Origin of the sequence: Paenibacillus gyeongsangnamensis, assembly GCF_027533625.1 — a bacterium.
GTDB lineage: Bacteria > Bacillota > Bacilli > Paenibacillales > NBRC-103111 > Paenibacillus_G > Paenibacillus_G gyeongsangnamensis.
Genome location: NZ_JAQAGZ010000006.1, coordinates 110883 through 166760 on the forward strand (window position 1 = coordinate 110883; position 55878 = coordinate 166760).

General features: G+C 54.3%; 65 protein-coding genes and 1 tRNA gene (2 of these 66 running past the window's edge). 62 read left to right on the top strand and 4 right to left on the bottom strand.

The window, feature by feature from the left end; genetic code table 11:
* From der to O9H85_RS11160, 46 genes are all read left to right on the top strand, one after another.
* On the top strand, positions 1-1061 hold the 3' portion of the coding sequence (der, locus tag O9H85_RS10935; RefSeq protein WP_269881382.1) for a ribosome biogenesis GTPase Der. 262 nt of this gene lie to the left of the window's left edge; the window shows 1061 of its 1323 coding nt (coding positions 263-1323); its start codon lies off the left edge, out of view; it ends in the stop codon at positions 1059-1061.
* A gap of 12 nt (positions 1062-1073) precedes the next feature.
* Positions 1074-1673 (top strand): glycerol-3-phosphate 1-O-acyltransferase PlsY, encoded by a 600-nt coding sequence (plsY, locus tag O9H85_RS10940; protein ID WP_269881383.1) that lies wholly within the window; start codon positions 1074-1076, stop codon positions 1671-1673.
* A 26-nt stretch (positions 1674-1699) separates the two neighbouring features.
* Positions 1700-2713, top strand: coding sequence for an NAD(P)H-dependent glycerol-3-phosphate dehydrogenase (locus O9H85_RS10945; protein ID WP_269881384.1), 1014 nt, complete (start codon positions 1700-1702; stop codon positions 2711-2713).
* A 148-nt stretch (positions 2714-2861) separates the two neighbouring features.
* Positions 2862-3140 (top strand): stage VI sporulation protein F, encoded by a 279-nt coding sequence (locus O9H85_RS10950; protein WP_269881385.1) that lies wholly within the window; start codon positions 2862-2864, stop codon positions 3138-3140.
* 103 nt (positions 3141-3243) lie between these two features.
* Positions 3244-3423 (top strand): DUF2768 family protein, encoded by a 180-nt coding sequence (locus O9H85_RS10955; RefSeq protein WP_269881386.1) that lies wholly within the window; start codon positions 3244-3246, stop codon positions 3421-3423.
* Between the two features lie 21 nt (positions 3424-3444).
* Complete coding sequence (locus tag O9H85_RS10960) at positions 3445-3738, top strand: 2Fe-2S iron-sulfur cluster-binding protein (protein WP_269881387.1); 294 nt, start codon at positions 3445-3447, stop codon at positions 3736-3738.
* 39 nt (positions 3739-3777) lie between these two features.
* Positions 3778-4398 (top strand): nucleotidyltransferase family protein, encoded by a 621-nt coding sequence (locus O9H85_RS10965; RefSeq protein ID WP_269881388.1) that lies wholly within the window; start codon positions 3778-3780, stop codon positions 4396-4398.
* Positions 4399-4414: 16 nt separating this feature from the next.
* Positions 4415-4762, top strand: a complete 348-nt coding sequence (locus O9H85_RS10970; RefSeq protein ID WP_269881389.1) for a 2Fe-2S iron-sulfur cluster-binding protein — start codon at positions 4415-4417, stop codon at positions 4760-4762.
* Positions 4759-5484 carry a hypothetical protein gene (locus tag O9H85_RS10975; RefSeq protein ID WP_269881390.1) on the top strand — a complete coding sequence of 242 codons (726 nt, stop codon included), beginning with the start codon at positions 4759-4761 and terminating at the stop codon, positions 5482-5484. The genes O9H85_RS10970 and O9H85_RS10975 overlap by 4 nt, the downstream gene beginning before the upstream one ends.
* Positions 5485-5742: 258 nt before the next feature.
* Positions 5743-7221 (top strand): stage IV sporulation protein A, encoded by a 1479-nt coding sequence (gene spoIVA, locus O9H85_RS10980; protein WP_269881391.1) that lies wholly within the window; start codon positions 5743-5745, stop codon positions 7219-7221.
* A 192-nt stretch (positions 7222-7413) separates the two neighbouring features.
* The gene (locus O9H85_RS10985) at positions 7414-7686 is read left to right on the top strand and encodes an HU family DNA-binding protein (RefSeq protein ID WP_269881392.1); all 273 of its coding nucleotides are present in this window, start codon (positions 7414-7416) and stop codon (positions 7684-7686) included.
* Between the two features lie 224 nt (positions 7687-7910).
* Positions 7911-7987 (top strand) — tRNA-Pro (locus tag O9H85_RS10990).
* A gap of 149 nt (positions 7988-8136) precedes the next feature.
* Positions 8137-9060: a phosphatase PAP2 family protein gene (locus O9H85_RS10995; RefSeq protein ID WP_269881393.1), complete on the top strand. Its 924-nt coding sequence runs from the start codon at positions 8137-8139 to the stop codon at positions 9058-9060.
* Between the two features lie 94 nt (positions 9061-9154).
* Positions 9155-9382, top strand: a complete 228-nt coding sequence (gene mtrB, locus O9H85_RS11000; RefSeq protein ID WP_269881394.1) for a trp RNA-binding attenuation protein MtrB — start codon at positions 9155-9157, stop codon at positions 9380-9382.
* Positions 9383-9808: 426 nt separating this feature from the next.
* Positions 9809-10336 (top strand): hypothetical protein, encoded by a 528-nt coding sequence (locus O9H85_RS11005; RefSeq protein WP_269881396.1) that lies wholly within the window; start codon positions 9809-9811, stop codon positions 10334-10336.
* An 81-nt stretch (positions 10337-10417) separates the two neighbouring features.
* Positions 10418-11281, top strand: a complete 864-nt coding sequence (locus O9H85_RS11010; RefSeq protein ID WP_269881397.1) for a heptaprenyl diphosphate synthase component 1 — start codon at positions 10418-10420, stop codon at positions 11279-11281.
* 11 nt (positions 11282-11292) lie between these two features.
* Positions 11293-12012, top strand: coding sequence for a demethylmenaquinone methyltransferase (locus tag O9H85_RS11015; RefSeq protein ID WP_269881398.1), 720 nt, complete (start codon positions 11293-11295; stop codon positions 12010-12012).
* A 22-nt stretch (positions 12013-12034) separates the two neighbouring features.
* Positions 12035-12910: a UbiA-like polyprenyltransferase gene (locus O9H85_RS11020; protein ID WP_409348125.1), complete on the top strand. Its 876-nt coding sequence runs from the start codon at positions 12035-12037 to the stop codon at positions 12908-12910.
* Complete coding sequence (locus O9H85_RS11025) at positions 12907-13539, top strand: UbiX family flavin prenyltransferase (RefSeq protein ID WP_269881399.1); 633 nt, start codon at positions 12907-12909, stop codon at positions 13537-13539. Before O9H85_RS11020 ends, O9H85_RS11025 begins: the two co-directional genes overlap by 4 nt.
* On the top strand, positions 13499-14362 hold the full coding sequence (locus O9H85_RS11030) for a menaquinone biosynthetic enzyme MqnA/MqnD family protein (RefSeq protein ID WP_269881400.1): 864 nt from the start codon (positions 13499-13501) through the stop codon (positions 14360-14362). The genes O9H85_RS11025 and O9H85_RS11030 overlap by 41 nt, the downstream gene beginning before the upstream one ends.
* The gene (locus tag O9H85_RS11035) at positions 14359-15333 is read left to right on the top strand and encodes a polyprenyl synthetase family protein (protein ID WP_269881401.1); all 975 of its coding nucleotides are present in this window, start codon (positions 14359-14361) and stop codon (positions 15331-15333) included. The genes O9H85_RS11030 and O9H85_RS11035 overlap by 4 nt, the downstream gene beginning before the upstream one ends.
* Positions 15334-15403: 70 nt before the next feature.
* Positions 15404-15847, top strand: coding sequence for a nucleoside-diphosphate kinase (gene ndk / locus O9H85_RS11040; protein WP_269881402.1), 444 nt, complete (start codon positions 15404-15406; stop codon positions 15845-15847).
* Between the two features lie 14 nt (positions 15848-15861).
* Positions 15862-16647 (top strand): CheR family methyltransferase, encoded by a 786-nt coding sequence (locus tag O9H85_RS11045; RefSeq protein WP_269881404.1) that lies wholly within the window; start codon positions 15862-15864, stop codon positions 16645-16647.
* Positions 16648-16727: 80 nt separating this feature from the next.
* Entirely contained in the window at positions 16728-16892 is a 165-nt protein-coding gene (locus tag O9H85_RS11050) for a hypothetical protein (RefSeq protein ID WP_269881406.1), read from the top strand.
* A gap of 212 nt (positions 16893-17104) precedes the next feature.
* Positions 17105-18268: a chorismate synthase gene (gene aroC, locus O9H85_RS11055; RefSeq protein ID WP_269881408.1), complete on the top strand. Its 1164-nt coding sequence runs from the start codon at positions 17105-17107 to the stop codon at positions 18266-18268.
* A gap of 41 nt (positions 18269-18309) precedes the next feature.
* Positions 18310-19407, top strand: coding sequence for a 3-dehydroquinate synthase (gene aroB / locus O9H85_RS11060; RefSeq protein ID WP_269881409.1), 1098 nt, complete (start codon positions 18310-18312; stop codon positions 19405-19407).
* Between the two features lie 3 nt (positions 19408-19410).
* Positions 19411-19791 (top strand): chorismate mutase, encoded by a 381-nt coding sequence (aroH, locus tag O9H85_RS11065; protein ID WP_269881410.1) that lies wholly within the window; start codon positions 19411-19413, stop codon positions 19789-19791.
* Between the two features lie 308 nt (positions 19792-20099).
* Positions 20100-21641 (top strand): anthranilate synthase component I, encoded by a 1542-nt coding sequence (gene trpE / locus O9H85_RS11070; RefSeq protein WP_269881411.1) that lies wholly within the window; start codon positions 20100-20102, stop codon positions 21639-21641.
* Positions 21642-21701: 60 nt separating this feature from the next.
* On the top strand, positions 21702-22742 hold the full coding sequence (gene trpD, locus O9H85_RS11075; protein WP_269881412.1) for an anthranilate phosphoribosyltransferase: 1041 nt from the start codon (positions 21702-21704) through the stop codon (positions 22740-22742).
* On the top strand, positions 22732-23550 hold the full coding sequence (trpC, locus tag O9H85_RS11080) for an indole-3-glycerol phosphate synthase TrpC (RefSeq protein WP_269881413.1): 819 nt from the start codon (positions 22732-22734) through the stop codon (positions 23548-23550). Before trpD ends, trpC begins: the two co-directional genes overlap by 11 nt.
* A 3-nt stretch (positions 23551-23553) precedes the next feature.
* Entirely contained in the window at positions 23554-24243 is a 690-nt protein-coding gene (locus O9H85_RS11085; protein ID WP_269881414.1) for a phosphoribosylanthranilate isomerase, read from the top strand.
* Positions 24236-25441: a tryptophan synthase subunit beta gene (gene trpB, locus O9H85_RS11090; protein WP_269881415.1), complete on the top strand. Its 1206-nt coding sequence runs from the start codon at positions 24236-24238 to the stop codon at positions 25439-25441. Before O9H85_RS11085 ends, trpB begins: the two co-directional genes overlap by 8 nt.
* Complete coding sequence (gene trpA / locus O9H85_RS11095) at positions 25428-26237, top strand: tryptophan synthase subunit alpha (protein WP_269881416.1); 810 nt, start codon at positions 25428-25430, stop codon at positions 26235-26237. The genes trpB and trpA overlap by 14 nt, the downstream gene beginning before the upstream one ends.
* A gap of 43 nt (positions 26238-26280) precedes the next feature.
* Positions 26281-27381 carry a histidinol-phosphate transaminase gene (gene hisC, locus O9H85_RS11100; protein WP_269881417.1) on the top strand — a complete coding sequence of 367 codons (1101 nt, stop codon included), beginning with the start codon at positions 26281-26283 and terminating at the stop codon, positions 27379-27381.
* Positions 27378-28466, top strand: a complete 1089-nt coding sequence (locus O9H85_RS11105) for a prephenate dehydrogenase (RefSeq protein ID WP_269881418.1) — start codon at positions 27378-27380, stop codon at positions 28464-28466. Before hisC ends, O9H85_RS11105 begins: the two co-directional genes overlap by 4 nt.
* A 392-nt stretch (positions 28467-28858) precedes the next feature.
* Positions 28859-29452, top strand: coding sequence for an RNA polymerase sigma factor (locus tag O9H85_RS11110; protein ID WP_269881419.1), 594 nt, complete (start codon positions 28859-28861; stop codon positions 29450-29452).
* The gene (locus tag O9H85_RS11115; RefSeq protein WP_269881420.1) at positions 29449-30078 is read left to right on the top strand and encodes an anti-sigma factor family protein; all 630 of its coding nucleotides are present in this window, start codon (positions 29449-29451) and stop codon (positions 30076-30078) included. The genes O9H85_RS11110 and O9H85_RS11115 overlap by 4 nt, the downstream gene beginning before the upstream one ends.
* Positions 30079-30152: 74 nt before the next feature.
* On the top strand, positions 30153-30743 hold the full coding sequence (locus O9H85_RS11120) for a histidine phosphatase family protein (RefSeq protein ID WP_269881421.1): 591 nt from the start codon (positions 30153-30155) through the stop codon (positions 30741-30743).
* A 278-nt stretch (positions 30744-31021) separates the two neighbouring features.
* Complete coding sequence (locus tag O9H85_RS11125; protein WP_269881422.1) at positions 31022-32152, top strand: hypothetical protein; 1131 nt, start codon at positions 31022-31024, stop codon at positions 32150-32152.
* A gap of 347 nt (positions 32153-32499) precedes the next feature.
* Positions 32500-32691 (top strand): IDEAL domain-containing protein, encoded by a 192-nt coding sequence (locus O9H85_RS11130; protein WP_269881423.1) that lies wholly within the window; start codon positions 32500-32502, stop codon positions 32689-32691.
* 95 nt (positions 32692-32786) lie between these two features.
* Positions 32787-33230, top strand: coding sequence for a DUF2487 family protein (locus O9H85_RS11135; protein WP_333474192.1), 444 nt, complete (start codon positions 32787-32789; stop codon positions 33228-33230).
* Positions 33231-33470: 240 nt separating this feature from the next.
* A complete protein-coding gene (locus O9H85_RS11140; protein WP_269881425.1) occupies positions 33471-34016 on the top strand; it encodes a QcrA and Rieske domain-containing protein in 546 nt (181 codons plus the stop codon).
* A 20-nt stretch (positions 34017-34036) separates the two neighbouring features.
* Positions 34037-34708: a menaquinol-cytochrome c reductase cytochrome b subunit gene (gene qcrB / locus O9H85_RS11145; RefSeq protein ID WP_269881426.1), complete on the top strand. Its 672-nt coding sequence runs from the start codon at positions 34037-34039 to the stop codon at positions 34706-34708.
* A 65-nt stretch (positions 34709-34773) separates the two neighbouring features.
* Positions 34774-35667, top strand: a complete 894-nt coding sequence (locus O9H85_RS11150; RefSeq protein ID WP_269881427.1) for a menaquinol-cytochrome c reductase cytochrome b/c subunit — start codon at positions 34774-34776, stop codon at positions 35665-35667.
* Between the two features lie 77 nt (positions 35668-35744).
* Positions 35745-36422 carry a DUF1405 domain-containing protein gene (locus O9H85_RS11155; RefSeq protein ID WP_269881428.1) on the top strand — a complete coding sequence of 226 codons (678 nt, stop codon included), beginning with the start codon at positions 35745-35747 and terminating at the stop codon, positions 36420-36422.
* A gap of 155 nt (positions 36423-36577) precedes the next feature.
* The gene (locus O9H85_RS11160; RefSeq protein ID WP_269881430.1) at positions 36578-37444 is read left to right on the top strand and encodes a sporulation protein YpjB; all 867 of its coding nucleotides are present in this window, start codon (positions 36578-36580) and stop codon (positions 37442-37444) included.
* 20 nt (positions 37445-37464) lie between these two features.
* Here the strand turns inward: O9H85_RS11160 and O9H85_RS11165 are convergent, their stop codons facing one another.
* Positions 37465-38334 (bottom strand): YitT family protein, encoded by an 870-nt coding sequence (locus tag O9H85_RS11165; RefSeq protein ID WP_269881432.1) that lies wholly within the window; start codon positions 38332-38334, stop codon positions 37465-37467.
* Positions 38335-38515: 181 nt separating this feature from the next.
* Between O9H85_RS11165 and O9H85_RS11170 the strand changes: the two genes are divergently transcribed.
* The 14 genes from O9H85_RS11170 to O9H85_RS11235 all read left to right on the top strand — a co-directional run bounded on the left by O9H85_RS11170 (position 38516) and on the right by O9H85_RS11235 (position 51770).
* A complete protein-coding gene (locus O9H85_RS11170) occupies positions 38516-38851 on the top strand; it encodes a nucleotide pyrophosphohydrolase (protein ID WP_269881433.1) in 336 nt (111 codons plus the stop codon).
* An 89-nt stretch (positions 38852-38940) separates the two neighbouring features.
* Positions 38941-39519: a tetratricopeptide repeat protein gene (locus O9H85_RS11175; RefSeq protein WP_269881434.1), complete on the top strand. Its 579-nt coding sequence runs from the start codon at positions 38941-38943 to the stop codon at positions 39517-39519.
* Positions 39500-40306: a 4-hydroxy-tetrahydrodipicolinate reductase gene (gene dapB, locus O9H85_RS11180; RefSeq protein WP_269881435.1), complete on the top strand. Its 807-nt coding sequence runs from the start codon at positions 39500-39502 to the stop codon at positions 40304-40306. The genes O9H85_RS11175 and dapB overlap by 20 nt, the downstream gene beginning before the upstream one ends.
* 72 nt (positions 40307-40378) lie before the next feature.
* Positions 40379-40804, top strand: coding sequence for a methylglyoxal synthase (mgsA, locus tag O9H85_RS11185; RefSeq protein WP_269881436.1), 426 nt, complete (start codon positions 40379-40381; stop codon positions 40802-40804).
* The gene (gene bshB1, locus O9H85_RS11190) at positions 40804-41502 is read left to right on the top strand and encodes a bacillithiol biosynthesis deacetylase BshB1 (RefSeq protein WP_269881437.1); all 699 of its coding nucleotides are present in this window, start codon (positions 40804-40806) and stop codon (positions 41500-41502) included. The genes mgsA and bshB1 overlap by 1 nt, the downstream gene beginning before the upstream one ends.
* Before the next feature lie 53 nt (positions 41503-41555).
* Positions 41556-42725, top strand: a complete 1170-nt coding sequence (bshA, locus tag O9H85_RS11195) for an N-acetyl-alpha-D-glucosaminyl L-malate synthase BshA (protein WP_269881438.1) — start codon at positions 41556-41558, stop codon at positions 42723-42725.
* Between the two features lie 15 nt (positions 42726-42740).
* The gene (locus O9H85_RS11200; RefSeq protein WP_269881439.1) at positions 42741-43997 is read left to right on the top strand and encodes a CCA tRNA nucleotidyltransferase; all 1257 of its coding nucleotides are present in this window, start codon (positions 42741-42743) and stop codon (positions 43995-43997) included.
* Positions 43994-44962, top strand: coding sequence for a biotin--[acetyl-CoA-carboxylase] ligase (locus tag O9H85_RS11205; protein ID WP_269881440.1), 969 nt, complete (start codon positions 43994-43996; stop codon positions 44960-44962). Before O9H85_RS11200 ends, O9H85_RS11205 begins: the two co-directional genes overlap by 4 nt.
* A gap of 309 nt (positions 44963-45271) precedes the next feature.
* Positions 45272-46171 (top strand): 3-methyl-2-oxobutanoate hydroxymethyltransferase, encoded by a 900-nt coding sequence (panB, locus tag O9H85_RS11210; RefSeq protein WP_269881441.1) that lies wholly within the window; start codon positions 45272-45274, stop codon positions 46169-46171.
* Positions 46172-46194: 23 nt separating this feature from the next.
* Complete coding sequence (panC, locus tag O9H85_RS11215; RefSeq protein ID WP_269881442.1) at positions 46195-47064, top strand: pantoate--beta-alanine ligase; 870 nt, start codon at positions 46195-46197, stop codon at positions 47062-47064.
* A gap of 31 nt (positions 47065-47095) precedes the next feature.
* On the top strand, positions 47096-47479 hold the full coding sequence (gene panD / locus O9H85_RS11220) for an aspartate 1-decarboxylase (RefSeq protein ID WP_269881443.1): 384 nt from the start codon (positions 47096-47098) through the stop codon (positions 47477-47479).
* Between the two features lie 67 nt (positions 47480-47546).
* On the top strand, positions 47547-48197 hold the full coding sequence (locus O9H85_RS11225) for a tetratricopeptide repeat protein (protein WP_269881444.1): 651 nt from the start codon (positions 47547-47549) through the stop codon (positions 48195-48197).
* A gap of 94 nt (positions 48198-48291) precedes the next feature.
* On the top strand, positions 48292-51153 hold the full coding sequence (gene dinG / locus O9H85_RS11230) for an ATP-dependent DNA helicase DinG (RefSeq protein WP_269881445.1): 2862 nt from the start codon (positions 48292-48294) through the stop codon (positions 51151-51153).
* Positions 51150-51770 (top strand): redox-sensing transcriptional repressor Rex, encoded by a 621-nt coding sequence (locus O9H85_RS11235; protein WP_269881446.1) that lies wholly within the window; start codon positions 51150-51152, stop codon positions 51768-51770. Before dinG ends, O9H85_RS11235 begins: the two co-directional genes overlap by 4 nt.
* Positions 51771-51839: 69 nt before the next feature.
* Here the strand turns inward: O9H85_RS11235 and O9H85_RS11240 are convergent, their stop codons facing one another.
* Positions 51840-52586, bottom strand: a complete 747-nt coding sequence (locus O9H85_RS11240) for an MBL fold metallo-hydrolase (RefSeq protein ID WP_269881447.1) — start codon at positions 52584-52586, stop codon at positions 51840-51842.
* 124 nt (positions 52587-52710) lie between these two features.
* Between O9H85_RS11240 and O9H85_RS11245 the strand changes: the two genes are divergently transcribed.
* The gene (locus tag O9H85_RS11245) at positions 52711-53157 is read left to right on the top strand and encodes an Lrp/AsnC family transcriptional regulator (protein WP_269881448.1); all 447 of its coding nucleotides are present in this window, start codon (positions 52711-52713) and stop codon (positions 53155-53157) included.
* Positions 53158-53318: 161 nt separating this feature from the next.
* On the opposite strand, the gene O9H85_RS11250 is transcribed toward O9H85_RS11245, so the two are convergent.
* The gene (locus tag O9H85_RS11250) at positions 53319-54320 is read right to left on the bottom strand and encodes an inorganic phosphate transporter (RefSeq protein WP_269881449.1); all 1002 of its coding nucleotides are present in this window, start codon (positions 54318-54320) and stop codon (positions 53319-53321) included.
* A gap of 41 nt (positions 54321-54361) precedes the next feature.
* A complete protein-coding gene (locus O9H85_RS11255; RefSeq protein ID WP_269881450.1) occupies positions 54362-54982 on the bottom strand; it encodes a DUF47 domain-containing protein in 621 nt (206 codons plus the stop codon).
* 264 nt (positions 54983-55246) lie between these two features.
* Here O9H85_RS11255 and O9H85_RS11260 point away from each other — a divergent pair, with 264 nt between their 5' ends.
* A protein-coding gene (locus tag O9H85_RS11260; protein WP_409348126.1) for an amidohydrolase crosses the window boundary here: on the top strand, positions 55247-55878 show its 5' end (the start). Its footprint extends 673 nt past the window's final position; 632 of the gene's 1305 nt are visible here — the first part of the coding sequence; it begins with the start codon at positions 55247-55249; its stop codon lies beyond the right edge, outside the window.

A 55878-nucleotide genomic window follows, 5' to 3' on the forward strand; every position in this document is an offset into this window, starting at 1 on the left:
TTTTCATGGTGGACGCCAAGGCAGGGATCACCCCGGCGGACAGCGAAGTGGCCGAAATGCTTTTCCGAGCGAAGAAGCCGATCATCATCGCCGTGAACAAGGTGGACAATCTGCAGCGGATGGACGACATCTATGAGTTTTACAGCCTCGGCTTCCCGGTCGTCGTCGGGATTTCGGGTTCCCACGGAACGGGGATCGGCGATTTGCTGGATGAGGTCATTCAGCATTTCCCGGATACGACCGAGGAGGAATACGGCGAGGATGTCATTAAAGTGGCGCTCATCGGCCGTCCGAATGTAGGTAAATCGTCCATGGTGAACGCCATCCTCGGCGAAGAACGCGTCATTGTCAGCGACATTGCCGGTACGACCCGTGACGCCATTGACACACCGTTCGAGAAGGACGGTCAGAAATACGTAATTATCGACACCGCCGGTATGCGTAAACGGGGCAAGGTGTATGAGACTACGGAGAAATACAGCGTCATGCGGGCGATGAAAGCCATCGAACGCGCCGATGTCGTGCTTGTGGTCATCGACGGGGAGGAAGGCATCATCGAGCAGGACAAGCATATCGCGGGTTATGCTCACGATGCCGGCAAAGCGTCGGTCTTCGTCGTCAACAAATGGGATATCGTCGAGAAGGACGACAAGACGATGCACCAGTTTACCCAAAAGATCCGGGACCATTTCTTATTTATGACATACGCGCCGGTCGTCTATGTATCCGCCAAGACGAAGCAGCGTCTCCATAAGCTGCTCCCGGTCGTAAACAGCGTGGCGGAGCAGCATGCGCTCCGCATCCAAACACATGTGCTCAACGACGTGCTCTCCGATGCGGTCGCGATCAACCCGCCGCCGACGGACAAGGGCAAGCGCCTCAAGATCAATTATGGAACGCAGGTCGCGGTCAAGCCTCCGACCATCATCTTCTTCGTAAACGATCCGGAGCTGATGCATTTCTCTTATCAGCGTTATCTGGAAAATAAGATTCGTGCCGCCTTCGGCTTTGAAGGGACACCCCTTCGTTTATATACACGAAGAAAATCGGATGATGAATAGGAGAGATGAGACTTGATAGGCTACGTTTCGCTGCTGATCGGATATTTGCTCGGTTCGGTCAGCTTCAGCTATTTGGCGGGAAGGCTGCTTAAAGGAATCGATATTCGCCAGCATGGCAGCGGGAACGCGGGAGCTACGAATACGCTCCGCGTTCTCGGCAAAGGCCCCGGCATCGCCGTGCTGCTCCTGGACGGCTTGAAAGGGGTCGCTGCCGTCCTGATCGGGAGCGCGCTCAGCGGAGGGAATCCGCTTGTGGAAGTGCTGGCCGGCGTCTGCGTCATAGCCGGTCACAACTGGCCTGTCTTCTTCGGCTTCCGGGGAGGCAAAGGGATTGCCACGACGGTTGGCGTCATGGCTTCGCTGGCTTTTATTCCGGCGCTGATCGCCGGGGTTATCGCGATTATAGTTATTGCGGTTACGCGTTATGTTTCGCTCGGCTCGCTGCTGCTTACGGCACTTTTACCGATTTTTATATGGATAATGCATAAGCCGACCGAAATCTTCGTGCTTAGCCTGATTCTGTTCGTCTTTGCCTGGGTAAGGCACAGAAGCAATATTGTGAAGCTGGTAAAGGGCAAAGAGAACAAGCTCGGCGCCAAAAAGTCGGCTTAACGGATAAGCAGGGGGTGCCCGAATTGTTGAGTCAAGGCAGGATAAAAACGGCGGTCCTGGTCGCCGGGAGCTGGGGAACGGCGATCGCATCCGTCCTTGCGGACAACGGTCATGAGGTTTGGCTGTGGACGCGCAATGAATCGCAGGCGGCCGAAATCAACGCCTCTCATAGAAACAGCCGGTTCTTAAGCGATGCCGTGCTGTCGCCTTCCATCCGATCAACGGTATCGATGGAGGAAGCGGCTAAGGATGCGGCAGCGGTTTTTATTGTCGCTCCTTCCTCCGCCATGCGCGAAGTGGCGGCGAGTATCAGGCCGCATCTAGGAAAGGATACGCTTGTCGTTCATGCGACGAAAGGTTTTGAAATCGGTTCGCTCAAGCGAATGAGCGAAGTGATCGCCGAAGAGCTGCCGGCCTACGATCCTCGCCGGATTGTCGTACTCTCCGGCCCCAGCCATGCCGAGGAAGTGATCCGGCGCTGTCCTACGACCATTGTGGTGGCTGCGGATGAGCTGGCGGCTGCCGAGAGTGCCCAGGATTTGTTGATCAACTCGGATTTCCGCGTCTATACGAACGATGACGTGGTCGGCGTTGAAGTCGGGGGCGCACTGAAAAATATCATCGCACTCGGAGCCGGATTGTCGGACGGCCTGGGCTTCGGCGACAATGCCAAGGCAGCGCTGCTAACGCGGGGCCTTGCCGAAATTACGCGTCTCGGTATGGCCATGGGCGGCGATCCGATGACATTCTCGGGATTGGCGGGTATCGGAGACCTGGTCGTTACTTGTACGAGCCGGCACAGCCGCAACTGGAGGGCAGGCTCGATGCTTGCTCAAGGATTGTCCCTTGAAGAGGTGTTGAGCCGGTTGGGCATGGTGGTGGAAGGTGTGCGCACAACGCAGGCCGCCTATCGCCTGGCCATGCAATATAAGATTACGATGCCGATTACGGCGGAGCTGCACCGGGTCTTATTCGAGGGGAAGGATCCGAAAACGGCCGTGGAGGATTTGATGGAACGGGACCGCAAGCATGAAAATTAAGCTGAGCGGCAGGCCGGATACGGGCGATTTGAAAGGATAGACATGCGCCTACACGGGAAGGCGGAGAACATCATATAATACCTCAGACGCAACGCGATTGCCGCCCGACCGGCGGTGACAACGCAGTCAGTCTGAGGAGGATCGTTCCATGCCTGACAAAAATATGCCAAAAGACGTGCTGAACGTCGTCAAGAAAAAGACCGGCAAGAACGTTACGGAGAAGGACATCTACAAGCTGGCGAGCGGCGTAAAGCCTTCCACCATCCAGAGCGATGCGCAGCTTCGGCAGCTGATCAAACAGGTTGCGGGCCTGGTGAATGTTCCGGTATCCGAGCAAACGACGATTGAATTGATCGATGCGATCAAGAGCAGCAAGCTGAACACAAACAACCTGGAATCGCTCATGAAAATGATCATGAAGAAGTAAAACTTACAGTTTTATGGCATGAGCCGCGGTTCTGCGCGCTCATGCTTTTTTTGTGTTATGATGGAGATATCTGTATGTATATTCAGGGGGTTGAACGTTCTTTATGTCATCGCTGGACAAGATGTGGGCATCGTTTATCGCCATCGGTCTGATGGTGCTTGCTTCCTTTCTCATTACTTTTGCACGGACCCGGACGAAGGGGGCGGTGCGGATCGTCTTGTCCGCCGTTGCTTTCGTTATGTTTATTCCGATCATGTTATATATGCTCATATCAATGTTCTAGGATAAAGGAGTCACAGGCCGTATGCTGAATTTGAATGGACGAAGAATGCGCAAAACCGTCGAGCCGGAAACCGGCTGGTCGATCCTGGATATCGCCCTGAAGCACGAAGTGGATTGGGGCTTTTCTTGCATGCGCGGCACCTGCTCCCGCTGTCGATGCCAGGTTACAGAAGGGATGGAGCTGCTGAATGCTCCTACGGAGGAGGAGCTGGATGCTCTAGAGCCGGAAGAGCTGGAGCAGGGCTTCCGGCTTGGATGTCAAGCCAAGGTAAAGCAGGCGGGAACGGTAACGGTAACGCACAAGCCTTACTTCTAAAGCAAGACCGAAATTATAAAGACGAAACAGGATGATCGTATGAGCATTGAGGAGAACAATAGGCTTCCGGAGGCGATGCGCCGCGCGCTGTCCGAGGTCGGCCGCCAGACGGCTCCGTTGCCCGGCGGCTGGCTGGTCGGGGGCAGTACGGGACTGCTGCTGCAAGGGGTGACGCTTGCGGCATCGCCCCGCGATCTGGATATATATGCCGACCGTACGCTGGCGGAGGCGATTCATGAGCGGCTGTCGCGCTATTCGACCGACGAGCGGCAGGAGAGCGAGACAGCGATTTATCGCTCCGTCCTGAGCCATTACGATATTGAAGGAATTAAAGTGGAGCTGGTGGGGGCGTTCGAAGTACGCGCCTTGGGCTGCGAATACGCGGTGGAAGCGGGGTTTCTAGGCGATGCATTCGCAGCGGAGTGGCGCCCCTCGCCGTCTTGGGACTACCCGATCCGGATGATGCCGCTGGTCCATGAGCTGCTGTTTAACCTTTTAAGGCAAAGAGAGGACAGGTACGAAGCGATCGGAGCGGCGTGCAGACGGCAGCCGGAACGTCATATCGAAGCGCTGGAGGCTCTGCTGGCGCGCAATCGGTTTACCGGCGAGATGGAGCTTCTGGCAAGAAGACTCATCGGAGCGGCGCCGTTATTAGGCTGAGAAGGAGGCATGCGGGATGGCTGTCATTACATTTTTGCCCAGCCGGAAGACGCTGCAGGTTCGTCCCGGCACAACGGTTCTGGGTGCGGCGGGTAAAGCCCGTGTTCCCATTCAGGTACGCTGCGGCGGCAATGCCTCTTGTCTGATGTGCAAAATCGTCGTAGCTCCCGAGCATGCGGCAGGACTTGCTCCCTTAACGAAGAATGAGCAATTGAAGCTGGGCAGCTTGCAGGAGTCGGGCTACCGCCTTGGCTGCCAGGCAAAAATAACGGGGGACGTTACGGTTTCGATCCCCGAAGACCCGCTGAAAAGTGCGATCCGGCGTCAGCTGGAAAGGCAGCGGGAGGAGGAGAACGGCATATGAGAGCATGGCTGGGAGCCGCACTGGCAGTGGTGCTGTGCATCGCTTTAAGCGGGTGCATGTACCCCAATGAAATGAAGAAACAGAATCAAGTCGCCAGCGGCGAATATTTGCTGCTGGTACAGAATGCGATTGACCAATATAAAGCGAAGACAAGCGTTCTGCCGATCAAGAACAGCGATGAGACAACGCCGCTGTATGAGAAGTATCCGATCGACTTTTCCAAGCTGAAGGGCCGCTATTTGAGTGAAATTCCGGCGAACGCCTTCGAGAACGGCGGTACGGCCATCTACGTGCTGGTCGATGCCGAGACGAAGCCAACCGTGAAGATGATGGATCTGACCTCCTTCCAGCAAACGGTGGAGCTCCAAAAACGGGTCGACGAATACAAGTCGAAGTACGGCGGACAGCTTCCGCTTGGAGATACCGTGTCGCAAGGATTTCATTATATTGATTTCGGCAAGCTGAAGATCAAGCCGGAGCAGGTAAGGAGCATGTATTCGCCGCAGGTGTTCCTGCCGTTTCTTGTGCATGATTCCGGGCATGTGGCCATCGATTACGCCCCGGAAATCATGCGGATCATCGACAAGCAGCAGCTGCAGGGCAAGCTGGACGCCAGCCAGGATCTCCGGGAGCTGCTGGTGAAGAACTCAAACTTCGTTCCGTCACGCTCTTACGCATATCGCTGGCAGAACAACACGCCCGTGCCCATAACGGCTCCATAGAACGTTTATCGCAGCTCTAGCAATCCGGTTACCCGGGTTGCTAGAGTTTTTTTCTTTTCGAAGCCAGAATAACCTGCAAAGGGTCCACATATATTTTGTCAGAGATGAAGGCTTGAGCCTGCGGCAGGGATTTCAGCAAGGGGCGACCCAAAATAAAGATAGGAACAGTCATCATATTCCGCGGATTCATACATATATTTGTACTAGTCCGAAGCATGTACGAGTTTCGTCTTAAACCACCTGTAGGAGGGATTCTCATTGGAAAAAGTAGATATCTTTAAGGACATTGCAGAGCGTACTGGCGGGGATATTTACCTGGGGGTCGTTGGAGCGGTCCGTACGGGAAAATCAACGTTCATCAAGCGCTTTATGGAATCAATCGTCCTGCCCAATATTCAGAACGAAGCCGACCGTATTCGGGCTACCGACGAGCTGCCGCAAAGCGCTGCCGGACGTACCATCATGACAACGGAGCCGAAATTCGTACCGAACACCGCAGTGCAGCTGCATGTGGCTGAAGGACTGAATGTGAATGTTCGCCTGGTGGATTGCGTGGGCTACGTCGTTGAAGGAGCCAAAGGCTACGAAGACGAGAACGGTCCCCGCATGATCAATACGCCTTGGTTTGACGAGGCGATCCCGTTTCAGGAAGCGGCAGAGATCGGCACGCGCAAGGTTATCCAAGAGCATGCCACGCTCGGAGTGGTCATCACTACCGACGGTTCCATCGCGGAAATCCCGCGTTCCTCTTACATTGATGCGGAAGAGAGGATCATCAACGAGCTGAAGGAAGTCGGCAAGCCGTTCATCGTGATCGTGAACTCCACCAAGCCTCAGAGCGATGCGGCGCAAGAGCTCCGCAGCCAGCTGCAGGCTCAGCATGACGTTCCGGTGGTGGTCACGAGCGTTGCCAATATGAATGAAGACGACATGACTTCCGTTCTGCGCGAAGTGCTGTATGAATTCCCGGTCCATGAGGTGAATGTCAACCTCCCGAGCTGGGTTATGGTGCTGGAAGAAAGTCATTGGCTCCGGTCCCATTTCGAGAATTCGGTACGCGAGACGGTGCAGGATATTCGCCGTCTGCGCGACGTCGACCGCGTAGTCAGCCATTTCGAAGAATACGAATTTATCGAAAGAGCGGCGCTGGCCGGCATGAACATGGGCCAAGGTGTGGCCGAAATTGATCTGTACGCGCCGGATGAGCTGTACGACCGGATTCTGATGGAAGTAGTCGGCGTTGAAATTCGCGGCAAAGACCATCTGCTCCAGCTGATGCAGGAATTCACGCATGCGAAGCGGGAATACGATCATTTTGCCGAGGCGCTGGAGATGGTCAAGACGACCGGCTACGGCATCGCGCCGCCGACGCTCGCCGAGATGGCGCTGGACGAACCGGAGCTGATTCGTCAAGGTGCGCGCTTCGGCGTCCGTCTGAAAGCTACTGCGCCTTCGATCCATATGATCCGGGTGGACGTGGAATCGGAGTTCTCGCCGATCATCGGCACGGAGAAGCAGAGCGAGGAGCTCGTCCGCTACCTCATGCAGGACTTCGAGGACAACCCGCTGAAGATCTGGGAATCCGATATTTTCGGCAGATCGCTTCATTCCATCGTTCGGGAAGGCATCCAAGGCAAGCTGGCTATGATGCCGGACAACGCGCGCTACAAGCTGCAGGAGACGCTGGGGCGGATTATCAACGAAGGCTCCGGCGGGCTGATAGCGATTATTTTGTAAGGGTAAAACCGATGAAATGCCGTAAAAATGCACTCCGGCGGGTGCATTTTTTACTTTTTGCTTGAAAAAACGAAGGTCCTGTATTACTATAATCTTGTTTTCATTACCGGACTTCATGCGGAATGTATAAATTTCCCGGATTCGGTTAACAAAGGATGTAAGAGGATGTTTTACCGGGGGGAGGTGAATGGCATGAATAAATCCGATTTGATCAATAAAGTGGTGGAGAGCTCCGAGCTGTCCAAGAAAGACGCGACCAAAGCGGTTGAAGCGGTTTTCGAAGCTATTTCCGAGGCTCTTCAAAGCGGCGATAAGGTTCAGTTGGTCGGATTCGGCAACTTCGAAGTTCGTGAGCGTTCCGCCCGTAAAGGACGTAACCCGCAGACCGGCGAAGAGATCGAAATTCCTTCCAGCAAAATCCCTGCGTTTAAGCCAGGCAAAGCTTTGAGAGACGGAATTCAATAATGTTTTGCTTTCGTTTGTACATACGTCGAGGGCGTTCGGACGATTTCATCGTTCGGGCGCTCTTTTACCATTCTCCCGTAGTAGAGGGGAACGGAAAAATTTTATTTACCACCACTTTACAAATCGTTCCGAACCCATTATAATCGCAATTACGACACAATCGAGGCAGCGGAAGTCACTGCCGTTTCAAGCATTCCAAGCTTGCTTCCGCAGGGGATTGATTTCGGGGTATGGCGCAGTCTGGTAGCGCGCACCCTTGGGGTGGGTGAGGCCGTGGGTTCGAATCCCGCTACTCCGACCATGAAGAAAACACCGTCAACTGCCGGTGTTTTTTTTGTCCCCGCGATTCACACATTATTAATAAATTATGAAGATTTTTAATTACATATTTGTTATACTGAATTGGATTGATTTATTAGGCTGGGCAAAGTCATAGGGGGATAGAAAGAAATGGGTGTGAAGTTAAAGCAGTGGGCAGCGTCCAACGACTGGACGATGTACGGGATCCTCGCCTCCATCTTCCTGGTGTGGCGGATCGGCGTCACGGGAAATTGGAGCATCGAGTGCTTTATTCTGCTGCTGATCTGTTTAATGGGGGTCCGAAGAGATCAGATCGATGTGGATTGGAAACGTTTTTTTGTGGTAGGCATACCACTGCTTGGCATATTTTATTACTTTTACGGCTCCGGCAACGGTTTATGGTGGAAAATTGCCAACTGGATGTTCGAGAACAACCGTCACCCGTGGCAATGGGACAGCATGATGAACAGCATCCCGCTCAATAACGCGGCTTGGGCCCGTGCCTTCAACACGCCGACGCTGGACCGGATTTTCGCTTGGATTTACAATTATGGCTTTGTCTTGTCGCTCTGGATTTGCCTTATCCGCAGCTATTGGACAAAGAGCATTAAGAAGATGATGTCTTATGCTTTATCCGGTCACTTATTGCAGTTTCCGCTGATTCTGCTGTTCTACAACCTGATCCTGCTTCGTGAAGTATGGTGGGTCAAGGGACAGCCGGATTTGCTCCACCGCCATTTTGCAACGGAGAATGACATGCTGGTCAACGTCATGAACTGCTTCCCCAGCATGCATACCTCCATTTCTTTCGCCATGCTGCTCCTTGCGCTCCGCGAGAAGGACCGGATTTTTAAATACATGATGGTGACCTACTGCGCCGCCATTATTTATTCCACGATGTATCTGCAAATTCATTGGGTGCTCGACGTAATCGCGGGGATGGTATTCGCCTACCTCACGGTGAAGCTGTCGGACGTGCTCATTCATTCCGCGGCGAAATTCGTACCGAGCCGGTTCAAAGGTTTCTACAACCGCAAGCAGGAAGCCTACTCCAAGGAAACGATCGCTGCCTAAGGGCAGCGATTTTGCGTGTCCTGCTTTAAGTTGACAGATGACCTATTTTTCTGCATCATAAAAGGAACAGGAGAAGAAATAGGAGGCGCAGCACATGGAATCGAATCAGAATCAGGGAGACTACTTCGTGATTAAGGCGAAGGACAACGGCGTTCAGGTCATCGGCCTTACCCGCGGGCATGATACGAAGTTTCATCATACGGAGAAGCTGGACAAGGGCGAAGTCATGATCGCTCAATTCACGGAGCATACTTCGGCGATCAAGATCCGAGGCAAGGCGGTCATTATGACGAGATTCGGCGTAGTGGATACGCAGGAATAATTTAATTCCCCGGCGCAGGCATAGCCTGCTTTTTTTCGTTGTACAATGATAAGAGGCGGGATGGACTGGCACATGGCGCTAACCTTGGCAAATGGCCGGCTCAGGTGCAAGAACACCTTAGAAGCGGTATGGCTTCGCCCGCCTACATAAGCAGGTTTTGCTAAAGCAAACCTCAGATTGACGAGAAACCGGATATAGAGAAAAATGCAAAAGGTAGTAGGTGGGGGATCCCCTGTAGGAGCGATAGCGCCCGCCTTTGTTATCGGAAAATGACCGCTGCAAAAGCGAATAAATTGAAAATTTTCCGATAACAACAGCGGCCGGAAGGGGATATCCCACCGAAGTACCATGGCAGATTTCTCTATTTCATAGGTTTCTCTACAGCCTGTGGTTTTGCAAAGCAAAACCTGGAGGAGGAGACCCGCCATGAGATGGATTTCCCGCATTCTTATCACAACGATCTTGTCTGTCGCCGTGGCGTTAGCGTTATCGCTGTTAGTCCAGCTCGACGGGCATGTGAGCGTATTCGGCACGGTGAAGGCTGGGCCGGTGAATGAAAATAACGTCGTCGACGTCGTATCTAAAATGCAGCTGCATTTAAGAATCCGTCGCGTGGAAATCAGCCATTCCAGCATCAGCATCGATCTGCTTGCGTCGAAGGTAACCGAAAATGCAGATCTGATGAGTGACTTGTACGAAATACCGAAAACCATTTTTGCGAGCTCGACCAATATTAACCAGGTTCTGGTTCGTGTGCTCGACGGCTCCAAGGAGCCCGGGGCCAGCGCACAGCTCATCATTGCAAGCGACGCCCGCCGGGAGAGATGGCTGCCGAACGAACCGAGGCTGAAGCCGCAAGGCGCAGAGGAGCTTCAATCTTATCTTGACAGTCATTACCGGATAACGTATACGCCCAGGTGGCAGGAACGTTTGAAAGAAAAGACTCCCGGGTAAGCATATGCGAAACGAGTCCGACTATGCTATAATAGTTTGGATGGAGAACAGAGATTGAACGTACGGTTCGGAGGCTTACATATGAACTCTTATCGAATTCCGGAAATCGCGAGAAAATATATGGAACACGACATGATTCAAAAGCATACGGATCTGCCGGTTTTTCCCGATTTCCGTACACGGCTGCTGTATGCTTTTTTGAATAAGCACAGCGAATTGGCCGGACACAGCGAGCTGTACGCGCTGGTGACCTCGCTTGTCCAGCTGGGACTGGATACGCACGATATGGTCAGCGTGAACAATGACCGGAAGGAGCAAAGAGCGGCCCGTTCAAGACAGCTCAAGGTGCTGGCGGGCGACTATTTCTCCAGCTGCTTCTATCAGCTGCTGTCCCATGCAGGGCAGATCGATCTGATCGGCAAGCTGTCCGGCGCCATCTGCGAAGCGAACCGGCTGAAGATGAACCTGTATTTGCTCATGAAGCAGCTGAAGCTGACCGCGGACGAATATATCCGCCAAACCGTTGAGGTCAAATCGCAGGTGTTTCTTTCCTTCGCCGCGCTGCTGGAGGAGAAATTCCGCGGCATGTGGCCGGAGCTGCTCCAATTGTTTACCCGGTGCGAAGTTCTGCTGCAGGAAATCGAGCGGGCAGAATCGTCCCAGCCTTATCGCGACAGCTGGGGATATTGGCATGTCCTTCAATCGGCAACGAAGGATGAACGGAAGCTGCTGCACAGCGAAGAGACCGATACGGTCAAGCTGCGTTCCCTGTGGCTGAAATACAAGGTGACGCCGCAATTATATCAGCTCTTGAACAATTGCATGACAGAGCTGCAGGAGAAGCTGCAAGGGTTGGATTCGGATAAACTGAGCACGGAGCTTTACGCGCTCGGGGAACCGTTCCGTCGATATTTGTCGGCTCCCCGCGCAATGGAAGAGGTTTGAGGTGACGACAGATGCAAGGTAAATCCAAAGAACAATTCGTTCACTCCGTATTCGAGAGCATCGCGCCCAAATACGATTTGATGAACGACATTTTAAGCTTCCGGCGGCACAAGGCATGGCGTGAGTTCACGATGAAGAAGATGAGCGTGAAGCCGGGAACGACCGCCATCGATTTATGCTGCGGCACGTGCGACTGGACGATCTCCTTGGCGGAGGCGAGCGGCACCGGCAGCATGGTCGGCCTGGATTTCAGCCAAAATATGCTGGACGTCGGCGCCGATAAGATCAGGAGGCTCGGTTTGGATCGGCAGATCACGCTGGTTCGCGGCAATGCCATGGAGCTCCCTTATGAAGACAATACCTTCGATTACGCAACCATCGGGTTCGCGCTGCGGAATGTGCCGGATCTGGTGAAGGTGATCGAAGAAATGCAGCGCGTTGTGAAGCCGGGCGGTCTGGTCGTTTCGCTCGAGCTGTCCAAGCCGACATGGCAGCCGTTCAAATCGATCTATTATTTTTATTTTCAGCGGGTACTGCCGATGCTGGGCAAGCTGATCGCGAAGCGATATGAGCAGTACAAATGGCTGCCCGAATCGCTGATTCATTTCCCTGATCACAAGCAGCTGGCCGACATATTCCGTAAGACAGGACTGGCTGATGTGAAGGCCTATCCGTTGACCGGGGGGATTGCGGCGCTGCATATCGGAGTCAAGCCGCAGGCGGACAAATGAGTTGAGGGAGATGTAAGACATCATGATTTGGAGAAAGACCAAGATTTTTCTGGAAATGATCAAGATCGAGCATACGCTGTTCGCCTTGCCGTTTGCTTTCATGGGAGCTCTGCTCGGCTCTGTGGTTAAGTTCCACCATTTGCCTCACTGGTCGCAGATCGGCTGGATTCTTCTTGCCATGATCGGGGCGCGGAGTGCAGCGATGGGCTTAAACCGGGTGATCGACAAGGTATTCGACGCCAAGAACCCGAGAACATCGATGCGTGCGATTCCCGCCGGACTCATTTCATCCATGGAAGCTATTATTTTTATTATTATTTCGATGGTTGTATTGTTCTGGGCGGCGGCCAACCTGAGCCCGATCTGCGTCAAGCTGCTGCCGATCGCGGTTTTTTTGCTTGTCTTCTATTCTTACACCAAGCGCTTTACTTGGGCTTGCCACTTGTATTTGGGTATGACAGTGGCACTCGCGCCGCTCGGGGGCTGGGTGGCCGTGACGAATGAATTCTCCTGGACCGCATTCGTGTTCTACGTTGCGATCGTGTTTTGGCTCGCCGGCTTCGATACGATCTATGCCACCCAGGACGTCGATTTCGACCGGAAGGAAGGGCTTCATTCCATTCCGGCTCGCTTCGGCATTCCGAATGCGCTGCGAATTGCCAGATGGTTTCATCTTGTTACGGCCGCCGGCTTTATCGGGCTGTTTTTTTTGACGAATCTGAGCTGGGTGTATCTGGCGGGCATCCTGATTGCCTACGCGCTCTTGATGTATGAGCATTTTATCGTGAAACCGACGGACCTGACCCGGCTGAACACGGCCTTTTTCACGCTGAACAGCACGCTGAGCATTGTGGTGTTCGTCTTTACGCTGATTGACCTGGTGGTGTTCGCAGGATGAAGAAGCCTTGGGTCGTCGGTATGACAGGGGCGAGCGGCGCGGCCTATGGTGTGAGGTTGTGCCGCTATTTGCTGGATCTAGGCGAGCATGTGCATCTCATCGTGACGGACGCGGGCTGGCGCGTGCTTAAGGAGGAGCTGGGCTGGGACGCGGCGCGCAGACACGAAAGCTTGGACAAGCATTTCGGCGGGCTGCCTGGCAAGCTCGAATATTACCCGGTGTTCGATATCGGAGCCAAGACGGCCAGCGGGTCTTTCCTGACGCAGGGGATGATCGTTGTTCCTTGCTCCATGGGTACGTTGTCCGGCATCGCTAACGGGGCATCAGATAACTTGCTCGAACGAACGGCGGACGTGATGCTGAAGGAAGGCCGGAAGCTGATCGTTGTGCCCAGAGAAACTCCGCTGCATGCCATTCATTTGGAGAATATGCTCAAGCTGGCGCGAATGGGCGTCAGGATCATTCCGGCCATGCCCGCTTTCTATCATGGACCACAAACGCTGGACGATATCGTGGATTTCATGGTCGGCAAAATCTTGGACTGCATGGATATTGAACATCAATTGTTTAAAAGATGGGGTATGCCAAATGACGAAGAAACCAAGGGGAATCCGAATCGGCCGCATTGATTTCGCCAATGTCTGGCCGCTGTTTTATTATTTTCCGTTCTCCGCGTTCGGTACGGAGATCGAAGTGACGCAGCAGGTGCCCACGGGCCTTAACCGGGCGATGGCTAAAGGCGAGATTGATATCGGTCCGATTTCGTCCTTTGCTTATGGGGAAAATTTCGAGGAGTACATGATTTTCCCTCACATGTCGGTCAGCGCCTTCAGCCACGTGCATTCCTTGCTGCTATTTCATAAGAAGCCTTTGGAAGAGCTGGACAATACGACCGTGATGCTGCCGACGACATCGGCTACGACGGTCAATCTGCTTAAGATCATATTGAATAAGTTTTATAACCTGCAGCCGAATTACGTGTATGCCGAACCGGACTTGGAAACGATGATGAAGGAGGCGGACGCCGCGCTGCTCATCGGAGACCATGCGATTAAGGCAAGCTGGCAGGACATGGGATATATGGTGACGGACCTTGGGGCGGAGTGGACTCGGCTTACAGGACACTGGATGTCCTTCGCCATTTGCGTCATCCGGAAGCAGGCTGTGGAGCAGCAGCCCGAGCTGGTAAAACGCATTTATGAAGGCTTCCTCGAGAGCAAACGAAAGTCGCTCGAGGATTTGACCGCTCTCGTTCAGGATGCGCGGACGCTGCATGGAGGAACAGAGGCCTATTGGGAGCATTATTTCAAAAATTTATGCTATGACTTCGGTCCGAAGCAGTGGGAAGGGCTGCAGCTGTATTACCGGTATGCGGCGGAGCTGGGTTTCCTGGATCGTGAAGTGAAGCTGCATATTTGGGAAGACAATTCTGTGGTACGGGTGACGGAATGAAACTGTTGGATTTATATGCCAAATTAAAAAGAGATATCAGCTACATCGAGAAGGAGCTGGAGCGGAGCATCGACGTGGAACATCCGATGCTCCGCGAAGCGTCTCTTCATCTGCTCAAAGCAGGCGGCAAGCGGATTCGCCCGGTATTCGTACTGCTCGGCGCCAAGTTCGGAATATACGACCTGGAGCGGGTCAAGCACGTGGCCGTGCCTCTGGAGCTCATTCATATGGCTTCGCTCGTGCACGACGATGTGATCGACGACGCTTCCACCCGGAGGGGGCAGCTTACGGTGCGCTCGAAGTGGGACAACCGGATCGCCATGTATACGGGGGATTACATTTTTGCGAAAGCGCTGAACATTGTGACCAAGCTCCCGAATCCGCAGATCCATCAAATCCTGTCCAAGACGCTGGTCGAGATGAGCATCGGCGAGATGGAGCAGATCCGCTTCTTCTTCCATACGGAGCAGACGGTACGGGATTATCTGCTGCGCATCCGTAGAAAAACCGCGCTTCTCATTGCGATTTCTTGCCAATTGGGAGGGCTGGCGGCGGAGGCCGGCGAAAACTTCTGTCGACAGCTGTATGCTTTCGGCTATAATGTAGGCATGGCCTTCCAGGTGCGCGACGATCTGCTCGATCTGTGCGGAACCGAGAAGGAGATCGGGAAGCCGCCGGGCAGCGATATCAAGCAGGGGAACATTACGATACCCGTTATTTTCGCCCTGCAGGACGAGGCGCTGCGTCCGAAGCTTCTGGAGGAAATCGTCCGCATCCAGGCGACCGACGGCCAGACGGATATCAGCGCGTTCCTGCAAATGATCCGGACGAGCGACGGGATCCGCTGCGCGGAAGAGCTGGCTTCCAAGTACATAGACAAAGCGATTCGTGCGTTAGACAAGCTGCCGGATATTCAGGCGAAAAAGGATTTAATCAGCGTCGCTCATTTTGTAGGCAACCGCTCATATTGACGGTTAGCCGCAAGAAGCAAGGTTTCCGCTCTTATTCCGTTATCTACTATAACCCGAGAGGAGCTTGGTTATGGAACAAACGTTTCTAATGGTAAAGCCGGACGGCGTTCAGCGCGGACTGGTAGGAGAAATCGTACGGCGCTTCGAGCGTAAAGGACTCAAGCTGGTGGCGGCCAAGCTGCTTCAAGTCAGCCGGGAGCAAGCCGAGAAGCATTACGAGGAGCATTACGGCAAAGATTTCTACGACCGGCTCATTCAGTTCATTACTTCCGGTCCGGTATTTGCCATGGTATGGGAAGGCGACCGCGCCATTGCTTTAACCCGCGCCATGATCGGCAAGACGGATGCGTTGGAAGCGGCTCCCGGAACGATCCGCAGCGATTTCGCCGTACATACGAATCTGAATTTGATTCACGGCTCGGATTCGCCGGAAAGCGCGGCGCGTGAAATTGCCAATTATTTCGCGCAGGATGAAATCGTATCTTACGAAAAAACGGTACAGCCTTGGATTTAAACGGGGGAGTCAGCTTGGAGGAACATAAGGATTTTCTGCTTTTTGTTAAAAAGGTTAAGGATTACACCTCCATCGATTTGGCTCAGTACAAGGAAGCCCAGATGAAGCGGCGTCTGACCACGCTTCGAATGAAGAAAGGCTATGCTACGTTCGCTGCGTTCTTCGAAGCCATGACCAAGGACAAAGAGCTGTTCTATGAGTTCCTGGACCGGATGACCATCAACGTATCCGAGTTTTGGCGCAATCCGAACCGCTGGGAGGTGCTCGAGCAGCGGTTCCTGCCGGAGATGGTGCGCAAATCGCGCAAGCTGAAATGCTGGAGCGCCGCCTGCTCTACCGGGGAAGAGCCTTACACGCTCTCAATGATTTTGTCGGAGCTCGGGGTTCTGCAGGAGACGGTCGTCCTCGCCTCGGATATCGATGAGGGCGCATTGGAGAAGGCGAAGCGGGCCGTCTATGCGGACCGTTCGGTGCGCGATGTGCCGGCCAAGTATTTGCAGAAGTATTACCGCCAGGAGAATTTGACCTATCATATTGCGGATTCGCTCAAGAAGGCGATCCGGTTTCAGAAGCAGAATTTGCTGACGGATCCGTTCGATACGCAGTTCGACTTGATCATTTGCCGCAACGTCATGATTTATTTCACCGAAGAGGCGAAGCACCTGCTCTATCACAAATTTGCGAAGGCGCTGAAGCCGGGCGGCATCCTGTTCGTGGGCAGCACGGAGCAAATCTTCTCGCCGGGACAATATGAGCTTGAGCCGGCGGATACGTTTTTTTACCGTAAATTGCAATCATAGGTATAAGTTACGCCTGCGAGCCCCATACTAGAAACATATCATTCGTCCGGTACAGCTAGAATGCGGACAGGAGGGCTCGAATGGATAAACGCAAGGTGATCACCGCTTACCGACGCGGTTTTATTACGATGCAGGAGTGCGCTCAGATCCTCGGAATCGATTCGCTTCAGGTGATGGGGATGATGAACGAGCCGGAGCAGCCGAACAACGTCGGCCTATTAAAGAAACAACCGGTTAACGGGTAAAACCGATTCGCGCGATCGATCGAATGAAGCGTAAGGGCGCCTGGACGGCGCTTCTTTTTTTATGCCCGCATTTCTTGTCAAACGAGGGTACCTATACTATAATTACAGGAATGGAGTACATAAAAGCGCTAAAGCGTTACACAGCTCCGAGACCCGTTCGCGGGAAGCGGTCCAGGGCTTTTGTGGGATAGGATGAAAGGGGACAGACAGAAGTGAGATACTTGACAGCAGGGGAAACGCACGGTCCGCAGCTGACGGCCATTATCGAAGGCTTTCCGAGCAACGTGACCATTAATTTTGAGGAAGTGAACAACCAGCTTGCCCGTCGTCAGAAAGGTTACGGCCGGGGACGACGCATGCAAATTGAGAAGGATACCGCTGCTATCCTCGGCGGCGTGCGCCACGGCAAAACGACCGGCGCTCCGATCGCCCTCGTGGTCGAGAACAACGATTGGAAGCACTGGACATCGGTAATGAACATCGAGCCGATTGAAGGCAGCGACGAGACGAAGCGGCGCGTGAATCGCCCGCGTCCCGGACATGCGGACCTGAACGGCGGCTTGAAATACAATCAGCGCGATCTGCGCAATATTCTCGAGCGTTCCAGCGCGCGCGAAACGACCATACGCGTGGCCGTGGGGGCCATGGCCCGCGAGCTGCTGAAGGAATTCGGCATCAAAGTGGCGGGACAAGTCATCCGGATCGGCGACGTAGAGGTGAACCGCAAGGAGCTGCCTATCGATGAGCTGATTCGCATCACGGAGGAGTCTCCGGTCCGCGTTACGGACCCGGAAGCGGAAGCCAAGATGATCGCGGCGATCGACGCAGCGAAGGAAGACGGCGATACGCTGGGTGGCATCGTGGAATGCATTATCGAAGGTGTTCCTGTAGGCTTGGGAAGCCACGTGCAGTGGGACCGCAAGCTGGACGGACGGATTGCCCAGGCGGTCGTCTCGATTCAAGCGTTCAAAGGCGTGGAATTCGGCATCGGGTTCGAGGCGGCCGAACGCAGAGGCTCGACGGTTCATGACGAGATCAACTACGATGCGGACCGCGGTTTCACCCGCGCAACCAACCGGGCAGGGGGCTTCGAGGGCGGCATGACGACGGGCGAGCCGATTGTCGTGCGAGGGGTCATGAAGCCGATCTCAACGCTGTATAAGGCGCTGCAGAGCGTGGATATCGATACCAAGGAAGCGTTCACCGCCCAGGTGGAGCGATCGGATACATGCGCGGTACCGGCTGCAGGCGTCATTCTGGAGAATGTCGTCGCCTGGGAAGTGGCCAAGGCGTTCATGGAGAAGTTCGGCGGCGATTCGATCGAAGAAATCCGCCGGAACTACAACAGCTACCTGGAACAGGTCAAAAGCTATTAATCGGCTTTCATGAAGATGGCTGGCGGACGGGGGAACCGAATATGATTAAAGAATTGACGGTTAACTTGGGCGAACGGTCCTACCCGATTTACATCGGGGAAGGATTGTTAAGCGAGATCGGCGCTTACTTCGAGAAGCACGGCATCGGCAAGGGCTCGCCGCTCTTGATCGTGACCGACACCCATGTCGGGCCCAAGTATTTGAAGGAAGTCGCCGGACGTCTGGAGAGCGCCGGTTATAAGGTGGCGGCCCATACGGTCGATTCCGGCGAAAAATCGAAGTCGCTCGCGGTGCTTGAGGATGTTGTCGCGACGGCCCTTGAGGCCGGTCTCGACCGCAAGTCGACGGTTATCGCGCTCGGCGGCGGCGTTGTGGGGGATTTGGCCGGCTTCGTTGCGGCAAGCTACATGCGCGGAATCCGGTTCGTCCAAGTACCGACAACGATCTTGGCGCACGACAGCAGCGTCGGAGGCAAGGTCGCGGTGAATCATCCGCTAGCGAAGAACATCATCGGCGCGTTTCATCAGCCGGAGATGGTGTTCTACGATACGCAGACGCTGCAATCGCTGCCGGACCGCGAAGTCAGAGCCGGGCTGTCGGAGATGATCAAGCACGGTCTGATCTGGGATGCTGAATTTACGGCATGGTGCGAAGAGAATGCCGGTAAGCTGGTCGGACTGGACTCCGAAGCGCTTCAACACGGCTTGTACATGGGCTGCAGCGTGAAAGCGGCCGTCGTGTCTAAGGATGAACGGGAGAACGACCTTCGTGCCATACTGAACTTGGGGCACACGCTCGGACATGCGCTTGAAGCGGTAGCGGGCTATGGGGAGCTGCTGCATGGTGAAGCCATCGCCATCGGGATGGTAGCGGCTGCGAAGCTGGCGGTCAAGCTCGGTTATCCCGAACACATCGATACGGTCACGGAACGGATTTTCCGTAAATTCGGACTGCCGGTTCGCATTCCGGCGCATCTGGATACGCACGAAATCATGCGGGCCATGATGCATGACAAGAAATTCAATGAAGGCAAGATGGTATACATTATTCCGACCGATATCGGCAAGGTTGTCATCGATAAGAACGTCTCCGCCGAGTCGGTCAAACAAATCGTCAATCGAATGAAACAGGAGGACTAACGGATGTTCGTGAGGGGAATCCGCGGCGCAACCACCGTGGAACACAATGAAGAGAACGAGATTTTAAGCGCAACCACCGAGCTCCTGAATCATATTATTGCCAATAACGGCATCGTGCCGGATGAAATCGCCAGCGTATTCGTTACCGTAACCCAGGATTTGACCGCTACGTTCCCTGCCCGGGCCATTCGCGAAATGGAAGGCTGGGAGCTGGTGCCGCTGATGTGCTCCTTGGAGGTACCGGTCGAAGGCAGCTTGCCGCTCTGCATCCGGCTGATGGTTATGGTCAATACGGAGAAGAAGCAGGACGAAATCCAGCACGTTTATTTGAAAGAAGCGATGCGCCTCCGTCCCGATTTATCCAAATTGACAAGAGCACAATAGAGGTAGTATAGTTAGTTCTGAGAAGTTGTTTAGGAACGAGTAGAGTAGAGCCGAGTGCAAGACAGTTCAGTAGAGTTTAGACGAGACGAGCGAGTAATCTTAGTGAGTTATGGAACGGAGTGCAGGGGAAGACGCTTACGCGAGAAGTTTGCTTATTGGACTTTTCTATTTATTTGTCGCGTGCGTCAATTCATCCCGGTGTTCGTCTCCCGACTTCGTCTTCTGCTGAAATGAACCGCCTCTACTTAACAAGTAGAGGCTTTTTTGTGCTCATCGCTCGAGCCCAGCAGAGAAGAGGAGAGATGTCCATGTACACACCGGAAGCGAAAGAAGTATTGCGGCTGGCCAAACAGTACAACCTGATCCCGATCGTCCGCAGTCTGATGGCCGATACGGAAACGCCGATCCGCGTCTTCCAGCATTTTTACGAAGAGAAGCAGGCGTTTCTGCTGGAAAGCGTGGAGGGCGGGGTCAAATGGGCTCGTTACTCCTTTATCGGAACGGATCCTTTCATGACGATGCACGCCAAACACGGCAAAGTGTATATAGACGGTCCGGACGGAAAGGTCGTATCCGATGAGAAGCCGGTGGATTTGCTCAAAGCTTATCTCCGCCATTATACGAGCCCGTCGCTTCCGGAGCTGCCGCGCTTCACGGGCGGCGCCGTCGGGTTCTTCGGATACGATTTGCTCCAGTATTACGAGAAGCTGCCGCCTCATCGCAAGGATGACCTGCAAATGAACGATATTCAATTCATGTTCTGCGACCAGGTGATTGCCTTCGATCATTTCAAGCAGCAGCTTAAGGTGATTGCGAACGTGCATGTGCCAAAGCATGGGACCGATGCGGACATCTTGGCCTCATACGAAGCCGCCTGCGCCAAAATCGATGCGACGATCGAGCGGATGAAGCGGCCGCTTCCATCCTTATTCATGGGCGGTCATGCGATTCCGGACGATATCGAGCTGGGCGAGGTGAAATCCAACCTGACGAAGGAGCAATTCATCTCGAATGTGGAGCAGGCGAAGGAGTATATCCGGGCCGGCGATATTTTCCAGGTGGTGCTATCGCAGCGCTTCGAGATCGAGACGGACGTCTCGCCGCTGCAGGTTTACCGGATTTTGCGGACGTTGAACCCTTCGCCTTACATGTACTGTCTGAAAATGGACGACGAGGTCGTCGTCGGCACTTCGCCCGAGCTGCTCGTGCGGGTGGAGGACGAGAAGGTCGAAACCCGCCCGATCGCGGGAACGCGCCCCCGGGGCAAGACGCCGGAAGAAGATCAGGCGCTCGCCGAAGAGCTGCTGGCCGATGAGAAAGAGCGCGCGGAGCACTTAATGCTCGTGGACCTGGGCCGCAACGACCTCGGCCGCGTCTCCGAATTCGGCACCGTTAAATGCGATACTTTCATGGAAATCGAACGTTACTCCCACGTGATGCACATCGTCTCCAACGTCACTGGCAAGCTGGCGAAGGACAAAGATTTCTACGATGCCTTCATCTCCTGTCTCCCGGCCGGCACGGTCTCGGGCGCTCCTAAGCTTCGCGCGATGGAAATTATCGCCGAGCTGGAGAACGAGTCGCGCGGCGCTTATGCGGGAGCCATCGGTTATCTCGGATTTTCCGGCAATCTCGATACGTGCATTACGATCCGGACGATCATCTTCAAGAACGGCAAAGCTTACGTACAGGCCGGAGCAGGCATTGTTTGGGATTCCGTGCCGGAAAGCGAATACCAGGAGACGTTCAACAAGGCCAAAGGCATGCTGAAATCGATCCGAATCGCTGAAGCCGTGTTTGCGAAGAAACCGAGAGAATATGCGCTGATTAATCACGATTACTATCAATAAGCCGGCGCTTGAGATAGGAAATGGATAATGATAGAGCGAATATTTGGGGAGGCGTGAAGAATGGAACAACAGTTGACGGTGCAGCAGGCAATTCAGAAGGTGATCGGCTCGCAAAATTTGACCCGGGCGGAAGCACGCCAAGTCATGTCAGACTTGATGGAGGGCCATGCGACGCCTTCGCAGATCGGAGGACTTCTTACGGCGCTGCGGATGAAGGGCGAGACGATCGAGGAGATTACGGGCTTCGCCGAGACGATGCGGGCCAAAGCAAATCGGGTAAGAACGGAGCAGGTACAGCTCCTGGATACTTGCGGAACGGGCGGCGACGGCGCCGATACGTTCAATATTTCGACGACGGCGGCGATCGTGGCAGCGGCCGGCGGCATACGCGTAGCGAAGCACGGCAACCGCGCCATGTCCAGCAAGAGCGGCAGCGCCGACGTGCTGGAGGAGCTAGGGGTGAACATACAGCTGGATCAGGAGCAGGCCGGACACTGCCTTGAGGAGGTCGGCATTTGCTTCATGTTCGCCCAGCTGTACCACCAATCCATGAAGCATGTAGCCGCTTCGCGCAGAGAGCTCGGAACCCGGACCGTATTTAACCTTCTTGGTCCACTGACCAATCCTGCAGGGGCCGATCGTCAAGTGCTCGGCATCTTCGATAAAGGGAAGACCGTGACGATCGCCCATGTAATGCAGGCGCTGGGTGTGAAACGCTCGCTTGTTGTAGCCAGCCTCGACGGTCTTGACGAGATCAGCATTTCCGATGCGACGCAGGTGACGGAGCTGAAGAACGGTGACATCCGGACATTCACGATTACTCCGGAAGAGCTCGGTCTAAGAACATATTCTTTAAGCGAAGTCGTCGGAGGAGACGCCAAGACCAACGCTGAGATCGTACGCAGCATCTTCTTGGGACAATCCGGTGCCTGCAGGGATATCGTACTCGCCAATGCGGGAGCTTGCTTCTACGTGACGGGTCTGGTAGATACACTGCAGGAGGGAGTCAAGCACGCGGCGGATGTGATCGATTCCGGCAAGGCCGCCGCCAAGCTGGAGCAATTAGTCCATTATACAGGAGAAATCAGACATGTTTCTTGATAAAATTGTAACGACGAAACAGCAAGAAGTGGCCGAGCTCAAGCAGAGGACGACGCTGACTGACATGGAAAAGACGATCGCGACGCTGCCGGCATGCCGCGGGTTCGAGCGGGCGATTACTTCCGGCCGTCACCGCGCTATGGGATTGATCGCCGAAGTGAAAAAAGCATCTCCGTCGAAAGGACTGATCCGCGAAGACTTCGATCCGGTTCGTCTTGCCCGGGCTTACGAGCAGGCGGGGGCGGACTGCATCTCCGTGCTGACGGACGTGCACTATTTTCAGGGGGCGAACGGCTTCCTGACCGATATTCGGCAAGCGGTGAAGGTTCCGCTGCTGCGGAAGGATTTCACTATCGATCCGTATCAGATCTATGAAGCCCGCGTCATCGGAGCGGACGCCATCCTCCTGATTGCCGCTATATTGACCACGGAACAATTGCGCGAATACTCGGCCATCGCCAGGGGCATCGGTCTGGATGTCCTGATCGAGGTGCACGATCAAGAGGAGCTCGACCGGGTGCTTACGTTGCAGCCGTCGCTGATCGGTATCAACAACCGCAATCTGCATACGTTCGCCACGGATATCCGGACCACGGAAGAGCTGGCGAAGCATATTCCGGCAGGGACGACCATCGTAAGCGAAAGCTCGATCTCGAAGGCGGAGGAAATTCCGTGGCTTCTGTCCGTGGGCGCACAAGCGGTTTTGGTCGGCGAGCATTTCATGCGCCAGCCGGATGTGGGGCAGGCGGTATCGGACTTGCTGGGCGAACGGGTTGACGCCGCTTCGCCGCTTGCTAAGGAGAGCTGATTCATGACCAGCGTAAAAATTTGCGGCTTGGTGTCGGAGGAGCAGGTGCTCGCCGTCGCCTCGCTGCCGGTCGATCATATCGGATTCGTATTTGCGCGGAGCAAACGGCAGGTGACTCCGGTACAGGCGGGAGCCTGGATCCGGCGCATGAAGGAAGCGCGCGGGGATGACCGGCCGCTTGCCGCAGGCGTATTTGTGAACTTCAGCCGGGAAGAGCTGGCTGCGGTGCTGGAGGAAGCGCCGCTTGACGTCGTGCAGCTGCACGGACAAGAGGATGCGGCGTACTGCCGCTGGCTGAAGGAAGCTTATCCAGGTCTGCAAATCTTTAAGGTTATTACGCTGACCGGAGGAGCTGGGTCAAGAGAAACGTCGCCGGAGCTCGTGATCCAAGAAAGACTGCAGTCTTATCAACCGTACGTCGACGGGATCCTGCTGGATACATTCGACCCCGTTTACGGCGGCGGCTCCGGCAAGACGTTCGCTTGGGAAGCCATTCCTCCTTATCAGGCCTGGTGCCGCGAGGCCGGCGTGAGGCTGATCGTAGCCGGCGGATTGAACCCCGACAACGTGAATGAGCTGCTTGAAAGTTATCGTCCTGACGGTGTGGATGTTTCTAGCGGCGTGGAGACGGAAGGTATGAAGGATATGGATAAAATAACCAGTTTTGTGGGAAGGGTGAAACGCTTTGTTTAACGGACCGGATGAGCAGGGGCGATTCGGCAAGTTCGGAGGACGGTACGTTCCCGAGACGCTGATGAATGCGCTGATCGAGCTCGAAGAAGCCTTCAAGAAATATGCGAAAGACGATAAGTTCCAGGAGGAGCTGAACTATTGGCTGCACCGGTATTCGGGCCGTCCGACTTCATTGTACTACGCGGGCCGGTTGACCGAGCACCTGGGCGGAGCCAAGATTTATCTGAAGCGGGAGGACCTGAACCATACGGGCGCACATAAGATCAACAATGCGCTCGGCCAGGGGCTTTTGGCCAAATGGATGGGCAAGAAGAAGATCATCGCCGAAACCGGCGCAGGCCAGCATGGCGTGGCGACGGCAACCGTTGCGGCGCTGCTCGGCTTCGAGTGCAAAGTATTCATGGGCGAGGAGGACATCAAGCGCCAGCAGCTTAACGTATTCCGCATGAACCTGCTCGGAACGGAGGTCGTGCCGGTCACCTCGGGTACCCGTACGCTGAAGGATGCTTGCAATGAAACGCTGCGCTACTGGGTCAGCCATGTGGACGATACGTTCTATATCCTGGGATCGGCTACGGGACCACATCCTTATCCGATGATGGTACGCGACTTCCAGCGAATTATCGGCGATGAAACGCGGAAGCAGATTCTCGAGCTGGAAGGCCGCTTGCCGGATGCCGTGCTTGCGGCGGTCGGAGGCGGAAGCAACGCGATCGGCATGTTCTATCCGTTCGTTCAGGACGAAAGCGTACGTTTGATCGGCGTGGAAGCGGCCGGACGGGGGATCGATACGAAGGAGCACGCCGCTACGATGACGCTTGGCAGCGTAGGCGTATTCCAAGGCTCGATGAGCTATCTGCTTCAGGATGAATACGGGCAGGTGCAGGAAGCGCACTCGATCTCCGCAGGTCTTGATTACCCGGGGATCGGACCGGAGCATTCCCATTTACGGGAAACCGGAAGAGCGACCTACGTACCGATCACGGACCGGGAAGCGCTCGACGCGCTGCAGCTCTTGAGCCGCAAGGAAGGCATTATTCCGGCGCTCGAGAGCGCGCATGCCGTCGCCGAGGTCATCAAGCTTGCTCCGACGATGGGCAAGGACCAAATTATCGTGGTAAGCTTGTCCGGTCGCGGCGACAAGGACGTTGATGCGATTATGAAATATTTGGGAGGTAACGGGCATGAATCGCATTGACCGTAAATTCGCGGAGCTGCGCGAGAAGAAGCAGCCTGCTTTTATTCCTTTCATTACCGTTGGGGATCCGGATCTGGAAACCTCGGTTCGCATCATTAAAGAGCTGGAAAAGGCCGGAGCCGCTATGGTCGAGCTTGGCGTGCCTTATTCCGATCCGCTTGCCGACGGTCCCGTCATACAGCGCTCCAGCCAGCGCGCTCTGAAGTCTCACCGGATATCGATTATGGATGTCATACGGACTGCTCGTCAAGCCCGCAGCGAAGGATGCGAGCTGCCTTTTATCTTGTTCACGTATTACAACCCCGTGCTGCAGACCGGACTTGAACGTATTTTCGCGCTGCTTCAGGAGAATGAAATCAGCGGCCTGATCATCCCCGATCTGCCGATGGAAGAGGATGCGGAAGTGCGCGCCTTGGCCGAGAAGCACGGCATTCATTTAATTCCGCTCGTCGCGCCGACGTCCAACGAACGAATCCAGCGCATCGTCAGCCGGGCCAGCGGCTTCGTTTATTGCGTCTCGTCTCTCGGCGTAACGGGTACGCGCTCCGACTTCCACAGCGGCGTCGACGCCTTCCTGGATACAGTCCGCCGCTCGACGGATCTGCCGATCGCCATCGGCTTCGGGATATCTTCGAGGGACCAGTTCGAGCGCTTCGCCGCAAAATGCGACGGCATCGTCGTAGGCAGCGCCCTGGTCCGTCAAATCGAGGAATCGCTGCCTCAAACAGCCGATGAGCAAACGAAAACGAAAGGGCTCTTGCAAATTCACCAATTTGTGCGACAATTGATAGGGTAATCATTATAAATTCTTTCATATTTGGTGACGAGGTGAATTTGCAGTGCAGCCTAAAAAAAATATCGTTCATCTGCCGGTTTACCAGCCCGGCAAACCGATTGATGAAGTAAAGCGCGAGCTTGGCCTGACCGAGGTCATTAAGCTGGCCTCCAACGAGAATCCATTCGGCAGCTCGCCGAAAGCGAAGGAAGCGATCGCTTCCCTGCTCGATCAAACCAGCATTTATCCGGACGGCGGAGCCGTCGAGCTGACCGCTGCGGTTGCCGCTCATTTGGGAGTGGAGCCCAATCAGGTTATCTTCGGAGCCGGGTCCGACGAGATTATTCTGATGATTTGCCGCGCCTTCCTGGTGCCGGGCGATGAAATGATCACGGCGTGGCCGACGTTCCCTCAGTACAAGCACAACGCCGAGATTGAAGGCGCCGTGACGATCGAAGTGCCTGTGACGGCGGACGGCAAGCATGATCTGGACGAAATGATTGCGCGAATTAGCGACAAAACGAAAATCGTATGGATTTGCAACCCGAACAACCCGACGGGCACCATGAACACGGAAGACGAAATCCGCGCGTTCCTGAAGGCCGTACCGGCGCACGTGCTGGTTGTTCTGGACGAGGCTTACGCCGAGTACAACATGAGCGGCAAATATCCGGATGCGGTTGCGCTGCTGAAGGAGCACGCCAATATCGTGCTGCTGCGCACGTTCTCCAAAATTTACGGGCTTGCCTCGCTGCGCGTCGGCTACGGTGCCGGCCGGGCGGAGGTCATCCGTTCGATCAACCAAGTCCGCGAGCCGTTCAATACGAGCAGCTTCGGGCAGAAGGCTGCGATCGCCGCGCTGCAGGACAATAATTTCATCGAGTTCTGCCGGGAAGCGAATGCCAAGGGTATCAAGCAGCTGTGGGCGAAATTCGATGAGCTGGGCCTCCCATACTTCGACGCGCACGGCAACTTCGTGATGGTCGACGTGAAGCGTTCGGGCAGCGAGGTGTTCCAAGGGCTGCTGAAGAAAGGGATCATCGTGCGCCACGATCCGGCATGGGGCTACCCGACCATGATCCGCGTCACTGTAGGCAGCGAAGAACAAAACGGCAAATTTCTCAAGGCGCTGGAGCAGGTACTAAGCGAAGTGGCGGTTTCATGACCAAGATTGCGATCTTCGGCGTCGGGTTGATCGGCGGTTCACTGGCCTTGTCATTCAAGAGCAAGCCCGGTGTCACCGTCATAGGACACTCAAACAATCCGGCTTCGGTGGAAAAGTATATGAAACGCGAGGTCGTGGATTATGCCACGACCTCGTTCGATGAAGCGGCGGAGGGTGCGGACTTTATTTTTCTATGCGGTCCGGTCAGCTCTCTCGAGCCGTACCTTGAGAAGCTCTCGAAGCTTACGCTCAAGCCGGGCTGCATCGTTACGGATGTCGGCAGCACCAAAGCTTCCGTGAGCGCCTGCGCCGAGCGGCTGAATTTGGGCGGGGCGGTTTTTATCGGGGGACATCCGATGGCAGGCAAAGAGAAGTCCGGCGTCGAAGCGGCGACTTCGCATCTGTTCGAGAATGCCTTCTACGTGCTGACGCCTTCCGAAGGGACACCGCAAGAGGCTTACGACCGTCTGGCCGAGCTGCTCGAATGGACAAGAGCTCACCTTATTAAAGTGGAACCGAAGCATCATGATGAGATCGTGGGCGCGATCAGTCATCTGCCTCATATCATCGCCGTAGCTCTGGTCAATCAGGTGGCGAAGTATAATGAAGCGGACGAGCTGTACAGCGACCTGGCTGCGGGAGGCTTCCGGGATATTACGCGCATTGCCTCCAGCGATCCGATCATATGGCGGGACATCCTGATTAACAATAAGGAAGTCATGCTTCGTCTCCTGCAGGATTGGAACCGGGAAGTGGCATCGTTCGTCCGGCTTCTCGAGACAGGGGATGCCGAAGGGATCGAGCGGGAATTCGCCTCTGCGAACCGGTTCCGCGGCAGTCTGCCGGAACGCAGGAAGGGTGTTATCCATTCATTCTACGATATTTACGTGGATGTACCGGATCATCCCGGCATTATCGGCCAGATCACGACGCTGCTCGGCAACCATCGGGTGAACTTGAGCAACATTCAGATTATCGAAAGCCGGGAGGATATACCGGGCGTGCTTCGCTTATCGTTCAAGGAAGAGCACCATATGGACAAAGCCTTGGAGCTGTTGAAAAAAGACTACGCGGTACACGTGTAGTCTTCTTTTTTTAAAAGAAAGGAAACGTTTTCAAAAAAACTATTGACATTTTGTAAACGGATACATATAATAAAAGTACAGTATGGTTTCTCTCCACTCCTATCCGAATAATGGCACTCTGTGCAGCCGCCTGAATCTCAGGCGGTCTTTTTTTTTGCATGAATGACGAATTCCTATACATATAATTGGTAAGTGTGCACACCTTTTTTTGGGAAAAGTTCTGAAGCTTGTCGGAAAAGCAGGATTTTTGACCGTATGTCACGAATAGTTAGGAGAATATCCCGGTTCTTAAATTTTTTTTAAAAACAGGCGCAACTTTTATACTCCCTTCGCAGTAAAAAGGTATAGCATCGCTGGGAGTAAGCAGGATTCGCAAGGAGGGTCGCAGCTGCATGACCGATTCCCAGTTGATCAGAGAAATCAAGGACGGCAACGTCCAATTATACGATGAATTGATGCGCCGCTATGAACGCAAAATATTGGCATTTATTTTTCATATGCTAAAAAGCGCTCAGATGGAATCCATGGCCGAGGATCTCTGCAATGAAACCTTCTACAAGGCTTATCGCAGTCTTCACTCCTTCCGCGAAGTGGAAGCGACCTTCTCCACATGGCTGTACACCATCGCGCGCAATACCGTGCTTAGCGAGCTGCGTAAAAATAAAAATATGAAGGTTTCGCTGGAGGAAAGCGGCTACCAGCCGCAAACGTCTCACGAAACGCTGCCTGAGCAGACGGTTCTTCGCAACGAGAAGGTCTCGCTCGTCCGCGACGCGATCAACAACCTCCCGGAGAAGCAGCGCTCGGCTTTAATCTTAAGGGAATACGATCAATTGGATTACCAGGAGATCGCGAACATATTGGGCCAGACGGTCAGTTCGGTCAAGTCGTTATTGTTTAGGGCGAGGGCAAGCGTGAAGCTTCAGCTGGAACCCTACTTTCTTGAACCGATTTTTGAGGAGTACGAAGGGATGAATCGACGATGAAATGTAACGACATACATGAGTGCTTCGGCATCTACTGGGATTTGCCGGAGGATGATCCGAAGCGGCAGGCAGTCGACGATCATATCCGGCACTGCGAGCAGTGCGCCGAAGAATTTGAGATTTGGCGGGAAAGCACGCTGCTCATCCGTTCGACCGCGGAGGAGGCGGAACCGGTCTACTCCGTAAGCCCCGTGTCCTCGAACGTAATGAAGCGGATTTATGAGGATGAATCTTGGCGTATGCCGATCGGTGCCCGAATGTATCATTTTTCGTATAAGCTTCGCCGGAACCTGACCGCGATCATCGCCTTTTGCCTTGCGCTGTTCATGTTTACGTTTCTCTTCTTGGTGATGGACCATCAGAAGGGCGTAGAGACCGCATCCGGTCCGGAATCCTCCGTATTCGGACGACTCGGAGACCCGGTTGTCGTTGCAAGCAGCCAAGAGGATTCCATGAATGTTCACTCAATGCCGACGGCCGTTGCCAGCTTGAAGGGCTTCAGCAAACCGTTTACGTATCAGGTGGGTCCGATTCATACGATGCAGGATTACTTGCTGTTCGTCTCCCTGCTCGGTTTGACTTGTACGCTGCTCATCATGAATTGGCTGTCCCGTACGCGAAGCTGAGGAATGCGCCGAACGGCCGCCCTTCGGGGCTTTTTTGCTTTTTATAAAGTAAAAGGAAAAGGAAGGATCCGATCATGACGACTTTAGGTTTGATACGGCACGGTACGACGGAGTGGAATTTAGCCGGCAGGATGCAGGGGCAAATGGATACGCCCTTGGCGGAGGTCGGGAGGATTCAAGCGGGACTGCTTGCCAAACGGCTCGCGGCCGAGTCCTGGGACGGCATCCTCTCCAGCGATTTGACACGGGCCAGAGAAACGGCCGAACGGATTGCGGAAACGACGGGAACCCCTCTGCTGGGCGTGGATGCGCGCCTGCGGGAGCGGGCCTTCGGTTTGCTCGAAGGGACGACGGTGGACGAGCGGATCGAGCGTTGGGGCGAGCATTGGCGGGAGCTGGAGCTGGATTTGGGCATGGAAAACGATGAATCGCTGCTTCGGCGCTGGGATTCGTTCCTGCAGGAGACGGAAGCGGAGCATGGCGGCAAGCGCCTCCTGATCGTAAGTCACGGCGGATATATCGCGCCGGTTCTGGCCCGATATAAAGGGCATACGATAGAAGATCATTTGAAAAATACGTCCTTGACTGTTATCCAACGGCACGGAGAGCGATGGGATTTCCATCTGCTCAATTGCACGCGCCACCTGGATGAATTGAATCATTGAGCTGAACTGCCGGAAGCGAATCTTAACGGATTTGCTTCCGATTTTTTTTGTCGACACGGTCCCGATTCCGGTTGAAACCGCATACGCTAGAGTAAGAAGCAAACGGGAGATGATGGGCGATGTGGCAAAGCTTTTTGTACAGCGGGATTTTCGTGGCGCTATTCGCAGCCTTTTTCATCATACTGGGCTTGACCGACCGGAAAAAATAACGAAATGCGTTTAAATCCGGGACATTTTCCCATAATGGATAGTAAGCTCGCTTACGGAGGGACGAACGCATGAATTTGGCCGACATGTTAAGCTACGCGGATATTCATGATCTAAGCCGCATCGCCACTACATATGAATGCGAATGCAATGGACATTCGAAGAATGAATTGATTCAGTCCATTCTTTCTACGGTCGGCCGCAGAGACGTATTTCAGAACCAGGTCGATGCGCTGACGATCCAGGATATCCGCTTCTTGAACTCGCTCCTGTTCGATCCTCGAGGCGCCTTCAGTTTGGAGGAGCTTATAGCCCGGGTACAGCAAAGCAAATTCGACACGGACGCTTCGGAGGACGGCGGGGGGAACCCCAGGGAGACGATCACCCGCTTCAAACAGCGCGGCTGGCTGTTCAACGGCCATTCGCAGCAAACCAGGTACCTGTTTCATGTTCCCGCCGACCTGAAGCGCCGCTTTATCGCCGCGCTTGGCACGCAGCTGGCAAGCATGGTCCAGCCTGCGGAAGAGCCGGAAGCCTACCGGGATGAACAGAAGCTGATCGTAGAGGACATTTGGCACTTTCTTCATTACTTAAAGGAGAACGAAACGCTTCTGACGGCCGAGAACGCGATGTACAAGCGGAGCCTTCTGCAAATTCTGGACAGACTCGGCGTCGGCGAAGAGCCTGTAGGGAAGACCGCTTGGAGGTTTGGGTACGGACGCATGTTCCGGGATTATCCGAACCGGTTCTCGTTTATCTACGACTACTGCTACTTCCAGGATCTGATCACCGAGCATCATCAGGTGCTGGCCTTGACCGAAAAGGGACAAGCCCGCCTAGGGGAGGGGCAGCGGGAAGATCCGGACCAGGTTTACCGGTTTTGGCTGAAGCTGTACAGGGGACCGATTCCGAATTTGATCTCGCTTGTGCATTGGGTCAAGCAGCTTGCGGGAGCCTGGATAACGGCGGATTCCTTGAGAACGGCGCTGGAGCCGTTAATCCGTCCCTTCTATTATGATACGGCGGGTTCCATTATGGATCAGCGCATTCTCCAGATGATGATGCATTTGGGACTAATCCGGGTAGGGGAGGATGAGCGGCTGGGGCGTGTCTTGCAGGTGACCAAGCTCGGAAGCCGATTGATCGAAGGCACTTACGTACCGGATGAAGAACGAATTGTAATCCCGTTCGACAAACGCTGAGGCTCCGGTTCCTGGCGGATCAATACCGGCATTTGCGGCCGTGATTCCGGGGTTCAATTGGAGAGCGTTGTGGTAATAGGGGATCAAGCGAGCAGATTCCCGGGTTCGCGGATTAGGCGATGGCATATTCCTTATAAGGGGGGCTATTGTACTGCTCTGCGGCAATAACGCTGAATATGCTTTAGTAGGGGCTGACGCTTTGGTCACCGATGAGTTCCCGTCGCACGAAAAGCAAATGAAGCGAAGCATAGAGAGCTGCCGCCTCAAAAGGCGAGGAGTACCGAAGAGAACAGTCGAAGCCAGAGCTGTAACCGTTAGATCATAACCCGGTTTGGAGGTAGGTTCTCATGGGCAAAATGAACGTAACAAGCGACCAGATGCTAGGGTTATTTGCGGAGATGGTGCTCGACGAAGCACTGCGCAAATATAGGGAGCAGACTTTGTACAGAGAGATCGATGCGGCACTTGCCAAGGGAGATGAAGCATCCTTTATTGCCCTCACCACAGAACTGAACTCGCTTCGCTCCCTGGGTAAATGAATCGCGGCTTCCCGGATTATTGACGTTTTGGTGAAAGGCGCATGAATTCGCATTCATGCGTCTTTTTTTTGTGTTACATTTAGTACGGAAAGAAGGTGATTCAATTGAAATTCAGCGAGATCGAGCAAGGCGGCTGGGAGGAACTGAAGCCTTATCTGGATACATGCGTACTTCCGCTAACGGGACTTCAGGGCGGCGAACAGCCATGGGAGGCTACAATGGCACTGGAAATGCTGAGGGATGCGCTGGACGTCGTAGAGATTCCTTTCAAAGGGCGTACGGTGACTTATCCCGCTCTTCACTACACCCGCGATATCGCAGATTTGTCCGGCCTGTGCGGCAGACTGAAGCGAGAGGCAGGGTTCCGGTATGTCGTCTGCGTGACCCCGAGAACGGAAGAGGAGCTTCCGATCGAAGAGGTCTGTGCGGATTTAATTCTGAGGTTTACACCGGAGCAGCTGTCGGATCGTCCGGAAGAGGCGAGACGGGAGGCCGCCGAGCGCATGACCCGGCTTTGGTTCGCAAACCAAACGCTGTGAAGCATGTATGTTCTGTGGAAAACATGCAAATTCTAAGAATAGTGCCGTCATTTAAAAGGAAAAATATACTTGTGACAATTTCGTTAACAGTGGCGGCGGCGCTTACAGGAACGCCCATGAAACGCGTGTCTCCATCCTTGACGCACCAAGGGACGTAAGCTATTATTAGTTATGTCCTAGTATCTGGTGTAAAGTTATGTCGAACGACTGATATATGTTGCAAAAGGGGGTAGAACGAGAATGAACGATCACACGAATCAAGAGGCGCAGCATCATGGAGAGAAGCCGGTCAAACGCCGTGAAATGTCCCGGCGCCAATTTCTTTCCTATACCCTTGGCGGAGCCGGCGCGTTCATGGGTGCCGGGATGCTGGTACCTATGATTCGGTTTGCGGTGGATCCGATTCTTCAGCCTAAAGCGCAAGCGGCTTGGGTGAAGGTTGTGGAAGAAACCAAAATTACGGACACGCCGACATCCTTCAAGTTTAAAGTGCATCAAGTGGACGGCTGGTATGAAAGCGATCCTGAGCTTGAGGCTTGGATTTCCAAAGGCAAAGACGGCAAAATCTTTGCGCTGAACCCGACATGTAAGCATCTTGGCTGTACGGTCAACTGGAATGCGAATCCGGAATATAAGGATCAGTACTTCTGTCCTTGCCACGGCGCTCACTATACGGCAGACGGCAAGAACTTGGCCGTTGCACCTGCGCCGCTCGACCAGTATGATCTCAAGATCGAAAACGGCTTTGTGTATCTCGGTCAGCTTGGTCCAAACAAACGGGTGTAATAAGGGAGGCGTAACATCAGATGTTTAAAGGGGTTTATAACTGGATTGATGAACGTCTGGATATCACGCCGATGTGGAGAGACGTAGCGGATCACGAGGTACCGGAGCACGTAAACCCGGCCCATCATTTCTCCGCTTTCGTTTATTGCTTTGGCGGTTTGACGTTCTTTATCACAGTTATACAAATTTTGTCCGGTATGTTCCTGACAATGTACTATGTGCCGGATATCATCAATGCATATGCGAGCGTAGACTATCTTCAGCATAAGGTAGCGTTCGGCGTCATTGTTCGCGGCATGCACCACTGGGGAGCCAGTCTGGTTATCGTAATGATGTTCTTACATACGCTTCGAGTATTCTTCACCGGCTCTTACAAAGCGCCTCGTGAAATGAACTGGGTTGTAGGGATGCTGATCTTCTTCGTGATGCTGGGTCTCGGCTTCACGGGTTACTTGCTCCCATGGGATAATAAAGCGTATTTCGCAACGCAAGTAGGGATTAAGATTGCCGCTTCCGTTCCATATCTCGGCGATTACATCAAAACCTTCCTGCAAGGCGGACAAATCGTAGGAGCGCAAACATTGACACGGTTCTTTGCTCTGCACGTATTCTTCTTGCCTGGCGCGCTTCTCGCGCTGCTGGCCGGTCACTTCTTCATGATCCGTAAGCAAGGGATTTCCGGGCCGCTCTAAGATGTTCGCTGCAACGCTTGCATCACCAGGTTTTGACTCGAGAATTGGAAAAGGAGGGGCGATACGTGGCTCACGGTCATAAAACTGACGAAAAAATCGTTTATGTTGGGGACTCGCGCGTTCGCGCTAAATCCTCGCGGATGATTCCGCAAGATTTCTCCGCTTATCCAGGGAAATCCGAGGTGTTCATTCCAAACTTCCTGCTGAAAGAATGGATGGTAGGCGTTGTCGTTCTGGTCGGCGTTCTATGTCTCGTAATGTCCGAAGCGGCTCCGCTCGGTTATCCGGCCGATCCGACGAATACCCAGTTCATTCCGATGCCGGACTGGTACTTCCTGTTCATGTACCAGCTCCTGAAATATCCTTACACGTCCAACCATTTTGTCGTACTGGGGACACTGGGTGTGCCTGGGGTTGCCTTCGGCGGCTTGCTGCTCGCTCCATTCCTCGATACGGGAAAAGAAAGACGCTTCTACAAGCGTCCGATTGCATCGACCTTAATGTTCTTGAGCTTGATTTCCTGCGTTTACCTTACAGTCACTTCCTGGTCGCACTATGAAGAGGAGATGAAGGCGAAGAACCTCATCCCCGAGAATATCAAGCGCGAAGAAGAGCTGCATGCGGGCAAAGGCAAGTCCGGCGGAGCCGAAACCGGCGGCGCCAAGAAGCCGGGAGCGCAGGCCGCGGCCATCGTGGCTCCGGACGACCCGGGTGCCCAGATATATCAGAAGGCGACATGCGTATCTTGTCACGGCGGCGATCTGAAAGGGATGCCTTCCGCCGGGATTCCTATGCTTCGCGGCGTAGGCGACAAGCGCAGCAAGGATGAAATTATGGGTATTATCAAGAACGGCAACGGCAACATGGTGAAGCAATACGACGATAATATCAAAAAAGGACTGACCGATGCCGACCTGAACAAGCTGGCGGATTGGCTGTCCAAGCAAAAAGCGCAATAAATGAAATTCCCGGAACCTGACCGTGCAAGCGGTCAGGTTTTTTTAGAAATTACTTTGATGGCGGGAGGTTGGGCTGGTTGTCCGCATGGAAGCTTTCCTATTATGTTTCACGCGATTTTCTTGGTGGCCGGTTCATGCTGTGGAGCTTGTTCTGGATCAATCTGCTCGGAACCGTCTACGGTTACATCTGGTACGGCAAACAGCTTGTTTATACGGCGCAAGAGATGTCGCCATGGTATTTGCCGTTTGTTCCCGACAGTCCGACGGCCAGCTTGTTTTTTACCCTGGTCATCGTTTATTTGCTTTTCGATCGCTATACCTCGGGGGGACGGCAGCCGGAACGGAGCAGCGCGTTAAGAGGGTTCGTAGAGACGTTTGCGCTGGTTACGTCGTTCAAGTACGGCATTTGGGCTGTCTCCATGATCTTGGCTTCGGCGTACCAGGGCACTCCGCTCGTTTGGCAGGATTGGATGCTGATGGGCTCGCATTTGGGCATGGCTGCCGAGGCGCTGCTGTATGTCGGTTTCTACACCTACCGCTGGCCTTCCATCCTATTGGCAGCGTGCTGGTGCTTCTGGAACGATTACATGGATTATGCCGTTGGCGTGTTTCCTTGGCTGCCGGATGTGCTCATGGACGAGCTTCCTTCGGTCGCAACGTATACGATCGCACTCAGTGTAATCAGCATCGTCCTGTCGATTATTTATTGGCTGATTCGGCCGGCATTTCAACCTGTCCATAGAAAAACGGTCTAAATGCGGACATCCCCCCATAGGATGAAGTAAGAGGCTTGGCTCAGGATGCGGCTTTCGGGGAAGCCCTTGAGCTGGGCGTAAGCTAATCAACGCAGCTTGTCCATGCGGCGCCGCCTTTCGGGCCGCCGTTCGCGAAAGCTGGAGGGGGATGTCCGATGCGTTTGTTGAAGAAGAGCAAGTGGATGTGGGTCGGCATCATGCTGGCCGCCGTCCCGTTGATTCTGTTCGGCTGTGCGCAGAGCGCGAAGGAGCGTGCAGCCTCGGCCCCTAAGCCGACGCAGGAGCAGCTTCAGAAGGTGGAACTGCTCAATCGAACGGCGGACGACATGTACAAGAGGGTAACGCAAGGGGACGTATCCGGCGGCCGGGAGGTTCTGAAGCAGCTGAACGACCAGCTTCCGAAAATTCAATTTGAAGGCATTACAACCGCGGACGGGATTCGTGCGCTGACGAACGTGCTGAACGACGCGACCCGGACCTTCAACGCCGTAAAGTTTAACCCGAACGAAGGTCAGCTGAATGCAGTCAGGCTTCGGCTCGCGACCGATGCGTTGACCCATGCGAGCCAGCCCATGTGGCTGCAATATTATAAGCAGCTGTCGGATGACATTTCGAAACTGGAGAAGTCGGCGAAAGCGAAGAATAAAGCGGACCTGCGCAAGGCTGCGGGCGATCTCTCCCTTCATTACAGCATCGTGCATCCGAGCCTGCTTATCAGCCGCAGTGCGACTGACGTAGAGAAGATGGATTCCTTGACCGCCTTTGTGAAAGGACAGGCGGAAGGCAGCGAGGATCCTTTCAAAAACGTACTCAATGCCGTACCTCATCTGGTTCAGATACTGGACAAATTGTTCATGAAAAAGGAAACGACCGCCTACCTGCCTTATGCGGATCAGCAAAATCCTATTCTGTGGACGCTTGTGCTCGGGTCCATCATCATGTCCGCTCTATCCTTCGCCGGCTGGCGGTTGTCCAAGAAGGACGACGGCGTTGTCACGATACGCAGATCGGAAGACGCATAACGGTTCGCTTATATCGCTCTTTATTCCGGCTTAAAGCCTTCGCCGACGACGTCGTGCACCTCCGTGATGATAATGAACGCACGGGGATCGACTTCGCGTACAAGGTCTTTAAGCCTTTTCATTTCACTCCGGTATACCACGCAGTAGACCACGTTCTTGGGGAGCTTGGAGAACGCTCCGATGGCGGGGAACAGCGTAACGCCGCGCTCCAGCTCGGCAGTGATAGCCTTCGTTACCTCATCGGAAGCGTCCGTGATGATGGTGAACGCTTTGGCGGCGTAAGCCCCTTCCATGATGATGTCGATCATTTTCGAAGCGATAAATACGGCCACGAAGGTGTAAAGCACCTTTTCTTTGGGGATAAAGAACAAGGAAGAGCCAATGACCAGTACGTCCGAGAGCAGAATGAATTGGCCCATGCTCCAGCCCCGCTTCTTCTGTACAATGCGCGCGATGATATCGGTGCCTCCGGTTGTGCCGCCGTAGCGGAACACGATCCCTAATCCGCAGCCGAGCGTGAAGCCGGCATAAGCCGTGACGAGGAAATAATCGGACTCCGTGTGGAACGGCACGATCCAGCCGCGTCGAATCAGAAGCTCCATCACCCAGAGGAAAAAAGAGAGCAGCAAAGTTCCGGCGATGGAATAGAGCATGGATTCCTTCCCCAGAATGCGCCACCCGATATAAAAAATCGGGGCGTTAATGACAAGCGTTGCCGCCGAGGGAGGAAGCCCGAAAATATAATTCAATAGTAGCGAGATCCCGGTGATGCCGCCTTCCATCAGCTGGTTGGAAATGACAAAGTAATGAAGGGCGAACGCATAGACGGCGGTGCCGAAGGCAATGGGCAGGATCGCGCGGGCATGATGCGCAAGCGGCTTGACCGGCATAGTCGGTCTCCTTTCGCAAGAGTGATCCGGGGTGAGGGTTCATACCTTAGTTTTGCCATGGAAATGCAAAAAAAATTTGTCATGAGACCTCCTTTTGCGTTAACATGGTATTGATGCGAAATAATGTCGTTTTTCGCTGCCGGGATAAAAGAGCGATAAGGTTGGTGACAGTAAAGCGGCTATGACGCAAAAAACGTTAAAAGACCTCCAAAACGAGGTAGATGCATACATATTACAATTTAAAGAAGGATATTTCCAGCCGATGACGATGCTTGCCCGCATGTCCGAGGAAGTCGGGGAGCTTGCAAGGGAAGTAAATCACCGGTTCGGGGAGAAGCCGAAGAAAGCGACGGAGGCGGACAATTCGATCGAGCTGGAGCTCGGCGATATCTTATTCATCACCATCTGCTTTGCCAATTCGCTCGGCATCGATCTGACGGAAGCGCATGACAAAGTGATGCACAAATTTCGTACGCGCGATGCCGACCGATGGACCAAAATTAACACGGATAACTGAGCCGGTTCATATGATGTACCATTACTCTGGAGGAAGCGAAGGCTTCCGAAGCGGTTTTGCTATGTGCAGAGCTTGGAGGGATGGGATCCATGAACGGCGAAGAAGCGATCAAGAAAGCTTATGAGGCCATCTTAAAGCATGATTTCGAACAGGCTATCGCATGGTTTGAACGGGCGATCGAGCTCGCGCCGGCTTGTGCAGCCTATCATTACAAGCTGTCGATCACTTATTCGCGCAGCAACAAATTGGTTAAAGCGATAGAGCATGCGAAGCGGGCTGTGGAGCTCGATCCGGAGGATGAGCATTATTCGTTCCATTACCAGCACCTGCAGGCCAAGGAGCTGACGGTTCAAGCCGAGAGGCTGTTCGAGGAATCGGACGACCGGTATTCCCGGTTATGGCTGGCGGTGGCGCTCCTAAAGCAGGCGGTCGATCTCGACCCGCTTGCGCTCGAAGCTTTTCTCTTACTCGGGATTGCTTATGCCCGTCTGGAGGAATACAGCTCGGCGATTCAGGCCGTCAAGGAAATGCTCAAGCTGGATCCGAACCATGCCATAGGAAACCGTCTCTTACCGGAATACGAGCAAAAATGGAAGCAATATATGCAGATCGATAAAGGAGCACCAACGGGAAGGGAAGGATCGAGTTATGAATCAAAAGATCATTAAAGTAGCGGTAGCCGGCGCCAGCGGACGAATGGGACGCGAGGTGGTCAAGATGGTGCTCGGCGATCCGGAATTGGAGCTGGTCGCCGCTGTAGCCCGAACGGTGCCTAACACGGATGCGGGACGCCTTGTAGGTATGGACGCCTGCGGAGTCAACGTTACGAACGATCTGGAGCTTGCGCTCGTGGAGAGCAAGCCTGACGTGCTCGTCGATTTCACGACGCCGCAATCGGCGGTTGTCAATACTAGACTGGCGATCCGCCACCGTGTTCGTCCCATTATGGGCACCACCGGTTTCACGCCGGAGGATATCGCTGAGCTGGACAAGCAGTGCAAGGCCGAGGGCATCGGGGGGCTGATCGCTCCGAACTTCTCCATCGGAGCGATTCTTATGATGAAGTTCGCGGCGCAGGCGTCGAAATATTTTCCTCACCTTGAAATTATCGAATACCATGGAGACCAGAAGCTGGACGCCCCGTCGGGAACGGCGGTGAAGACGGCCGAGCTGATCGCCGAGGTTCGGGAGGAGCTGCGTCAGGGCAATCCGAACGAGCACGAAACGATCGAGGGCTCCCGAGGCGGGCTGTATCAAGGGTTTCGGATACATAGCGTTCGGCTTCCCGGCGTCTTTGCCCAGCAGGAGGTTATTTTCGGCGCATTCGGGCAGACGCTCAAAATCCGTCACGACTCCTATGACCGCGCAGGCTATATGCCCGGCGTGAACACCGCGGTAAAAAAAGTGATGGGTTATACGGGAATGATTTACGGTTTTGAGCATCTTATAGATTAGATAGAAAAGTGAGGACAAGAGACGGCGAAGACCGTTGATATGTCCTCGCTTTGTAGGAGAGGAGACGTCCACATGTCCATGAAGATTGCATTGATCGCACACGACCGTAAAAAAGATGAAATGGTGAACTTCGTTACGGCCTACGAACAGGTATTCAAGCATCATCAACTATATGCAACGGGAACGACGGGTACGCGCATTATGGAAAAGACCGAGTTGAACATTCACAGGTTCATGTCCGGGCCGCTTGGCGGAGACCAGCAAATCGGTGCTATGGTGGCGACTAACGAAATGGATTTTATCATTTTCCTTCGCGACCCGCTGATGGCGCAGCCGCACGAGCCGGACATCATCGCGCTGCTGAGGCTGTGCGATGTGCAGGGCATTCCGTGCGCGACGAACATCGCTACGGCGGAAATATTGGTAAAGGCGCTGGACCGCGGCGATTTCGCTTGGCGCGAGCTGGTTCACAAGTATAAGCCGGGGGTTATGGAGTAATGAGCGGGAAGCTGGATTTGCTCATTTTCGGGGCGCACCCGGACGACGCCGAAATCGGCATGGCCGGCACGATCGCCAAGCATACGGCTGCCGGGCAGCGCGTCGGCATTTGCGATCTGACGCTCGCCGAGATGTCCTCGAACGGCACGGTGGCGATCCGCCGCCGGGAGGCGGAGGAAGCCGCGAAGGTGCTCGGGCTTGCGATGCGGAGCAATCTCGAGCTGCCGGACCGCGGGCTGACCTTGACAAAGGAGCATGTGGACCGCATCGTAGCGGAAATCCGCCGCTGGAAGCCGCGAGTCGTGTTTGCTCCTTATTGGGAGGACCGTCACCCGGATCACATCGCTTGCAGCAAGCTGGTGCAGGAGGCGGTATTCAACGCCAAGCTTCGGAAATATATGCCGGAGCTTGAGGCGCATACGGTGAAGGATACTTATTTTTACTTTATCAACGATCTCGACGTATGCGATGTCATGGTGGACGTGAGCGGGGTGTATGAACGGAAAGTGGCCGCCCTGCAGGCGTACCGCAGCCAGTTCGATCCGATCAGCGCAGGCAATGATTATGTGCAGACGCCGCTCAATCAAGGGTATCTTGAACGTGTCGAGGCGCGCGACAGGCTGCTTGGACAGAAACGATTGGTGCCGTTTGCCGAAGGTTTTGTCAACAAGCTGCCGCTGGAGGCGGACTTGTTCTAATACATTCCGAGCGATTAGATGAGAGGTAAACGAGAGGGAGAGGGAGGCAACGCATGATGGACCGGTTAAAAATAGGAATTACTTGCTACCCGACGCTGGGCGGTTCCGGAGTTGTCGCCACGGAGCTGGGCAAGCTGCTTGCGGAGAAGGGACATGAAGTGCATTTTATTACGCACAGCATGCCTTTCCGATTAGGCAAGTTTGACCGCAATATTTTTTACCATGAAGTGGAAGTTAACGACTATTATGTCTTCAAATATCCGCCGTATGATTTGTCCCTTGCCAGCAAGCTGGCTCAAGTGGTAAAGCTCGAAGAACTGGACCTGCTTCACGTGCACTACGCGATACCGCATGCGGTTTGCGCGCTGCTCGCCAAGCAAATGGTCGGCGACCAGCTCAAGGTGGTCACTACATTGCACGGTACCGATATTACCGTGCTCGCTCAGGACGAATCGCTCAGCGACCTGATCCGTTTTGCCATTGACCGGAGCGACGCGGTGACGGCCGTTTCGGGCGATCTGATCACCGAAACCCGGAACCTGCTGGGGGTGGAGAAGCCGATCGACCTTGCTTACAACTTCGTAGACAAACGGGTCTATTATCCCCGCGAAGTTGCGTCGCTGCGTAAGGAGTTTGCCCATCCCGACGAGAAAATTCTCATTCATATTTCAAATTTCCGTCCCGTGAAGCGGGTAACCGACGTGGTGGAAATTTTCGATAAGGTGCGGCAAGATATTCCCGCCCGTCTGCTCTTCGTAGGGGAGGGGCCCGAGCTGTCGAAGGTGCTCTGCAAGGTGAAGGAGAAGGGGCTTCTCGACCGCGTCACGTTCTGCGGCAAGCAGGACGACGTCGCGCAGCTGCTCTCGCTATCCGATCTGATGCTGCTTCCTTCGGAGAAGGAAAGCTTCGGCCTCGTGGCGCTGGAGGCGATGGCTTGCGGCGTGCCTACCGTCGCATCGAATGCGGGCGGTATCCCTGAGCTGATCACTCACGGGGAAACCGGCTTCCTGGCCCCGATCGGCGACGTCGATCAAATGGCGCTGTATGCTTCCTCGCTGCTTAAAGACGAAGCGTCTTATCACCGGATGAAGGAAGCCTGTTTGTACCGGGCCCGGTATACGTTCTGCAACGACGCGATCACTCGGCAATATGAGGAAATCTATTACAGAGTGCTCGGCCGTCCGGTGCCGGAAGAGATGAAGTCGAGACCTTTGAACTGCTAAGAAGGAATTGGGGCTATGAGTGAACCATTGGAGCAGCAAGCGCTTCAAATCGTGCGGGAGCTGAACATGCACGGCTACGCGGCATATTTGGTCGGCGGATGCGTCAGGGATAAGCAGCTTGGCCGCCCGGTCAAGGATTATGACATTGCAACTTCGGCGAAGCCGGAGGACGTGCAGAAGCTGTTCCCCCGCACGATTCCTACAGGGCTTCAGCACGGTACGATCACGGTGCTGCGGAACCGGGTTCCTTACGAGGTAACGACGTTCCGGCGTGAAGGGAATTATGAAGCATTCCGCCGTCCCTCCGAGGTGGAATATATCGATAATCTGCAGGAGGACCTTGAGCGCCGGGACTTTACGATGAATTCGATGGCTCTCGATGCCGAGGGCAAGCTGGTGGACCCGTTCGGCGGCATGAACGACGTGAGGGACGGACTGCTGCGCTGCGTCGGAGACCCGAGAGAACGGTTCCAGGAGGACGCTCTCCGGATGCTTCGCTGTATCCGTTTTGCCGCCGAGTATGGGCTTCGCATCGAGCAGGGAACCTGGACGGCGCTGCTCGAGAAGCTGCCGCTCCTGCGGCATATCGCGATGGAGCGGGTGAGAGCCGAGCTCGAACGGATGATGAACGGAAGCGACCCGCAGCAGGCTCTCCGGCTGCTGGCTGCCAGTAAGGCGCTCCGGTATGTCAAGCAAGAGCTTCGGCTCGCGGACCTGGACGGCGCGGAAGCGGATCCAGGCTGGGCGGAGCTTCCGGAAGCCGAATGGCGCTGGGCTTATTGGTTTATGAAGCTGGGAGCGGATCGGCTGGAGACTGAAAACGATCTGCGGCAGCTGACCTTTTCCAAGCAGCAGACGGAAGCGATCGGCTCGATCCTGGGGGCATATCACGCTGTGGAGGCGGGTAATGGGGACTTGCCGGCGGAGGCCAAGCGCATTTGGGTGCTGGCGGCGCTGCAGTTCGGCATTCCCGCTATGTCCGCGCTGGCTTCGCTATACGCTTTGCAGCGCGATGACAGGGCGCAGCAGCGGTGGGCGGACTGCGGGCCTGCCTGGCTGGAAGGGCTACCCGTCTCGCAGCTGTCGGATTTGGCAATTACCGGGAAAGACTTGATCGAGACGCTTCGGCGTAAGCCGGGTCCATGGATGGGCAAGCTGCTGCAGCGGCTTCTTGAGCAAGCCGCCCTTGGCGAGCTGCCGAACGAGCGGAGCCCGCTGCTCGCCGCGGCGGAGGCGGAATACGAACGAATGCAGGAGATGGATACACAATGACGGATCGATTGCTGGAGCTATTCGAGAGGGCGAACGGCGAATTTGTTTCGGGTGAAGAAATCAGCGGCAAGCTCCAGGTGAGCCGGACCGCGATCTGGAAGCAGATCGAACGGCTTCGTACGCAGGGCTACGAGTTCGAGGCGGTGCCGCGCAAAGGCTACAAGCTGCTGTCGAAGCCGGATAAGCTGGATGTGGCGGACGTCCTTTCCAGGCTGCAAACCAAGGTACTCGGACGGGAGCTAAAATACTACGAACAGGTGGAATCCACTCAAAATATCGCTCGCGAATGGGTGGACGCCGGCGCTCCGGAAGGAACGCTTGTCGTCGCGGAGATGCAAACGGCCGGGCGGGGGAGAATGGGGCGAAGCTGGCATTCTCCCAAGGGAAAGGGCCTGTGGATGAGCCTGATCCTGCGCCCCAGCATTCCGATCAATTTCACGCCGCAGCTGACTCTGCTCGTAGCTGTAGCCGTCTGCCGGGCAATCCGGGGAAATCTCCATCTGCCCGTCGGCATCAAATGGCCGAACGATCTGCTGATCGACAGGAAAAAAGTATGCGGCATCCTGCTGGAATCGAGCGCCGAGGATGAACGGCTGCAGCATGTCATCGTCGGCATGGGGATAAGCGCGAACCTGGAGCCCAGGGACTACTCTCCGGAGCTGGCTGCGAAAGCGACCTCCCTTGCGATTGCTTCCGGCAGGGCGATTGACCGGACCGAGCTGCTGTGCCGCGTCATGCTGGAGCTGGAGCAGCTGTACGATATGTACCAAGAGAGGGGCTTTGCTCCGATCAAATCGCTTTGGGAGGCGCTATCGGTTACGCTGGACAGGCCGGTCGCGGTTGATACGCCGAAGGGCCGGACGGAGGGGACCGCCGTATCGATCGAAGACAGCGGAGCGCTTGTGGTGAGGCTTGAGGATGGAAAGCTGGTAAAAATGTACTCCGGCGATGTCGAAATGAGATGACTTTTCGTAACAATGTTGCTATAATGTTCATACGGGAGGCGGTATCCGCGCAGGAATTGCACTCTCAAGGAACATTCGGCAAGATCCGAGTTTGAGCTCGGGAGTTAAGTTAACCGAATAGCAAAACCCTTATCATGATTGGATTCTGCTCTGAGCCGTTCGGACCGAGACAGAAGGATCATATGAATTGCGGACATGTGACCTTTTAGCCTCTTTATGACGGGCTGGAAGGTTTTTTTATTGTTTGCAACAAACTGATGGCCGAACGAAATACTAAGAGCGCAACCACTGAAGAAAGCAGGTGCACGGATGGAAACGCGCAAACCGGTCACAACAGCCAAATTAAGAAAGATGAAAGAAGACGGCAAGCCGATTACCGTCATTACCGCTTACGATTATCCTTCCGCCATGCTGGCTGAACAGGCAGGCGTGGAAGTCATTCTGGTAGGCGATTCGCTCGGGAACGTCGTGCTCGGCTATGACTCCACGATTCCGGTGACTTTAGACGACATGATCTACCATTCAAAAGCCGTCACCCGCGCGGCGAAAAGCAGCTTCGTCGTCACAGATATGCCGTTCATGACGTATCACGGAAGCTTGGACACGGCGCTTCGGAACGGCGCGCGCATTATGCAGGAGGGATTGGCTAAGGCACTCAAGCTGGAAGGAGGCGCCGAGATCGTTCCCGCCGTACAAGCGTTGGTTCAAGCGGGCATACCGGTCATGGCGCATGTCGGTTTAACGCCGCAATCGATTCATCAAATCGGCGGCTACAAGGTGCAGGGTAAAAATTCCGCACAGGCGAAGAAGCTGCTCGACGACGCTAAGGCGCTGGAGCAGGCCGGAGCGTTTGCTATCGTACTGGAACTCATAACCGAGCAGCTTGCCGAGCAGGTGACGAAGCAGCTGTCGATTCCGACGATCGGCATCGGCGCAGGAGCAGGCTGCGACGGTCAAGTGCTAGTATTCCACGACGTGCTGGGCTATGGAGCCGATCTCCATCCGAAGCGCTTCGTTAAAACGTACGCCAACATCGGCGAACAAATCCGTGCCGGAATTCAAAGCTATGTGGAGGATGTCCGCGAGCGCCGTTTTCCGGGGCCGGAGCACAGCTTCCAGATGGAAGGCGAAGTCGCGGAGCATTTATACGGCGGATCGGCAGAACCTAAAAAAGAACGGCTGACCGCCGGTTCGACCTCTTCAATATAAATGGAAACGGAGTAACTTGAGCTATGATCATTATTCGATCCATTGCGGAGCTGCGGGAGCATATCAAGGCGCAGCGCGTCTCGAATCCCGATCTGCAGGTCGGATTCGTGCCGACGATGGGCTTCCTGCATGAAGGCCACGCTTCTCTTCTGCAAGCCGCACGGAAGCAGTGCGGCTTGGTCGTTATGAGCATTTTCGTCAATCCGCTGCAGTTCGGCCCGAACGAGGATTTCGAAAGCTATCCGAGGGATGAGGCGCGGGACAGGGAGGTGGCGGAGGAAGCGGGAGCGGACGTGCTCTTCTTCCCGCAAGTGAAGGAGATGTATCCTGCTCCCACCAAAACCGTCGTAACCGTGGCCGGAGTGACGGAAAGATTGTGCGGAGCTTCGCGGCCGGGACATTTTGACGGGGTAGCGACCGTCGTGACGAAGCTGTTCAATATCGTGCAGCCGGATTTCGCTTTCTTCGGCCTCAAGGACGCGCAGCAGGTATCGGTTATCGAGCAAATGGTGCTGGACCTGAATATGCCGGTCCGCATTGTACCGTGTCCCACGCTGAGAGAGGCTGACGGACTCGCTAAGAGCTCGCGGAATGTGTACTTAAGTCCGGAGGAGCGGCAGCAGGCAACGGTTCTCAATCAGGCGCTTCAGGCCGCCGAATCGCTCGTGAAGGAAGCTGGAGACGAGCTTACGTCGGCGGACGTGAAAGAAGCCTTGTCGAAACGGATTGCGGAGGCGCCGCTGGCCGTGATCGATTATGCCGAGGTATTGGCATATCCGTCGCTGGAGCCCGTGCACAAGCTGACGGAAGCCGAGCGGATTATTCTGGCATTGGCCGTGAAATTCGGTAAAACCCGGCTGATCGACAACCGTATCATACCCATTCATTCATAAAAAAGAGGATATTAAGCAGGAGGCGAGAGACGTGTTTCGAACCATGCTGAAGTCGAAAATTCACCGCGCTACCGTAACGGAAGCGAATTTGAACTATATCGGAAGCATCACGATCGACCAGGATATTTTGGAGCTTGTTGACATGCTCTCTAACGAGAAGGTGCAAATTGTCAACAACAATAACGGTGAACGCTTTGAAACGTACATTATACCTGGCCCTCGGGGCTCGGGCGTCATCTGTCTGAACGGCGCGGCGGCAAGAAAGGTGCATGTGGGCGATACCGTCATCATTTTGTCTTATGTGATGATGCAGGAAGAAGAGGCGCGCCGTCACGTGCCGCAAATTGCTATTATGGGCGAGAATAACGCCGTCGTCAGCGTATTGAAGGAAGAAATTCATTCCACCGTTTTGTAAGGAGAATGAAACGGGATGGGCTCGCGCACAATGAAGATACAATTCACGGAGCAAGGTGGGATGCCGTATGTTCAAACATCTTTTTGGTTCGATGAACGATATGCTCCACAACACGATGCTCGAGTACCCATCCGCTTCACCCTCCAAGAAAAAAGAGCTTCAGGAAAAGCTTCGCTCGCTCAAGGACATGAGCGACAATTGTATTGAAGAGTGGCTTCTGTTCGAGGAGAAGCTCGGCCAGTTTATGCGGCAGAACGAAATTAGTTCCCTATATGCAGGAGGCATGGATCCGCTGGATCCCGAATTCGCCGGGAAACGAAATGATCTGTTCATTCGCGGCCAAGGCTACTATAAGCTGCATATGTTCGACGAGGCTATTTCTTCGTTCGGCGAGCAGCTAAGACAGCAGCCGGATTTTAACCTGGCGAGAATTTATTTGGCCATGTCGTATTTGCAAAAAGGCGAGGAAGCCGAAAGCTATACGCATTTTCACTTTTTATCCCAGTTGACGGACAATCTGCAAATGCGGGCCATCTCGTATAATGCCATGGGGTGCATCCAAGTCCTCAAGCGGAATACGGAGAAGGCGTGCGAATTTTTCAACCTGGCCTATCGTACGGATCCCAGCAGCGTTCAGCCTCTTCTTGATCTCGGAGTTTGCTGCGAGAAGAAAGGCGGATTGCAATTCGCCTTCGCTTCAGCTCGTCCCGGGGGATAATTCTCGCGAATGAGGATAAGTTTTCTATTTCCTTTTTCGGGCGGTATTGGTATGCTTAGGGGAGAAGGAAATGAAGGGATTGAAGTGAGCAGCAATGAAATTCGCGGTTCTGGACTTCGAAACGACCGGAAGCACGGCTCAGGATCGAATTATCCAAGTCGGGCTTTTTATTATAAACGATCATGAGATTACAGACAGGTATACTTCTCTCGTCAACCCGGGCATGAGTATACCTTCTTCTATTACAAGTCTTACCGGCATTGACGACGCGATGGTTCAGGACGCACCCGGGCTCGATACCGTGATGGCGGACATGGTGCCGTTGCTGCAGGATGCCGTTCTTGTCGGCCACAATATCGCTTTCGATTTGGGATTTCTACAGCGGGCGCTGGATGAGGAAGGTTATTTCTCATTCGACGGCAGAGTGCTGGACACGATGGATGGCCTCAGGGTGCTGTATCCCGGCTTATCTAGCCTGCAGTTGTCCATGGCGTGTCATGCGCTTGGTATCGAGCACGAACGGCCCCATCAAGCGGACAGCGACGCGGAGGTTACGGCGCGGCTGTGGCTTAAATGCTTGGAGCGCTTTCAAACGCTTCCGTTATTGACGCTGCAGCGGCTCGAGATGGTATTTGCGGATTCAGCCAGTGACTTCGGCTGGTTCCTGTACGAAATGAGGCAGTATAAGGAGCTCCACCATCCGCTCGATACCGAAGCGGACCGCTATTTCCGCCAGTTTGCGATGAACGTGACGGATTGGGGCGAGGAGGACGAGCTTCGGGATGCGGACGATGTCCGTTCCATGCCGGATGACTTCGGAACCTTCTATGAGGGGCTCAAGGCGGTGCTTCGTCAGCGCTTTGAATCGTACGAGGACCGGGAAGCCCAAGTGCAAATGCTGGGGGAAGTCGAGCAAGCCTTCAAGCAGGATCAGCATTTGATGATCGAAGCGGGCACCGGAACCGGGAAATCGCTGGGGTACTTGATCCCGTCGCTATACTACGGCTTAAAGCACGATAAGAAAGTGCTGGTCAGCACGCATACGATCAATTTGCAGGAGCAGCTGAGAGAGCGGGATATCCCACTGCTTCATGATTTGTTCCCCGTACGTTTCAAGGCTGCCGTCTTTAAAGGCCGCAGCCATTATTTGTGCTTGCGCAAATTTGAAGAAAAGATCAATACGCAGGATTTCGACGCCGGCAAGGACGACCGGATCACAGCGGCGCAAATGCTCGTCTGGCTGGGCGAAACCAAACACGGGGACGAGGAAGAACTGCATTTCGCCGGACGGGGACAGCAGTTCTGGCAAACAGTGGAAAGCGATGCGGATTCCTGCCTGAACCGGAACTGTCCTTGGTTCAAGAAATGCTTTTACCACCGGGCCAAGAACGATGCCAATACGGCGGACGTGGTCATCACGAACCACTCGCTACTGTTTACCGATATGAAGGCTGAGAACCGGCTGCTGCCTTCTTACAAGCATTTGGTGATCGACGAGGCTCATCATTTCGAAGAGGTTGCGGGTAAGCATCTGGGGACGGAGCTTCACTATTACAGCCTGCTGAATACGCTGCAGTGGCTGTTTAAGGACAGCCGTTCCGGCCAGCTGTCCCAGCTACGTTTCCGGCTGCAGAAGCATCGGGACGAAGGAGACGAGAAGGTCAAGGCTTGGATCGAATCGATCGACCGGACTTGCGAAGCGCTCATCGAGATCAAGGAGGAATGGGACCAGCTGACGGATCTGATGTATCAGCTTCTTCTCTCCCGCAGCGAAGCCTCGGCCGAAGGGAACCAGATGGTGCTGCGCGTCAAGAAGGAAGCGCTCCCTTATGGGTGGGATAAGCTTCAGGGCATTGAGGAGAAAATGCATCATGCCTTTAACGACGCCTCCAAACGGTTGGACCGGCTGATTGGGGACCTAAAGGACGTGCAGGAGGTTTACGATGTGCAGAGCCTGGTCACCGATCTCGGGGGAACGGCGAAGGAGCTGGCAAGGCATCGGGACGATTTGCGGTCCTTTATGACGATTCCCGATGACAATACGGTCTATTGGGTCGAAGCAGGACAAAATAATAAAGGACGTTCCGTACAGCTGTTCAGCGTGCCGATCGATGTCAGCGCGCTGCTGCAGCAATATTTCTTCGATGCAAAAGACAGCGTCATTATGACGTCGGCGACGCTTTCCGTAGGCAAATCGTTCGACTATACATGCGAGCAGCTCGGGCTTCAGCCGGAGGAGAAGAACGGCAAATTGAAGACGGTACAGCTGCCTTCGCCCTTCAATTACAGAGAGCAGGCGCTGGTGGCTATTCCGAGGGACTTCCCGACGCTGCGCGGGGGAGCGGCCGGGGAGAAGGAGTTCGTCGACAAGCTCATTCCGTCCCTTGCCGAGGTGGCGCTTCAAACCAGAGGACGCATGCTGGTGCTGTTCACCTCCAACCGGATGCTGAAAGCGGTGCATGCCGGGCTGAAGGATTTGCTCGTCTCCTTCGGCATCGGGGTACTCGGTCAGGGCGTTGACAGCAGCAACCGCAGCAAGCTGACCCGGCTTTTCCAGAGCACGCCGGCCTGCGTTCTGCTGGGGACGAGCAGCTTCTGGGAAGGCGTCGACATTCCGGGTGATGCGCTCACCTGCCTTGCGATCGTGCGCCTGCCCTTCCAGCCTCCGAATCATCCGCTGGTCGAGGCGAAGACGGAGAATCTGAAAAAGCGGAACCTGAACGCCTTCATGAAGCTTTCCGTGCCGCAGGCCGTCATCCGGTTCAAGCAGGGGTTCGGACGGCTCGTCCGCACCGCATCGGATAAAGGCATCGTCATTATTTACGATACGAGGGTCATTGATACGACTTATGGGAAATATTTCTTATATTCGCTGCCGGGACCGAAAATCGAGCATATGAATACAAGCCAGCTGGTACCAAGAATAAAGCAGTGGATGGGTGAGAATGAAGCATGAAAACGATCAAAATTTCAGAAGCGGTCGTCCGTCGGCTGCCGATTTATCTTCGCTTCCTAAATGAGCTCAGCAAGAAAAACGTCACTACCGTCTCCTCACAGGATTTAGGGGTGAAGCTGGATTTGAACCCGGCGCAGATTCGAAAGGACCTTGCGTACTTCGGGGAATTCGGTAAAAAAGGTATCGGCTACGACGTCGATTATTTAATCGAGAAAATCAGGCAGATCCTCAAGCTCGACAAGGTGATTCCGGTTGCCTTGGTCGGGGCCGGCAATCTGGGGCGTGCTCTGTGCAATTATAACGCTTATTTGAAGGATCATATGAAGATTGTCGCCGTCTTCGACGCGCACGCTTCCAAGGTAGGGGAATCGATCAACAACCTGAAGGTGAAGCCGATGGAGGAGCTGAAGGAAACGATCGAGGCGCTGCATGTGCGGATCGGCATCATTACCGTTCCCGCGGCGGAGGCCCAGTCGGTGGCGAATCAGTTCGTCGAAGCGGGCGTCGAAGCGATCCTGAACTTTGCACCGATCATCATTAAAGTGCCGGGAGAGGTCCGGGTGCATCATGCGGACTTTACGACCGAGCTGCAAAGCCTCGCTTATTATTTGGATTAAGTAAGCTGCGCAAAGCAAGGCCCGGGGCCGCCAACGGCCCGGGCTTATTTTCGTTTCTACCTCTATCGTTCAAAGCCATTCCCCGTCTTGCGGAATGTCCACCTGAGCGATGCAGCCCGCGGCCGTTAACCGTGCACGGAGCCCCTCCCGCGTTTCCAGACAATGATTGATCGCTTCCAGATGAACCGCGATGATTCGCGAATACGGGGCTAGGCGGCAGACGCGCTGGATGTCTTCCGCGTTCATCGTGATCGGATCGCCCTCAAGGAACCGGGCTCCGCCCGCATTGACGACAATGATCTCCGGTTGGTAAGCTTGAATGGCCTGCTCCACTTCGAGACAATATACCGTATCTCCGGCAATATAGAGCGTCGGCTCGCCATCCGCCTTCAGCACGAAGCCCGAGACCGGTCCCATAGCGACGGCAATGTCTCCTGTCCCGTGCCGGCCGGAAGTGCGGCGGATCCCGATGTGCTTCCATTCCAAAGCGGCTTCGACGGGAAGCACGTTCTTGAAGCCCTGATTTTTGAGTAGGTCTTCGTTGTCCGGTTGACAGACGAGAGGAGTTTCATGGGGAAGAAGGGAAGCGGCCGCTTCATCCCAATGATCTCTATGCACGTGGGTAACAAGGATCAAATCCGGGTGTATCAGTTCTTCCACAGGAACGGGCAGCTCTACAAGCGGATTGCGCCGATCATTGGACGTCCTCGGGATAGGAGGGTACACGCCCGCTCCCCCGAGCAGAGGATCAACCAGAATGTCGGCTCCCCCATAATGGACTCGTAGTGTGGCATTGCGGATCAACTGCAGTTTCATTAAGGTATCATTCCCTTCAGCTTAGGTCATAGAACCATTGTAAGCCAATAGCGAAAGGGAGAGAAGCAGCGCGTGAAAAGGATCGCTTCGTTTTATTTTCACAATGAAAAGGATGTTGTATCGAATGACTACAAGCTTTCCTGACGAGATCGACATGGAAATTATTCGAAATTTGATGGAGGATTCGACGTTATCCCATAAAGAGATCGGTCAAAGGGTTCATTTGACTGGGCAGGCGGTGGGAGCCCGGGTACGCAAGCTGGAGGATATGGGAGTCATCGACGGATATACGCTGAAATGGAATCCGGAGAAGCTTGGTTTAACGGTCCTGGCGCTTGTCACCGTATTTATGAAACTGGATGCGTCCCACGCCCGGTTTCAATCGTTCTTGAGAAGGGAAGAAAAGGTGGAGGAGGCCCACCGGGTCAGCGGTGAGGGCTGTTATTGGCTCAAGGTCCGCGTGGCGGATCATGAGGCGTTGAACGCGTTTCTGGATGAATTGCTGCATTACGGCAATTACAGGGTCAGTCTGTCCATCGGCGCAATCAAGCCGGACTGGGAACAACGGTAGCGTCATCGGAACCTAACCAGGATAAACGGCTACGCCGTCCTTGTCTTACAAGGACCAGCGCGTTTACCAAGGTTGATGCGAAGCTATAAGTTGCGAAAACTTATAAAGTCTTATCAACTCAAAAAGCCCGGATCCGATAGCAGCGGGATCCAGGCTTGTCCTCAGGAGGAAAAAACAAAAATGATTTTATAAATCAGGTAGGCAAGCACCATGCTGATCGGAATCGTGATGATCCAAGTCATGACCATGCGGGTGACGGTGGACCATTTCACATCATGGAACCTCATGACCGTCCCAGTCCCGATAATGGAGGAAGAGATGACGTGCGTCGTCGATAAAGGCATGCCGAGCGCCGTAGATGTTTGGATGACGATGGATGAATTCAAATCGGAAGCGAAGCCGTTAATCGGTTCGATCTTCAGAAGATTCTTGCTCATGGTCTTGATGATGCGCCAGCCGCCGATCGAGGTGCCGAGGCCCATGGCGGTCGCCGCGCAAACTTTTACCCAAAGCGGCACGTCCAGTGTCGTCTTATATCCGAGCGCCACGAGCGCGAAAACGATAATGCCCATCGCTTTCTGGGCGTCGTTGCCCCCGTGCGAGAAGGAGAGCAGCCCGGCGGAGAACACCTGAAACACTTTGAACGTCCGGTTCAATTTGCTTCGCGAGGTGTTGCCGCTGATAATAATGATGCGCCGGATGATCCACATGATGATGAAGCCTGTAGCGAATGCAACGATCGGAGATAATATGAGAATCGTAATGATTTCCTTCAAGCCGCCCCAGTTCAGCGCCTTCGTTCCCGCACCCGCGATAACGCTGCCCGCCAGCGCGCCGATCAAGGTGTGCGAGGAGGAGGAAGGAATGCCGTAATACCAGGTGATCAGATTCCAGATGATGGCGGTAATCAGCGCGGCGACGACGATTTCCATCCCGTGGGGAATGGTGGCCGGGTTGGCGACTTTACCGCCCACCGTTTTCGCGACCTCCGAAGAGAAGACGGCGCCGACAAAGTTCAGGATGGCCGCAAAAAAAACAGCGATCCGCGGAGACAAGGCCCGGGTGGAGATGGACGTCGCGATCGCATTAGCCGTATCGTGAAAACCGTTGATGAAGTCGAATAAGAGCGCCAAAATAACGATAATGATTAGAGTGGTTAGCATAATGTCCTCCTGAAATGCTAGGTATTCCCGGGCAAACGGAATTACGAATACCTAAGCACGACGCTCTCCAGAATGTTGGCGACATCTTCGCAGGCATCCGTAGTCTGCTCCAGGCGCTCATACAATTCCTTCAGCTTGAAATCGGTATAAGGGTCTTTCGGCTTCATGAAAATTTCGCGGATGCCCTCCCTCATGAGACGATCCGCTTCGTTCTCCAAGCTGTTGATCTGAACGGTATGCTCGGTGATTTGCATATATTTCTTTTTGGCAAGAAGCTTGAAGGCATCCAGTATATGCTGGCAGCTGGCGACGATGACCGCGGAAAATTCCTTCATATATTTGTCGGAGACGGAAATGTTCAAATAATCGAAACGCGCGATCGTCGCTTCGATTCCGTCCATAACGTCATCTACTTTGGAGGCCAATTCCATAATATCTTCCCGGTCAAGCGGAGTAATGAACACCTTGTTTAAGCCTTTGAAAATTTCGTGGGTAATCTGATCGCCTTTATTCTCCAGCTCTTTCAACTGCGGGTAAAAGGTCGCCGGCGGCTCGTCACCCATGACGGCATTGCGGAACATCTGGGCCGCATGGAGGGTATTCTCCGACGCTTTAATCAGCAGCAGCAAGAAGTCGGTGTCGTTTTTTTTCGTGAAAAGCATGTTTTGGCCTCCCAGGTTTATAAGCATTTGCAAAATATTAATAATTCGGCGTTAAAAAAGGGTGTTATTCCAAAGCCCCTTAACACCAAAAATAAAAATAACACAATGACGCAAAGAAAAGCAATCAAAGTTTATCCAATCTAGAATATGCCAAGCTTCTTCCTAATATGTGGATTCTGCCATGAAGGGCAAGGCGTCGGCTTGATTTTGGCCTGCTGAAGATGTACAGTGGAAACGGACGGGATATAAGGAATGGAAGGACGGATGAAGTTGAAGAGAGCTCGGATCGACAACGGCATTTTTATTACATTAAATGAAGAGAAACCGCTGATTCACGGTTACATGGTAATCGAAGGAAATACCATTACATATATCGGAGAGCAGGAGCCTCCAGCGGATACGGTCTACGATGAGGTCGTCGACGGCAGACACAGGCTTTATATGCCGGGCTTCGTCAATACGCACGGTCATGCGGCGATGTCGCTGCTGCGCGGATATGGCGATGACATGGCGCTTCAGGTATGGCTGCAGGAGAAGATGTGGCCGATGGAAGGGAAATTCACCGGTCAGGATGTACGGACGGGAACGATGCTGTCGCTGCTGGAAATGCTCAAGACCGGCACGACGACCTTCGTCGATATGTACGACCATATGGACCAGGTGGCGGAAGTGTCGGCGGAGGCCGGTATACGCGCTTGCCTGACCCGGGGTGTCATCGGTCTCTGCCCCCGTGAGGTGCAGGATGCGAAGCTTGCCGAAGCGGTCCAGTTCGCCAAAACCTGGCACAACCAGGCGGAAGGCCGGATTACGACCATGATGTCGCCTCATTCGCCTTATACTTGCCCGCCGGACTATATCGAGCGCATCGTGCAGGCGGCCCATGATCTGGATCTGCC

Bases quoted from the DNA above. Each gene is read 5' to 3' on its own strand.
- O9H85_RS11235 (WP_269881446.1), top strand. From the start codon at position 51,150: ATGAAAACGATCAAAATTTCAGAAGCGGTCGTCCGTCGGCTGCCGATT.
- panB (WP_269881441.1), top strand. From the start codon at position 45,272: ATGGAAACGCGCAAACCGGTCACAACAGCCAAATTAAGAAAGATGAAA.
- O9H85_RS11175 (WP_269881434.1), top strand. From the start codon at position 38,941: ATGAACGGCGAAGAAGCGATCAAGAAAGCTTATGAGGCCATCTTAAAG.
- trpA (WP_269881416.1), top strand. From the start codon at position 25,428: ATGAATCGCATTGACCGTAAATTCGCGGAGCTGCGCGAGAAGAAGCAG.
- O9H85_RS11115 (WP_269881420.1), top strand. From the start codon at position 29,449: ATGAAATGTAACGACATACATGAGTGCTTCGGCATCTACTGGGATTTG.
- O9H85_RS10950 (WP_269881385.1), top strand. From the start codon at position 2,862: ATGCCTGACAAAAATATGCCAAAAGACGTGCTGAACGTCGTCAAGAAA.
- O9H85_RS11030 (WP_269881400.1), top strand. From the start codon at position 13,499: ATGACGAAGAAACCAAGGGGAATCCGAATCGGCCGCATTGATTTCGCC.
- O9H85_RS11170 (WP_269881433.1), top strand. From the start codon at position 38,516: ATGACGCAAAAAACGTTAAAAGACCTCCAAAACGAGGTAGATGCATAC.
- O9H85_RS10975 (WP_269881390.1), top strand. From the start codon at position 4,759: ATGAGAGCATGGCTGGGAGCCGCACTGGCAGTGGTGCTGTGCATCGCT.
- O9H85_RS11050 (WP_269881406.1), top strand. From the start codon at position 16,728: ATGGATAAACGCAAGGTGATCACCGCTTACCGACGCGGTTTTATTACG.
- O9H85_RS10995 (WP_269881393.1), top strand. From the start codon at position 8,137: ATGGGTGTGAAGTTAAAGCAGTGGGCAGCGTCCAACGACTGGACGATG.
- O9H85_RS11250 (WP_269881449.1), bottom strand. From the start codon at position 54,320: ATGCTAACCACTCTAATCATTATCGTTATTTTGGCGCTCTTATTCGAC.
- O9H85_RS11255 (WP_269881450.1), bottom strand. From the start codon at position 54,982: ATGCTTTTCACGAAAAAAAACGACACCGACTTCTTGCTGCTGCTGATT.
- aroH (WP_269881410.1), top strand. From the start codon at position 19,411: ATGTTCGTGAGGGGAATCCGCGGCGCAACCACCGTGGAACACAATGAA.
- O9H85_RS11165 (WP_269881432.1), bottom strand. From the start codon at position 38,334: ATGCCGGTCAAGCCGCTTGCGCATCATGCCCGCGCGATCCTGCCCATT.
- O9H85_RS11005 (WP_269881396.1), top strand. From the start codon at position 9,809: ATGAGATGGATTTCCCGCATTCTTATCACAACGATCTTGTCTGTCGCC.
- O9H85_RS11035 (WP_269881401.1), top strand. From the start codon at position 14,359: ATGAAACTGTTGGATTTATATGCCAAATTAAAAAGAGATATCAGCTAC.
- dinG (WP_269881445.1), top strand. From the start codon at position 48,292: ATGAAATTCGCGGTTCTGGACTTCGAAACGACCGGAAGCACGGCTCAG.
- O9H85_RS11110 (WP_269881419.1), top strand. From the start codon at position 28,859: ATGACCGATTCCCAGTTGATCAGAGAAATCAAGGACGGCAACGTCCAA.
- O9H85_RS10970 (WP_269881389.1), top strand. From the start codon at position 4,415: ATGGCTGTCATTACATTTTTGCCCAGCCGGAAGACGCTGCAGGTTCGT.
- O9H85_RS11205 (WP_269881440.1), top strand. From the start codon at position 43,994: ATGACGGATCGATTGCTGGAGCTATTCGAGAGGGCGAACGGCGAATTT.
- O9H85_RS11015 (WP_269881398.1), top strand. From the start codon at position 11,293: ATGCAAGGTAAATCCAAAGAACAATTCGTTCACTCCGTATTCGAGAGC.
- panC (WP_269881442.1), top strand. From the start codon at position 46,195: ATGATCATTATTCGATCCATTGCGGAGCTGCGGGAGCATATCAAGGCG.
- dapB (WP_269881435.1), top strand. From the start codon at position 39,500: ATGAATCAAAAGATCATTAAAGTAGCGGTAGCCGGCGCCAGCGGACGA.
- O9H85_RS11245 (WP_269881448.1), top strand. From the start codon at position 52,711: ATGACTACAAGCTTTCCTGACGAGATCGACATGGAAATTATTCGAAAT.
- O9H85_RS10960 (WP_269881387.1), top strand. From the start codon at position 3,445: ATGCTGAATTTGAATGGACGAAGAATGCGCAAAACCGTCGAGCCGGAA.
- ndk (WP_269881402.1), top strand. From the start codon at position 15,404: ATGGAACAAACGTTTCTAATGGTAAAGCCGGACGGCGTTCAGCGCGGA.
- O9H85_RS11140 (WP_269881425.1), top strand. From the start codon at position 33,471: ATGAACGATCACACGAATCAAGAGGCGCAGCATCATGGAGAGAAGCCG.
- qcrB (WP_269881426.1), top strand. From the start codon at position 34,037: ATGTTTAAAGGGGTTTATAACTGGATTGATGAACGTCTGGATATCACG.
- bshA (WP_269881438.1), top strand. From the start codon at position 41,556: ATGATGGACCGGTTAAAAATAGGAATTACTTGCTACCCGACGCTGGGC.
- trpE (WP_269881411.1), top strand. From the start codon at position 20,100: ATGTACACACCGGAAGCGAAAGAAGTATTGCGGCTGGCCAAACAGTAC.
- O9H85_RS11010 (WP_269881397.1), top strand. From the start codon at position 10,418: ATGAACTCTTATCGAATTCCGGAAATCGCGAGAAAATATATGGAACAC.
- O9H85_RS11025 (WP_269881399.1), top strand. From the start codon at position 12,907: ATGAAGAAGCCTTGGGTCGTCGGTATGACAGGGGCGAGCGGCGCGGCC.
- O9H85_RS11240 (WP_269881447.1), bottom strand. From the start codon at position 52,586: ATGAAACTGCAGTTGATCCGCAATGCCACACTACGAGTCCATTATGGG.
- mtrB (WP_269881394.1), top strand. From the start codon at position 9,155: ATGGAATCGAATCAGAATCAGGGAGACTACTTCGTGATTAAGGCGAAG.
- O9H85_RS11120 (WP_269881421.1), top strand. From the start codon at position 30,153: ATGACGACTTTAGGTTTGATACGGCACGGTACGACGGAGTGGAATTTA.
- O9H85_RS11200 (WP_269881439.1), top strand. From the start codon at position 42,741: ATGAGTGAACCATTGGAGCAGCAAGCGCTTCAAATCGTGCGGGAGCTG.
- O9H85_RS11085 (WP_269881414.1), top strand. From the start codon at position 23,554: ATGACCAGCGTAAAAATTTGCGGCTTGGTGTCGGAGGAGCAGGTGCTC.
- trpC (WP_269881413.1), top strand. From the start codon at position 22,732: ATGTTTCTTGATAAAATTGTAACGACGAAACAGCAAGAAGTGGCCGAG.
- O9H85_RS11125 (WP_269881422.1), top strand. From the start codon at position 31,022: ATGAATTTGGCCGACATGTTAAGCTACGCGGATATTCATGATCTAAGC.
- O9H85_RS11105 (WP_269881418.1), top strand. From the start codon at position 27,378: ATGACCAAGATTGCGATCTTCGGCGTCGGGTTGATCGGCGGTTCACTG.
- bshB1 (WP_269881437.1), top strand. From the start codon at position 40,804: ATGAGCGGGAAGCTGGATTTGCTCATTTTCGGGGCGCACCCGGACGAC.
- O9H85_RS11020 (WP_409348125.1), top strand. From the start codon at position 12,035: ATGATTTGGAGAAAGACCAAGATTTTTCTGGAAATGATCAAGATCGAG.
- trpD (WP_269881412.1), top strand. From the start codon at position 21,702: ATGGAACAACAGTTGACGGTGCAGCAGGCAATTCAGAAGGTGATCGGC.
- mgsA (WP_269881436.1), top strand. From the start codon at position 40,379: ATGTCCATGAAGATTGCATTGATCGCACACGACCGTAAAAAAGATGAA.
- O9H85_RS10955 (WP_269881386.1), top strand. From the start codon at position 3,244: ATGTCATCGCTGGACAAGATGTGGGCATCGTTTATCGCCATCGGTCTG.
- O9H85_RS11225 (WP_269881444.1), top strand. From the start codon at position 47,547: ATGTTCAAACATCTTTTTGGTTCGATGAACGATATGCTCCACAACACG.
- aroB (WP_269881409.1), top strand. From the start codon at position 18,310: ATGATTAAAGAATTGACGGTTAACTTGGGCGAACGGTCCTACCCGATT.
- O9H85_RS11130 (WP_269881423.1), top strand. From the start codon at position 32,500: ATGGGCAAAATGAACGTAACAAGCGACCAGATGCTAGGGTTATTTGCG.
- O9H85_RS10985 (WP_269881392.1), top strand. From the start codon at position 7,414: ATGAATAAATCCGATTTGATCAATAAAGTGGTGGAGAGCTCCGAGCTG.
- O9H85_RS11160 (WP_269881430.1), top strand. From the start codon at position 36,578: ATGCGTTTGTTGAAGAAGAGCAAGTGGATGTGGGTCGGCATCATGCTG.
- O9H85_RS10965 (WP_269881388.1), top strand. From the start codon at position 3,778: ATGAGCATTGAGGAGAACAATAGGCTTCCGGAGGCGATGCGCCGCGCG.